The 57,671-nt window shown below is 55.1% G+C and carries 28 protein-coding genes and 1 pseudogene (2 of these 29 cut by a window edge); 23 read left to right on the forward strand and 6 right to left on the reverse strand.

What is annotated here, in order from left to right; genetic code table 11:
- The 16 genes from ACFE8Q_RS26025 to ACFE8Q_RS26100 form a co-directional block, all read left to right on the forward strand.
- Window positions 1–82 carry the end of a c-type cytochrome gene (locus ACFE8Q_RS26025; protein WP_375448380.1) on the forward strand. 1,919 nt of this gene lie to the left of the window's left edge, so 82 of the gene's 2,001 nt are visible here — the last part of the coding sequence; its start codon lies off the left edge, out of view; the stop codon is at window positions 80–82.
- A 240-nt stretch (window positions 83–322) separates the two neighbouring features.
- Entirely contained in the window at window positions 323–949 is a 627-nt protein-coding gene (locus tag ACFE8Q_RS26030) for an RNA polymerase sigma factor (protein ID WP_375448381.1), read from the forward strand.
- A gap of 150 nt (window positions 950–1,099) precedes the next feature.
- On the forward strand, window positions 1,100–2,164 hold the full coding sequence (locus tag ACFE8Q_RS26035) for a FecR family protein (protein ID WP_375448382.1): 1,065 nt from the start codon (window positions 1,100–1,102) through the stop codon (window positions 2,162–2,164).
- A gap of 188 nt (window positions 2,165–2,352) precedes the next feature.
- A complete protein-coding gene (locus ACFE8Q_RS26040; RefSeq protein ID WP_375448383.1) occupies window positions 2,353–5,760 on the forward strand; it encodes a TonB-dependent receptor in 3,408 nt (1,135 codons plus the stop codon).
- A 40-nt stretch (window positions 5,761–5,800) separates the two neighbouring features.
- Complete coding sequence (locus ACFE8Q_RS26045; RefSeq protein ID WP_375448384.1) at window positions 5,801–7,381, forward strand: RagB/SusD family nutrient uptake outer membrane protein; 1,581 nt, start codon at window positions 5,801–5,803, stop codon at window positions 7,379–7,381.
- A gap of 246 nt (window positions 7,382–7,627) precedes the next feature.
- Window positions 7,628–12,820, forward strand: coding sequence for a cellulose binding domain-containing protein (locus ACFE8Q_RS26050; protein ID WP_375448385.1), 5,193 nt, complete (start codon window positions 7,628–7,630; stop codon window positions 12,818–12,820).
- Between the two features lie 128 nt (window positions 12,821–12,948).
- Complete coding sequence (locus tag ACFE8Q_RS26055) at window positions 12,949–14,979, forward strand: T9SS type A sorting domain-containing protein (RefSeq protein ID WP_375448386.1); 2,031 nt, start codon at window positions 12,949–12,951, stop codon at window positions 14,977–14,979.
- A gap of 168 nt (window positions 14,980–15,147) precedes the next feature.
- Entirely contained in the window at window positions 15,148–17,862 is a 2,715-nt protein-coding gene (locus tag ACFE8Q_RS26060; protein ID WP_375448387.1) for an RICIN domain-containing protein, read from the forward strand.
- A 573-nt stretch (window positions 17,863–18,435) separates the two neighbouring features.
- The gene (locus tag ACFE8Q_RS26065; RefSeq protein ID WP_375448388.1) at window positions 18,436–21,693 is read left to right on the forward strand and encodes a SusC/RagA family TonB-linked outer membrane protein; all 3,258 of its coding nucleotides are present in this window, start codon (window positions 18,436–18,438) and stop codon (window positions 21,691–21,693) included.
- Window positions 21,694–21,704: 11 nt separating this feature from the next.
- On the forward strand, window positions 21,705–23,609 hold the full coding sequence (locus ACFE8Q_RS26070; protein WP_375448389.1) for a RagB/SusD family nutrient uptake outer membrane protein: 1,905 nt from the start codon (window positions 21,705–21,707) through the stop codon (window positions 23,607–23,609).
- Between the two features lie 137 nt (window positions 23,610–23,746).
- Complete coding sequence (locus tag ACFE8Q_RS26075; RefSeq protein WP_375448390.1) at window positions 23,747–25,699, forward strand: glycoside hydrolase family 97 catalytic domain-containing protein; 1,953 nt, start codon at window positions 23,747–23,749, stop codon at window positions 25,697–25,699.
- 267 nt (window positions 25,700–25,966) lie between these two features.
- Entirely contained in the window at window positions 25,967–28,597 is a 2,631-nt protein-coding gene (locus tag ACFE8Q_RS26080; RefSeq protein ID WP_375448391.1) for a beta-L-arabinofuranosidase domain-containing protein, read from the forward strand.
- A gap of 3 nt (window positions 28,598–28,600) precedes the next feature.
- Window positions 28,601–30,460: a hypothetical protein gene (locus ACFE8Q_RS26085; RefSeq protein ID WP_375448392.1), complete on the forward strand. Its 1,860-nt coding sequence runs from the start codon at window positions 28,601–28,603 to the stop codon at window positions 30,458–30,460.
- 83 nt (window positions 30,461–30,543) lie between these two features.
- Window positions 30,544–32,220, forward strand: a complete 1,677-nt coding sequence (locus ACFE8Q_RS26090) for a hypothetical protein (protein ID WP_375448393.1) — start codon at window positions 30,544–30,546, stop codon at window positions 32,218–32,220.
- 4 nt (window positions 32,221–32,224) lie between these two features.
- The gene (locus ACFE8Q_RS26095) at window positions 32,225–34,480 is read left to right on the forward strand and encodes a GH92 family glycosyl hydrolase (protein ID WP_375448394.1); all 2,256 of its coding nucleotides are present in this window, start codon (window positions 32,225–32,227) and stop codon (window positions 34,478–34,480) included.
- A 47-nt stretch (window positions 34,481–34,527) separates the two neighbouring features.
- Window positions 34,528–35,874 carry an alpha/beta hydrolase family protein gene (locus tag ACFE8Q_RS26100; protein ID WP_375448395.1) on the forward strand — a complete coding sequence of 449 codons (1,347 nt, stop codon included), beginning with the start codon at window positions 34,528–34,530 and terminating at the stop codon, window positions 35,872–35,874.
- A gap of 247 nt (window positions 35,875–36,121) precedes the next feature.
- Here the strand turns inward: ACFE8Q_RS26100 and ACFE8Q_RS26105 are convergent, their stop codons facing one another.
- Window positions 36,122–40,333 carry a two-component regulator propeller domain-containing protein gene (locus ACFE8Q_RS26105; protein WP_375448396.1) on the reverse strand — a complete coding sequence of 1,404 codons (4,212 nt, stop codon included), beginning with the start codon at window positions 40,331–40,333 and terminating at the stop codon, window positions 36,122–36,124.
- 180 nt (window positions 40,334–40,513) lie between these two features.
- On the opposite strand from ACFE8Q_RS26105, the gene ACFE8Q_RS26110 reads away from it, so the two are divergent.
- From ACFE8Q_RS26110 to ACFE8Q_RS26130, 5 genes are all read left to right on the forward strand, one after another.
- Window positions 40,514–41,782, forward strand: a complete 1,269-nt coding sequence (locus ACFE8Q_RS26110; protein WP_375448397.1) for a glycoside hydrolase family 88 protein — start codon at window positions 40,514–40,516, stop codon at window positions 41,780–41,782.
- Window positions 41,783–41,844: 62 nt separating this feature from the next.
- Entirely contained in the window at window positions 41,845–44,982 is a 3,138-nt protein-coding gene (locus ACFE8Q_RS26115; RefSeq protein ID WP_375448398.1) for a SusC/RagA family TonB-linked outer membrane protein, read from the forward strand.
- A 36-nt stretch (window positions 44,983–45,018) separates the two neighbouring features.
- Complete coding sequence (locus ACFE8Q_RS26120) at window positions 45,019–46,662, forward strand: RagB/SusD family nutrient uptake outer membrane protein (RefSeq protein ID WP_375448399.1); 1,644 nt, start codon at window positions 45,019–45,021, stop codon at window positions 46,660–46,662.
- Window positions 46,663–46,690: 28 nt separating this feature from the next.
- The gene (locus ACFE8Q_RS26125) at window positions 46,691–48,580 is read left to right on the forward strand and encodes a DUF4962 domain-containing protein (protein ID WP_375448400.1); all 1,890 of its coding nucleotides are present in this window, start codon (window positions 46,691–46,693) and stop codon (window positions 48,578–48,580) included.
- A gap of 43 nt (window positions 48,581–48,623) precedes the next feature.
- A complete protein-coding gene (locus tag ACFE8Q_RS26130; protein ID WP_375448401.1) occupies window positions 48,624–50,786 on the forward strand; it encodes a heparinase II/III family protein in 2,163 nt (720 codons plus the stop codon).
- Window positions 50,787–50,930: 144 nt separating this feature from the next.
- Here the strand turns inward: ACFE8Q_RS26130 and ACFE8Q_RS26135 are convergent, their stop codons facing one another.
- The 4 genes and pseudogenes from ACFE8Q_RS26135 to ACFE8Q_RS26150 all read right to left on the reverse strand — a co-directional run bounded on the left by ACFE8Q_RS26135 (window position 50,931) and on the right by ACFE8Q_RS26150 (window position 53,922).
- Window positions 50,931–51,377, reverse strand: coding sequence for a hypothetical protein (locus tag ACFE8Q_RS26135; RefSeq protein ID WP_375448402.1), 447 nt, complete (start codon window positions 51,375–51,377; stop codon window positions 50,931–50,933).
- A gap of 383 nt (window positions 51,378–51,760) precedes the next feature.
- Window positions 51,761–52,900, reverse strand: a pseudogene (locus tag ACFE8Q_RS26140) (glycoside hydrolase family 92 protein).
- Window positions 52,901–53,036: 136 nt separating this feature from the next.
- A complete protein-coding gene (locus ACFE8Q_RS26145; RefSeq protein WP_375448403.1) occupies window positions 53,037–53,624 on the reverse strand; it encodes a glycoside hydrolase domain-containing protein in 588 nt (195 codons plus the stop codon).
- A 64-nt stretch (window positions 53,625–53,688) separates the two neighbouring features.
- Window positions 53,689–53,922, reverse strand: a complete 234-nt coding sequence (locus ACFE8Q_RS26150; protein ID WP_375448404.1) for a hypothetical protein — start codon at window positions 53,920–53,922, stop codon at window positions 53,689–53,691.
- A gap of 152 nt (window positions 53,923–54,074) precedes the next feature.
- Between ACFE8Q_RS26150 and ACFE8Q_RS26155 the strand changes: the two genes are divergently transcribed.
- Window positions 54,075–54,575: a hypothetical protein gene (locus tag ACFE8Q_RS26155; RefSeq protein ID WP_375448405.1), complete on the forward strand. Its 501-nt coding sequence runs from the start codon at window positions 54,075–54,077 to the stop codon at window positions 54,573–54,575.
- Window positions 54,576–54,587: 12 nt separating this feature from the next.
- Window positions 54,588–54,860, forward strand: coding sequence for a multiprotein-bridging factor 1 family protein (locus ACFE8Q_RS26160; RefSeq protein WP_375448406.1), 273 nt, complete (start codon window positions 54,588–54,590; stop codon window positions 54,858–54,860).
- 979 nt (window positions 54,861–55,839) lie between these two features.
- On the opposite strand, the gene ACFE8Q_RS26165 is transcribed toward ACFE8Q_RS26160, so the two are convergent.
- Window positions 55,840–57,671 carry the 3' portion of an SdrD B-like domain-containing protein gene (locus tag ACFE8Q_RS26165; RefSeq protein WP_375448407.1) on the reverse strand. 4,456 nt of this gene lie beyond the right edge of the window, so only the last 1,832 of its 6,288 coding nucleotides appear in the window; its start codon lies off the right edge, out of view; the stop codon is at window positions 55,840–55,842.

Consider the following 57,671-nt stretch of genomic DNA (forward strand, 5'->3'; position numbering starts at 1 on the left):
CGATGCATTGAAGATTGCCGCCTGGATCAACTCCCTGACACCGGCGGCTGGTAGCAAGGGAAACAACGTACCCAAACCCTAATGCCTGCCTGATAGTGTATTAACAAGATAGGCACCTTCATATAGTCTCCCGGCTATTGGCTGACCCGGATACCCGGCTAGCCAGTGGCTAGGAGACTATATTCATTTGAGGGGCTCGCTAGTATCGGTCTGATTCGTTTGCTGGTAATCAGTCAACTAAACCTTACATTTAAAGTGCAGAAAATCTATTTTTCTTTCTAATGAATCATTGTATAATTAAATTGCACAGAAAAGTGAACGGATGATACAGGAACTCCCTGCGGACATTTCGGCTGACTGGCTGCTGTTGAAGCAGGGAGACGCAGCCGCGTTTACCCGGCTCTATAATCAACACGCCCGCGTGCTGGTGAACTACGGATACCGGCTGGTACCCAATAAAGAATTGGTGCGCGACGTAGTGCAGGATCTGTTCGTGCAACTCTGGTCGGGACGAACTACGCTTCCCCCGGTGAAATCCGTTAAAGGGTACATGATGGTGGCGGTCCGGCGTCAATTGCTCCGGCAAACCACCGCCCGTACCCAGTTTGCTGAACTACCCGTGGATGCCGACTACCCCTCGCTGAGTGAGCCTTCCTGCGAAGCGCAGTTGATCGAACACCAAACGCAGGGGTCGGTACGGGAGCGCGTAGCCAGCGCCGTTGATAAACTGCCCCCCCGGCAGCGCGAAGTTATTTTCCTGAAGTATTATAGTGAGCTACCCACACAGGAAATTGCTGACATCATGGGTATAACCCCTGAGTCGGTTTATAAACTTATCTACAAAGCGGTTGATAACCTAAAAGGGCAGTCGATGGGTTGGGAAACCAGCTATCTGTTGGTCACTGTAGGATTACTATGCATACCCAATTTTTTATTTTTTATAAGATAGTATTATTTTAAGGTTAAGTAGCGTTTTGGTCGAATAGCAGACCTGTCTAACTGTATTATTCCAATCGGATAGCATTTAACCTAAAAAAACGTAAATTTTTAGGGATAAATGGTTGGCTCTTCGGTACTATACCGATGAAAGCCGTTCCTAATGACCCCTTATCATCAATACACTGTCCGAGAGTTCATTACCGACCCCGCCTTTATTGCGTGGGTAAAAGCACCGGATGCCCAGGCGGAGGCATTCTGGCAAACGTGGCTACAGCAACATCCCGCTAAACAAGCTGAGGTTCGGCAGGCGCGTGCCTTAGTCCAGGAGTTAATCGCGCAGCAAGACGTTACTACCCAGGCGGAGATTGATCAGGACTGGCAGGCCATTCAGGCTCGCCTTGGCCAGTCTGTGGCAGTTACCAGACCGACACCCGTCAGACCGCTTTGGCAGTGGGGTTGGGCCGCAGCCGCAGCAACGGTATTGCTCGTGCTGGGTATCGGTCTATGGTCGCGCTTAGCCAGTACTAACCGCACTGAGCAGACTGCCCTGTCGGCACAAATCAACGTAGTAAACCACACGCAGCAGGTCCGGGCGCAACGGATACCCGACGGTAGCACCGTCTGGATGACGCCCGGTGCCCGTCTGAGCTACCCCCGGCAGTTCGCTGCTACAGCCCGAACGGTGCAGTTTACGGGGGAAGGCTTCTTTGACGTGGCTAAAGATGCCGCCCGACCGTTTACCATCGAGTCGGGACCGATGCGGACACGGGTGCTGGGCACGAGCTTCAACGTAAAGGCCAATCCGGGCACCGAAACCTACGCCGTAGCCGTAGTGACTGGCCGGGTGACGGTGAGTGCCCCGGCTAAAAACGGCAGGATAGAAACCGTTACGCTTGTTCCGCAACAACGGGCCGTATTTGCGGTAACCGAGCAGCGGTTGGAAGCCACGAGCGTGCCGACCAAGATCACGAAGCAGGAAACCTGGCAACCCGTTTCGCTGTCCTTCAACGACGCTACCCTCAGCGACGTGGCGCAGCAGTTAGAGCAGATTTTCGCCGTTCAGGTCCGTTTAGCCAATCCGCAGATGGCTAACTGCCGCCTGACGGTTGATTTCAAGCATCAGCGTCTGGCCGAAATCCTGGAGCAGATTAACAAATTGCTCAATACTCAATACGCCCTGGAGGGTGATCGCGTCGTTCTGACGGGCGAAGGCTGTCAACCCTGATTTATTGCCACTAAATCCCCTGTATATGAACCTGACGCTCCGCTTATCATCGCCCTAAAATGGGTTAAAAAATCAGGCGTGGTATCAGCACGCCTGACCATTGACCGACGGCCTTCCAGACCACGCCTGCCAGCGCGGGAAGGCTTCTTGTTGCCCAAGTTTTTCACCATCAGTCTAAAAGTAAAAGTATGAAAAGATTTTTCCATCGCAAGCATGGTCTTCTTCTTACGCTCATGCGCCTGACGATTACGCCCCTATTAGTCACCTTATTATGCGCGGCAGTCAGCTACGCCGTTCCCTCTTCGGGACAGGATATTCTTAACCGTGATGTCAGCCTGCAACTGATCAACGCGCCCCTACGAGACGTACTCCGCAAATTGGAAACAACCACGCAAGCCCGCTTCGCCTACAGCCGCAGCGTGATCCGTTTGGAACAACCAGTGAGCATCCGGGCCGAACGCGAATCGCTGGCGTCCGTGCTGACGCGGCTGCTGACACCCCTTAACATCCGGTATGAACTGACCAACGGGCAGATTTTTCTATCGAAGATGAAGCCCGGACCGGAGTCGACGGGGCAGTTGCTGCCGACGCCTGTCCCGGATGAAGCGAAATACGAACTGGCCACGATTCGGGTGCAGGGGAAGGTGACGTCAGCCGACAAGGCCGAAGCTCTGCCCGGCGTCAACGTCACGCTGAAGGGAACCAGCCGGGGTACGGCTACGCAGGCCGACGGTACGTTTAGCTTAGAGGTGCCCGACGAAAGGGCGGTGCTGGTGTTTTCCTACATCGGCTATGCCCCGCAGGAAGTGGTCGTCGGTGCCCGCACTACGTTCGAGATACGGTTGGCCACGGCCCAGAATTCCCTTGATGAAGTGGTCGTGGTGGGTTACGGCTCGGTCAAGAAAAGCGACCTGACCGGCGCAGTGGGTTCGGTAACGGCTAAAGAGTTCGGCGACCGGGTGTCGGGTTCGCCCGCGTCGCTATTGCAGGGCCGGGTGGCTGGCTTAGACATCACTGGCGATCAAATTCGTATCCGGGGCGTGACGAGCTTTTACGGCACTGATCCGCTGTTTGTCATCGACGGCATCATCGGCGGCAACTTAGGCACCGTCAACGCCAACGACATCGAGCGGATTGAAGTGTTGAAAGATGCCTCGGCCACGGCTATCTACGGGGTACAGGGGGCCAACGGAGTTATTTTGGTTACGACCAAAACGGGGAAGGCCGGACCGGTTCGGGTGTCGGTCAATTCGTTCGGCGGTTTTCAGAATCCTATCCGTAAACTTGACGTGCTCAACGCTCGGCAGTACGTGGATCTTGTTAAAGAGATGTACACCAACGCGGGTAAAGCCGCCGATCTGTCGGCCAAGATTCTCTCAGACGATGTCTTGATTGACCGCACCAACTGGCAGGATGCCACGCAGAAGACGGGGTACTTTCAGGAGCATAACGTCAACTTTTCGGGCGGCTCGGAAAAAAGCAACTATTTCGTATCGCTGGTGTATAAGCGAAACACGCCGGTGCAGGTGGGTGATGCTGTCAACCGCACGTATGGGCTGCGAGCCAAAAACAACTTCAACCTGACTCCCTGGCTGCGGTTAGGCACCAACCTAAGCCTGATTTACAATTACAACACGGGCCGTCAGGTGGGCGACGGACAGCAACGGCTATCTTACCCCCCTTACTTGTCTCCTTATGACGCCAACAACCCCTGGGGAACGACCAACGTGGACCGCAGTGCCGACCTGACCGATCAGTACAATCCCATCAATGGCATACTGGGCAGAGGGGATAGTAAAGACTTCAATTACCAGGTGAATGGCTTTGCCGAAGTGGAACCAATTCGGGGATTGGTTTATCGCCTACAGGCCGGGCTAAACGGTAATTATTTTAATACGTGGGGCTTCAACCCCCGCACTATCGACGGGGGCGTGCAGGTGAATCCGAGTAACTTCAGCCAGGGGGCAGGCTACGGGTTCTACCCCACACTGGAGAACATCCTGACCTATACCAAAGACATTGGCGCGCACAACTTCTCGGTGCTGGGCGGTACTACGCTGCAAACCGGAGAAAGCCGTTCGACGGGAGCATCCGGTCGGGACTTCATCGGCGAACGGTACGACGTGCTGGGTCTCAATGCCGTTTCGGTGATTCTGCCGGGAACGCAGGGCTACGGCAAAAGTGCCATCTTCTCCTACTTTGGACGGGTTACCTACGGCTTCAAGGACCGCTACCTACTGACGGCCAACTTCCGGGCCAACACCTCGGCTAACTTCGCCCCGTCGAACCGCTGGGGGTATTTCCCCTCGATGGCCGTTGCCTGGAAAATTCACGAGGAGCCGTTTCTGCAAGGGCGCATTCCCAACCTGAGCCAGTTGAAACTGCGGGCGGGGTACGGCTTGGTGGGCAATGACAACACGGGCGGCCCCTTCAAATACAGCTCGCAGGTGCACACCGACACCTACTGGCCATCGGGTGTAAACAGCGACGTACTTAACAAAGGCGCGACGGTGTATACCGATGCCTCGTCGAAAATCAAGTGGGAAAGCCTCAGCAGCACAAACATCGGCTTAGACGTTGGCTTCTTCGGCGACCGGCTTTCGTTCACGGTCGATTACTTCAACAAAAACACCAATGACATCCTGTTGCCGGTGCCGCAACCCATTTCGCTGGGCTACGGGGGTAACCAGGGCGGGGGTGATGCCACCGTCAACGCGGCCACGATCAACAACCGGGGCTTCGAGTTTCTAGGTACGTACCAGAACCGGGTCGGCCAGTTTTCCTATTCGGTGTCGGCAAACCTGACGCTGGTGAAAAACAACGTAACTTCATTAGGAGCCGGTCAGCCATTCGTTCAGGATGTATCGCGCACGGATACTGGCAACCCGGTTGGCTATTTATACGGCTACATCGCCGATGGTATTTATCGCACTAAAGCCGAGATTGACCAGGCCAATGCGACTGCCAAAGAAAAAGGAAAGGACTTTTTTCAGGAGAGTTCCACTTCGGCGGGCGACGTGCGGTTTCGCGACCTAGACGGCGACGGGCAAATTACGACCAACGACCGTACCCGGATTGGTAACGCTATTCCAACCCATACCTACGGGGCCAACGTGACGCTGGGCTACAAAGGCTTTGACCTGAACGTCTTGTTTCAGGGCGTGGGGGGCAACCAGCTTTACCTCGCCAACTATGGCAGTACGCGGGGTATGGTTATCGTGCAGAACGCGGAAACCTACGTGCTCAACCGCTGGCGTAGCGAAACGGATCAGGGCAACGGCATTGTTCCCCGCGCTATTTACCTAGACCCGGCGGGTAACAACCGGATGTCGACGCTGAAAGTGGAAGATGGGGCGTACCTGCGGCTGAAACAGGTGTCGCTGGGCTACCGGCTGTCACCCGCCCTGCTGGGTCGGATTGGCCTACGCGAGACGAGCAACGTGCGGTTCTACGTCAGTTCGTTCAACCTGCTGACGTTCACCCGGTTTACCGGCTTCGACCCTGAGGTAGGTGGCGACAACAAGCAACGCGGCTACGCAGGCGGTGGTTTTCCGAGTAACCGTCAGGTGGTGTTGGGCCTCAAACTCGACTTCTGATCCATTCATTATTTATTTCATCGCTTAATCAAGCGTTCTTATGAAAAAGTACATTATTGTTTGCCTGACCGTTCTGCTGACGAGCTGCGCCGACATCGTTGATTACCCCAACCCGTCGTCTTACGACGCAGCCAACTACTTTACTACTCCGGCCTCGATTTCCGAAGCTGTGACGGCTACCTACGCGGGTTTGTATTTCAAAGGGCTGTTTCAGTGGCAGTGGCACGTGGTGTTTGACGCGCTGGGCAACGAATACGATGCCGGGCCGGGTGGCTCCAACGAAGGCGATGCCATTCAGGCATGGAACTACACGATACTAAATAACAACGGCTATTTGACGGTGATGTGGAAGTCGCTGTACCGGATTATTCTGCGGGCCAATCTCGCCATCGACAAGGGGAATGCCGTCTATGCCGCGACCAAAGACCCTACTGTGGCGCGGCTGATTGCTGAAGCCAAGTTCATGCGGGGCTGGGCGTATTTTCAGCTAGCCTACTACTGGGGCCGGGTACCCCTGCGCACCACCTTCGATCAGTCAAATAATGTGAACGCCCAGCGCGCACCCGTTGAGGAGGTCTGGAAACAGGTGCAATCCGACCTTGAAGCAGCCATTGTCGGCCTGCCGGTGAGCTATCAGGGCGACGACATTGGCCGGGTCACCAAAGGAGCTGCTATTGCGGTGCTGGGTAAGAAGTACCTCTTCAACAAGGATTACGCTAACGCTGAAGCGCAGTTCGCCAAGCTCGACAAAGCGAACGGCGGGATGTATGACCTGCTGCCCGGTAGCCAGTGGAACGATAACTTTGGCGAAACCAACAAGAACAACATAGAGGGCGTGTTCGAGGTGCAGCACCACTGGTTTAGCAATAGCTTCATTTGGGGCACATTCGTCGATAATCAGGAAACGGCTGCGGCTGGTCAGCCTAGCGTACATACGGCCCGCCCGCAATTGTACGGCTTCAACGACTGGTCGAACTGGAAGTTTTCGCCCCAACGGGTTCGCGACTTTGTCTATACCAGTGAAGCGGGCAAGCTATACGTCGATCCACGGGCTGCCCTGACGTTTTATGGCCGACCGGCGGGGGGCGATACCCTGCAACTGGGCGACCTGACCTGGTGCGATCAGTGCAAAGACCAAAAAATGCAATCTTTCGACTTCAAGGGCAAGAACGGCTTCTGGTTCCGTAAGTACCAGAACTATGAATACAAGCCTGGCGAAAACACGTTGCAATCAAACAACAATTACCGGGTCATCCGCTACGCCGACGTACTGCTGATGCGGGCTGAGGCCCTGATTTTTCAGAACAAAGTGGCGGAAGGTATGGTGCTCATTAACCGGGTACGTACCCGCATTGGGGCGTTTGCCTATACCAAAACCTACAGCCAGGCCCAGGCTACCGATTTGCTAAAACGTGAACGGCTGCTCGAACTGATTGGTGAAGAGCATCGGTACGCTGATCTGAAACGCTGGGGCACGGCCAAACAGGTACTCAATGCCGAATTGCAGCAGCGCGGGCGGCCGCAATCGTTTGAAGACAAGCACCTGCTGTTTCCCATTCCGTTACAAGAAATCGACACGAATCCCGGCGTAGCGGGCGACGTAGCCAATAACTGGAACTAAAGCGCCCTTCGCAAAACACGCCCCACACCCGAACAGGCGTATCGGTTAGCAGCCCGCCGATACGCCTGATTTAGGCCCATTCTATTCACTTTCTGGTGCCTTGACTGCTCATTGCCGGTTCGTCGCCGGGCGATGGGTTAGCTACTGCTTTGCCTGCTTCTCTCCACTCGTTCTCGATGATGCTGACCCGACTGTTCGGACGGTGCAGCCAATCCGTATCAACCAATTATTTTCCCAGTTATCACCATGAAGACTTTCTCCCTGCTGCGAACGACGTACCTGATCCTGCTGGTTCTGGTGTCGTTCAGTGCCCGCCTGGTGCAGGCCAGCCCGCGCTTGCCGCTTGCTCCCACTACCGCCACCGGTCCCGACGTAGTGGTGACGGCGCGGGGCGAAAATCCGCCTAACGAAGGGGTCGACAAGCTCACGGATGGTAGTTTCAGCACAAAATGGCTTGACTTATCGCCCACGTCTTTCGTGCAGTTTGCCTATAACGTGCCCCAGATCTGGACGGCCTACGTTCTGGTATCGGGCGACGACGCGCCGGAACGTGACCCCAAAAACTGGACCCTGCAAGGCTCCAACGATGGTATGACTTGGACAACGCTCGATACCAAAACCGGACAAGCCTGGTCGGGGCGGGTGCAGAAGCGTTCGTTCTCGTTTGCCAATACCACTGCTTACCGGTACTATAAGCTCGACATAACCTTGAATAACGGGGCACCCCTGGTTCAGTTGTCGGAACTCCAACTAACCACTACTGATCTGCTAACGCCGGATGTGGCGGTTACGGCGCGGGGTGACAACCCACCCGGCGAAACTATCGACCGGGTGTACGACGGCAATCCTGACACTAAATGGCTCGACCGGTCGCCGACTTCATTTGTGCAGTTTGCTTATACTAGCCCACAGACCTGGACTGGCTATGCCTTGACGTCGGGCAACGATGAACCGGGCCGTGACCCAAAAGACTGGACCCTGCAAGGCTCCAACGATGGTATGACTTGGACAACGCTCGACACTAAAACCGCTCAAACTTGGTCGGGGCGCAAACAGGTGAAGGCATACAAATTCACCAACACCACGGCCTACACCTACTACAAGCTCAATATCACGGCCAATAACGGGGCACCGCTGCTGCAACTGGCCGAGTTATTTCTGGGAACACAGGCCCAGTTGCCGCCCGTAGTGACGGTGACGGCGCGGGGCGGCAACCCGCCCAACGAAGGAGTCGATAAAGTGGCCGACGGCGATCAGGGGTCCAAGTGGCTCGATGGCTCACCGACCTCGTGGGTGCAGTTTGCCGTTGACCCTCCCCAGGTATACAACGCCTACTACGTCACGTCGGGCAACGACGCGCCCGACCGCGACCCCAAAGACTGGCAAATTCAGGTCTCTAACGACGGTACCAACTGGACGACGCTCAGCACAAAAACCGGGCAGTCGTGGCCCCGCCGCAACCAGCTTCGGCGGTTTCAATTTGCCAACACGACCGCTTATTCATATTATCGGTTCAATATCACGGCCAACAACGGCAGTACGGGCATACAACTCTCGGAACTGCTGTTCCTGAAAGCAACCCCCGATAGCCAATCCCCCACCGTGCCCACCAGTTTCAGCACCGTCAGTGCCACGCCAGTCTCCCTGTCGGTAAGCTGGCAGGCATCAACTGACAACAGCGGGGTTACGGAGTATGAAGTTTACCTGAACGGCACCTTAGTTGGCACCACGCTCACCCCCCGTTACCGGTTTACCGACTTAGACCCGGCCACCTCCTACACCATCACCGCCACCGCGTTGGATAGCTGGGAAAACAAATCGGCCCAGAGTCTTCCGTACGTGGCGACCACACCCACGGCCACCCAGATTGGCAATCCAGTGACCATCAACGACCCTAACTTCGCCGATGCCATCCGAACGCTGTACCCAAAGCTCATTGGTCCGGCGGGTAACAACACGCTTACCCCACTGGCTGCCTACGTACCCAAGCTTGAGTTTGGCAAGTGGGGGGCCACCGATGGCCCCTACAGCACCAAACCCCGGCTGACGACCATTGAGGGCATTCAGGGCTTCATCAATCTGGAGATTCTGGATTTGTTTCGGCAGGATTTGACCACCCTGCCTCCATTGCCGAAAAACCTGCGGTTCCTCAGTGTACGCAACAATGCCCTCCTGACCAGCCTGCCCGCCTTCCCGGCTACGCTGGCCAAGTTCGACGGTAGTTTCACGACGAAACTGTTGTGTCTGCCCCGGTTGCCTGACAACTTTTTCTTTAACCCCGGCGACGGCTTTGATACCGGGTTCCGGCTAACCATTGATTTTTCGGGTATCGGTTGCCTGCCCAATCTGCCCGACGGATTTTACCAGGGCCGGAACTTAGTGTATCCCTTTGAACTGGTGTTTCCCGAAAATCTTTGTACGCAGAGTCCCGTTGTCGAGGCTGTCAACACCCAAAGTTCGCCCGCCGGGCAAACCAAAGGGATTATTTTCATCAAAGCCAGCGTAGCGGGTGTCAATAATCGGCTCGAGTACAGCACTAACGGCCTGACCTTTAGTAAAGACAACGCCCTGCGGAACCTCGCACCAGGCAATTATACGATCTACACGCGTCGGCAAACGTCAGCGGGTTGCCCCACGGCTACCGTCTCGACCACGGCTAGCGTTGCCGTTGCTCAGCCCGCCCGCACGGTGTACGTATCGCTGTCGGGTAACGATGCCACCGGCGACGGCTCGTCGGCTAAGCCCTGGCGGACGCTGCGTTATGCCACGAAGCAGGTAGTACCCGGCCAGCCCAATACCATTCAATTAGGTGAAGGCACGTTTGTGGAGGACAGCGTCTACGCGGGCAGCACGACGCCCGGCCCCATCATACTCCCTACGGGCACTAGCCTGCTGGGGGCAGGCTCGGGCAAAACCACGATTAAGGTGAACAACTTTTACGACCTCCGTAAGAACCCACAGGATAACCAGGGCTACGGGAGTTGGGGTGGGCGTAAAGACCGGTTTGCGCTGCACATACTGCGTACCAGTGGCATACTGGTGAAAGGGTTTACCCTTGACGGGCAGGACAAGAAAACCCACGCCGGTATTTACACGGCAAACCTGAGCGATGCCATTTTTGACGACGTGACGATCACGAATTTTCGGTGGACGGGCCTGTGGCTGCCTTCGGCGCAACGAGTCGAGCTTAAAAACAGCACCCTCAAAAACAACGCCTGGGGCAACGTAGAACGGGCGGTCGGCAACCTGCTGCTGCTGGACATCGACGACGCATCAATTCACGACAACGTGATCGAAGAAACCTTCACCATCACCGACGTAAACGGTTATCCGCAGGGCGCCTACGCCATTGACGCGCTGAGCGACGGCGACGGGGGGAACCCGGAGTATTTTGTGGCTGAGAACGTAAAAATCTACCGTAACAAGCTCACCGTGCTGGAGCGGGGTACGTGGCAGATTGGCCAGCCCGCCATCACCATCGAGGTTGTCAATATCAACACCAAAAACTGGGAGATTTACGAAAACCAGTTGAACAACAATATTTCGCTGGTCTGTAACCCGCTGCCGGGCATCACCAACGGCGAGGAACGCACTTTCCGCATCCACGATAACGTGTTCGATTTGGGCGGGGAACGGGGCGACTACCGGTACGCACTGGAGTTAAATTCGTCGCGGGTGGAGTTCGATCACAACTACATCAGCGGGGGCGTGTTCCCCATTAACCAGTTCGACAACCGGGTCAATGAAAACGCCTGGATTCATCACAACACGTTCTTCAGCCCCCGCGCCGACCAGCCCGTAATTTACTTCGGGACCTATGCCACGAATTTTAAATTCTACAACAACACGATTCTGGATACGCAGGGCGCACCGAGGCTCTTCAACCGGTTCGTAACGCTGAGGGAAGCCCCGCCAACGGTTGGCTTTGAGGTGAAGAACAACGTCTTTATCAGTACGAAAGGCCCACGAGGAAACTGGTTTCCAGCGGATAACTTTGGCTTCACGCCCAACACGCCCGCCTTTGCCAACAATCTGTTCTACAATGCCGATCCGTTCGGTGTGAACCCAGTGGTGGTACCAACCAGCCAGCCCATCAGCACCATCCTGAAAGCAGCCGGCAACAAGCCAACCCCATTTTTTGAGTTGGCAGTTGGTAGCCCAGCGGTGGACGCGGGCGTCGTGCTGGCTCCGTTTACGAACGGCTTCAAGGGAACAGCCCCGGATATGGGAGCGTATGAAAGTGATCAGTCCATTAAACTGAGTCTACTGCACCAGGACGCATCCAATGGTCAGGCAACCAGCAATCAGATTCGGCCCAATTTGCAACTGACCAACACCGGTGGTACACCCGTCCCCTACAATCAAGTGACGGTACGCTACTGGTTTACCGCCGAGCAGTTCGCGCCCATCAACACGTTTATCGATTATGCCCAGCTTGGCAACGGTAAGGTGAAGGCGAATTATGTCCGTCCGGAAGGTGCTCGCGCGGGTGCCGATGGCTACGTCGAGTATAGTTTTGATCCATCGGCGGGATCACTGGGAGCTAATTCCGGGCCTATCCAGTCGCGGTTTGCCAAACAGGATTACACCAATTTCAACCAGAGCGACGATTATTCGTTTGCGGCCAACAACGCTTACACCGCCAACCAGAAGATCACGGTGTACCGCAATGGGCAGTTGGTGTGGGGCACCGAACCCGCTCCGGTCGCATCGGCCCTGAAACTGACGGTCCAAACCCAGAACCGCAACAACAAAACCACGGGCAACCAGATCAGCACGTACCTGGCTCTCAGCAACACGGGAAACGTACCGGTGGCTTACAAGGACCTGAGCGTTCGCTACTGGTTCACGGCGGAAGGCACTCAGCCCCTGACCGCCTGGATCGACTATACGCCCCTGGGCAGCGCGAAGGTGAAAACCCGGTTTGTGCGCCCCAGCCCGGCATTGCCAGGAGCCGATACTTACATTGAAATGCAGTTCGACTCTACGCTGGGTTCGTTATACGGAGCCAGCACAACGGGCACTGTCCAGTACCGCATTGCCAAATCCGACTGGTCGAACTTCAACGAAGCCAATGACTACTCATACAAAGCAGCTGCCCCACTAGCCGATAACGACCGCGTAACGGTCTATTACAAAGGGCAGTTGGTATGGGGAACCGAACCCAAATCGGGTGGACGGCTGATGGCCGAGCCGGTAGCGGAAACCCTCACCGTGGATGTGTATCCTAACCCGGCCAGTTCGTACATCATCCTGCGGCAGGGCGAATCAACGGAGGCCGTTGACCTGACCATCTACGGCATCGGCGGGCAGATGGTGCAGCAACAACGTATCCAGTTCAACAGCCCCGTCAGCACAGAGACGCTCACGCCGGGCCTGTACCTGCTCCGGGTGCAAACCGGGCAACGGGCCTACACGCTGAAGTTGCTCAAGCAATAACGAAACGGGGGCAGTCGGTACGCTTTGTGTAGACTGCCCCCGATAAGCTCTCTAAACCTTCGCTTGCTAATTGTCTATCCACGGCTTTTTGAAACTTGTTCAAAATCTTTTCTTAAACGATTAGAATCATGTCTAACAAAAAGGTCAATCAACCAGTCAGCGGGCTGAAAAATATTCTGTTGAGCTTACTGGTGCTCATCGCCACAGCAACATCGCTTCAAGCAGCCGACTACTACGTTAGTATAGATGGAAACAACGACAATGATGGCACCAGCCCCAGCCAAGCCTGGCAGACTATCGATAGGGCGTTACGTTCTGTGGCTCCCGATCAGGGGCATACCATTCGGCTGTCTGCGGGCACATTCAATGAAAGTGACTACCTAGTACTACCCAGTGGAGTAAGCCTAATCGGATTAGGAATTGGGGTCACGACCATTCGGATAAACCGATACTATGACTTCGCCACTGCTGAAAATAGGTCTGGTTATTACGACGGTAAGGAGGAATACGCAGATAAGCCTGGTTATGAGGCATACTATGCACGCCCAGAGTTCTTTAGCATTCAGCTGACAACTGGAGGAGGCGGAACGCCTGATAAGTATCAGGAAATCGCTAATTTTTCGCTCACGGGAACCAACCTTCAAGGCGAAATCAAAAAAGGACACGGGGGCATTTTTGGAAATGATGTAAAATACATACGAATCACAAGTGTCGAGATTAGAGATTTTCATTTCAATGCGATCTGGATACCCAAAGTGAACCATGTCGAAATGAGTTTTTTAGAATTAAAAAATAACACCTTCGGTAATAAGTATAAGTCGTTTGGGGCCATCATGTACAACCAATTAAACAACGCCTCCATTCATCATAATGTAATTACAGAAGAAAGCCCGAACGATATAGGTGCTTACGGCATGACTAACTTGCCCATATACCTCTTTCCAGGTGACGATAAGCCACGAACGTATGGTAATGGAGAGTGGCCTACTCTGGATGGTACAGGAAAGATTAACTCATCGGCTGGGTTCACCTCTATTAACACCAGTATTTACAGCAACACCATTAGCACACCCACTTTTGGTACTTGGGATACAGGTCTTGGGGAAACGGCTGGTTTTAGTATCGAAGGCTTTGGTTCTGCCGCTGGTAACTGGAACATTTTCGACAACATCCTGAATAACGGAATATCACCTATACTTTTTGAATCGATTGGACCCATTCGCGTCTATAACAATGTGTTCGATCTAAGCTCGTATGGAAATAAATATGCGGTAGAATCCAATGCGCCAAACTTCGAGTTCGATCATAATTATGTGATTGGTGGCTTTTTATTTCGGCAAACTGGTGATCGTTCCCTAAGTGAAGAGTGGATAAATCAAAAGTTTCACCACAACGTATTTGAGTCCCCTTCGGCACGTAACCCGGAGGGTTCAGGAGATGTTCCTCATCCCCTTTTTGAATATACCTCGTTTCCCAAAGACTTCAAGTTCTACAACAACACGATATACGACACACAGGGCCTAACACGTTTATTTGAATTTGATATAGAGAAGAAAAAAGGAACGGGCGCGGAGATCAGAAATAACGTATTCGTTAGCGACAGGTCCGGTGGACTAAATGAGCTTCCGGGACTTGATGCATTTGACTCACCGGATGTTCGCAATAACTTATTTTACAAATTCGCACCTTTCGGAGCTGAGGCAGTGGTAGTAGACGCTGGCGAATCAGCATCATCCATATTAAATCTTTCAGGAATTAAGCCGAAACCTTTTTTTGAGTTAACTCCGGGCAGTCTGGCCATAGGAACTGGTAGATCAATAACAGATGACAATATCCCTATTGATCTGGGTGCTTACGATTACCTGCAGAATAGTTTGGCGCAGCCAAGCGGTACTTTGACGCCAGACCAGACCGGATCTGCTGAGAGCCTACCTGTCGATATATACCCTAATCCGGCAAGTACTTATCTAACCGTAAGGCAGGGCAACTCAACAGAATCTATTATGCTCACTTTCCTGACTGTTTCGGGGCGGGTTATTCAGAACCGGCAAACTCTCTTCAACAGCCCCGTCAGCACAGAGACGCTCACGCCGGGCCTGTACCTGCTCCGGGTGCAAACCGGGCAACGGGCCTACACGCTGAAGTTGCTCAAGCAATAACGAAACGGGGGCAGTCGGTACGCTTTGTGTAGACTGCCCCCGATAAGCTCTCTAAACCTTCGCTTGCTAATTGTCTATCCACGGCTTTTTGAAACCTATTCGAAAACCTTCAACTAAACGATTAGTTCCATGTGTATCGAAACAATGCATCACGTTTTACGTACTCTGTTGAGCAGAACCATATTCTGCCTCCTGTTCCTGACCAGCACTGTATCGACAGGTTGGGCGACCGATTACTACGTCAGCACGACCGGCAACGATAACAACAGTGGAACCAGCACAGCACAGGCCTGGAAAACGCTGGCCAAGGCGTTCGCCAGTGTACAGGCCAACCAAGGGCATACGATTCGCGTTGGAGCCGGTACGTTTAGTGAGAATGCAATTCTTACCGTACCGTCGGGCGTGAACATCACGGGCGCAGGGGTAGGCAATACCATTATTACCGGTAGTAGTGCCACTTATTACGCCTTGCAACAACCCATTTACAACACCCACCACGACAAGTTTCTGTTACAACTGCCGAATGGCAAAAATCAGACCTTGAGTCAGTTCACCCTCGAAGGGGCTAATCACCAAATTCACGGAGCCATTTTCGCTCCCGGCACCAACAACGTGCACTTTGTCAATCTGGCGGTCAAGCACTTTAACTACGGCGGCATCTACGTGGCCCGCTCCACCGACGTGGAGATCGGCCAGAGCGTGTTCGTCGACAATGGGTTTCCCAATACCGAGATCATGAGCAGCGGGTCCAACATTTTTTATTTCGGCGACACCCGGCTCTCGATTCACGACTGCGATATCAACCAGATAGCCCCCGAAGCCCGCGATGGCTCTTACGGCATCCGCGACATTCACCCCGATGCCACCGATTCCGGCAACTACTACAATCTGCCGGGGGAACTGGTTACGGAACTCAAAATCTGGAATACCTCGGTGAGGGTCAGCTCAATGGGTGCCTGGAACAACTGGAGTTCACCGGGTATCACCATCGAAAGCAACTGGTGCCCTGTACTGAACTGCGAAATCCGCAACTGCCAGGTTAACAACAGCATTTCGCTGACCCAGGGGCGGGGCGGCAGCAGTGGCCAAAGCTGGCGGGTCCACCACAACCTGTTCGATATGTGGGATATTGCCTACGGCATCGAGGTCAATACGAATTACATCGAGATTGACCACAATTATATGCGGGGTGGGGTGTATCCATTCGCCCAGTGGGATGAGGGTAACCGCAACAAAAGCGTGACGATGCACCACAACACCATTCTGTACGACGTGAATGTGGACAACCTGTATTCGCTGGGCCTTTATCTGTCGTGGGGTGGCTGCGATGACCTGGCTATCTACAACAACACCCTTGTATACACCAACCGGGCGTATCCGCTGCTGAAACTGTGGGGCAAAGGCTTGGAAAAACCCTGGGGGAATCTGCAAATCAAAAACAACGTGTTTGTGAACCAGACGGGCACCGCCGTCAATGTGCTGGCCAACGGCAGCTACACGGGTACGGTAGACCGCAACGTATTCAGAAACGTGAACACGCTAGGCACGAACGCCTACACCAGCAGTCCGGGCCTGACCCTGTCGGGCAATAAGCCGTTTCCGTATTTCGCGGCCATTTCCCAGAGTAGCTTCGTGGTGGACAAGGGCGGGGTGATCGCGGGTATCACCGATGGCTTCGCCGGGGCAGCGCCTGACCTGGGTGCTTCGGAGTACGGCGTCGCGCCTTGGCAGGTAGGCATTCAGAACAGCTCGCCGCCTGTGGCTGACCCGCTGGTGACGGCCCAGGGCGACAACGCGGCCAACAACGAAGGCATTGATAAGATTCACGATGGAAATCTGAACTCGAAGTGGCTCCATGCGGCAAGCACATCCTGGGTGCAGTTCAAGTACAGCGCGGCGAAGGTCTGGAACAAGTACGACATCACGTCTGGCAATGATGAGCCGGGTCGCGATCCCAGAAACTGGACACTGCTGGGGTCAAACACGGGTGCCGATGGTAGCTGGGTAACGCTCGACACGCAAAGCGGGCAAAGCTGGTCGGGCCGCAACCAGACCCGCTCGTTCACCTTCACCAACAACACCGCTTACCAGTATTACCGCTGGGTCATCTCCGCAACCAACGGGGCACCCATACTTCAGGCGTCGGAGTTAACTTTTTCTTTTTCATCCGCCCTTGAAAACAACGCCATCTATGAAATCGAATCGGCATTGGCTGCGGGAAAAGTGTTGGACGTAGCGGGGGGCAACTCGACACCCGGCACTAAAGTACAACTCTGGACGTCGAACGCGTCGAATGCGCAGCGATGGAAAGCAGTCGATGTGGGCAGCGGTTATTATAAACTCATACCCCAAAATGCGACCGGTACGGCCATGGATATTGCGAACTCCGGCACGGCTGACGGGAGTCAGGTACAGATTTACACCGATAACGGGACGGGGGCACAAAAGTACAAGCTGGCCGACGCTGGCGGAGGTTATTTCACTATCCAGCCCAGCTACAGCACAACGTCGGTCTTAGACATTTCCGGTTCGAGCACGACCGACGGGGCTAAAGTGCAGCTTTGGGCCGCCAATAATTCGCCCGCTCAGAAATTTAAATTCATTAAACGAGCATCGGGAGGCCGATTGTCGGCTGAGCCAGTGAGCGTAGAGACGGAAATGATCGTTTACCCCAACCCGTCAGGTACGTACCTGACGATACGCTATGGTGATTCAACCGATGCTATGGGCGTCACCTTCTACAACGTCGGTGGACAAGTGACGCATAACCAGCAGGCCCGGTTCAACACGCCCATTAATATTGAAAAACTCACTCCGGGATTATACATTTTGAAAGTGCAGACTGGGCAACACATGCATACGCTAAAGGTACTCAAGCAATGAGAGCTTATATATCATAGGTTAGTAATACCGACAGACTCGATTGATTCAGTCGGGTCTGTTTATCCTCTTCTAGCCTGTTACCCTACAAACTGACCGACCCAAGCCGATTAGTTTGTAGGGTAACCCACATCGGTTTTTCTAACCACGACATCTCAGGAGACCAGGCAAACGTAACCGTTCATAACTGTAGCGGTGTGCTCCTTTACGACTCGGCAGCGTTGCCGATTGTGCTTGGTGCCTACACAGTGTATTTGAGTCTAGGCAGCAGAGAGCTGAGTAGTGCAGCTTATGGGCAGAGCAGGACGATAGTAGCACCTCTTAAATCATTCTCTAAAACCCTGCTTCCAGCAGAATGAAACAGCCCGCACGGGCCACTTATCAGACACAGAACAGTTTCAACTCGCCGGTCATCCTCAATCTGACTTCAGACTTGTAGATACTGAAGGTGCAGGTTGGTGAGTAGACCCGAACGATGAAAGTACTGAAGCAGTGAATTGCCTTTATGGGCAAGGCTGGATTGTCGGCTTATCCACAAATGCTTTTGTAAAAACTTCCAAACCCTAATAAACCGTTATGACGACACACTTACTAACAGTTACCGCGCTGGTATTCAGCACGAATCTGTTGTTTGCGGAAGAGCGCAATTCCGTACGCTTCAGGCCAGCCAGCCCACCCGACATTCGCTACGCAGCCCCAACGGTTGATATCACCATTACCGGCAGGGTGCTCGATGAAAAAGGGGCGGGTCTTCCGGGCGTCAGCATCGTGGTCAAAGGCAGCAACCGCGGTACCAACAGCGATGCCAATGGGCAGTACCGAATCGAGGTACCCAACGCCAATGCTACACTGGTTTTCAGCTTCCTGGGCTACCAGCGGCAGGAAGCAAGCGTTGGTAACCAGTCGACAATTACCGTGTCGCTCCAGCCCGATAATCAGGCACTGAATGAGGTGGTCGTGGTGGGGTATGGCACACAGCGTAAGGCCACTCTGACCGGCTCGCTGGCTACCATCACCACCCGCGACCTGCTGCAAAGCCCCACCGCCAACCTGACCAATTCGCTGGCGGGCCGCATGCCGGGGTTGTTTGCCAATCAGTTTGCCGGGGGGGAACCGGGCGTCGATAAAAGCAATATCTATATCCGGGGAACCGGCACCTACGGCGACCAAGCCCCGATTGTGATTATCGACGGACTGGAACGGAGCATGGATTATCTGGCTCCTTCGGAGATCGAAACCTTTACCATTCTGAAAGATGCCTCGTCAACGGCTCCGTTTGGGGTTCGGGGGGCCAACGGCGTGATCCTGATTACGACCAAACGCGGTAAGGTGCAGGACAAAGCCCTAGTTAATTTCAAGACGTCGATGGGGATCAACCAGCCGGTGAAGTTCCCAACGTACCTGGGGTCGGCCGACTACGCGCAGTTGTATAACGAAGCTATTATCAACAACAACCGGGGGGCTGACCCAACTACGCTCAATCTGTTTTCAAACCAGGCCATCGACAGTTTCCGGCGGGCCAAAGGTGATAATTCCGATGGGCTGGGCTACAACTGGGATTATTTCGATTATGCTTTCAAACCCGGTGTGCAGCAGGACCACAGCCTGAATATCAGTGGCGGATCAGAGCGTGCGCGGTACTTCGTACTGGCCAATTATTTTCAGCAGGATGGCAACTACAAGCATACCGATCTGGGGGCGAATAATACGCAGGCGGTCTTTAAACGCTACAATTTCCGGTCAAATATCGACATCGACATTACCAAGAGTTTTTACGCCCGCCTCGACCTTGGCGCCCGTATTACCGATCGCAACGCGCCCGGCACCACGGCAGCCCGCATTGTAGAACTGGCCAACACTCAGCCCTCTTATCTGCCCATCGTGTTACCTACCAATGACAACCCCGACAATGCGCAGATCTTTGCCAACAACCCCGCGGGTGCGCTGTTCGGCGATCAGATTTACCGCTTCAATATCCTGGGCGAACTCAGCCGGACCGGTTTTCTGAACGAGAAAAACACGTACCTGAACGGTTCATTTGTGCTGGGTCATCAACTGGATTTTATCACGCCAGGCCTGAAAATTGAAGGGCTTTTTGGGTACGATTCGTCCGAAGGAATCTGGGTGTACCGGCAGGTGGATACGTATAACGAAGGCTACCGGCAGTATCCGGGCTACGCCACTGTAGTGCCTGTTGGCGGCATCGACGTGTACCGCACACCCGGCATTTTTACGGGCCGCTACGAACGCGCCAACCGCTACGATACTGATCAGACCCTGGGCAACTCGTCGAGCCGCAACCCCAGCGATAGCCGCAGTTCAACCCAGTTAAAGTTGGAATACCTTCGCAGCTTTGGTCTGCACAACGTAACCGGCCTGTTGCTATTCAATCGGTCGAAGCGGCTCATCGACAACCAGGTTCCGTTCGTGTATCAGGGCCTGACCAGCCGCGTTACCTACGGCTACGACGACCGGTATCTGCTTGAGTTCAACGCAGCCTTCAACGGCTCCGAAAATTTTGCCAAGGGCCGCCGATACGGGTTTTTTCCGGCGGTGTCGGCGGGCTGGGTGCTTTCTCGTGAGTCGTTCATGAGTAACCTTCCCTGGGTTAGTAACTTGAAAATCAGAGGATCATACGGATTGGTAGGGAGCGACCGAGTTCCTAACAACGCCCGGTTTGTGTACCTCCAATACTACGGGGGCGGGGGTGATTATTCGTTTGGTACCGATAACTTCGGTTCGGGGGCAGGCGGCGGTCTGCGCGAAGGCAACCTCGCCAACGAAAACCTTACCTGGGAAAAAGCGCGAAAAGCCAACATCGGCATCGACGCTACGCTATTTAAAAAACTGACCCTGACCGTCGATGCGTTCCACGAACACCGTTACGACATCATCACCGACCTGGGTCAGGGCGACAAGCTGGGTTTTCCTACTGTTGTGGGCAAAAGCGCGCCTTATGTCAATTCCGGAATTGTCGATAATAAGGGCATTGAGTTTGAGATAGGCTGGTCGGGGTCAGTAGGGAAGCATTTTTCGTACTACCTCAAGCCAAACCTGACGTTTGCCAGAAACAAGATCATTTTTGCCAATGAAGTGCCGTATGCCTCACCAGACCGGGCCAATACCGGCAAACGCATAGGTGAGCATTTCAACTACATCGTCGATCATTTTGTGGCCAACGCTGCTGAAGCCGCTGAACTTAATGGCCGCAATAACGGAGCCGGTTTCCAACCCTGGGGTACGGTTGGGCCGGGTGATGTGGTGTATAAAGACGTCAACGGCGACGGCGTTATCAATGACCTCGGTGACCGGGTAGCCCTGGGCAACCCCCGCAACCCGGAACTGATGTTTGGGATTCCGGTGGGTGGGCGATTCCGGAATTTTGATTTCAGTGTTCTGTTTCAGGGAGCAAGCCGTGCATCCGTGCAGTTGAGCGGTCCGGCGGTGTATGATTTCCCCCTGTTTTCGCAGGATAAATACGGCAAGGTGAAACCCATGCACCTCAACCGATGGACACCCGCTACAGCCGCTACGGCGACGTACCCAGCTCTGCACTATGGTGAGTATACCAACAATAAGAATCCCTACAGCAGCCTATTTCTCTACGATGCCAGTTACCTGCGGATGAAAACGGTGGAAGTTGGGTTCAACATCCCCAAAAAATTGCTCCAACGCATCAACCTGCTCAGTGTGCGTGCCTACGCCCAGGGACTGAACCTGCTAACCTGGGATAAACTCAACGATGCCGACGTAGACCCCGAAATCCGGGAGGGTGACGGTTCCTGGTATCCGGTGCAACGGGTATTCAACTTCGGCCTTGACATCACCTTTTAATAGCTGACCCTATGAAACGTAATCCTATTTTCTCTCTTTCCTTGCTGCTTACCACGGCCGCACTGATAGTGGCCTGCAAAGATGATTTTCTCGACCGTCGGCCCGACGACCAGATTGATGCCGAGCAGGTATTTACCCGCTATGTTAAAGCAAATCAGTTGGTTACTGATATCTACGACCAGGTAAAACGAGCCAACCGGCCGCTGGTGTATTTTGTCCACTTCTCTTCGGCCGGCGTGACAGACGAATGTGAAGGCACCAACGTCGAGGGCGGCATTACCAATAAATTCAATTCCGGCGACTGGGGACCGAACGGCCTGCCCGATCGCAGCGACGAGGGACAATATTGGAACGGCCTCTACGAAAAAATCAGGCAGACCAATGTCTTTCTGGAAGGAGTTAAAAAATACAGAACCCCCGACAATCCACTTCGTAAAGGGGATCTGAGCCGACGGATTGGCGAAGTATATTTCATGCGGGCGTACCTGCACTACCTTGTAGCCCGCATGTATGGCGAGGCGGTTTATGTAGACCGCGTGATCAGCGCAACCGACCCGCTCGATTTTAAAAAAGAGTCGTTTCATGCTATTGTCGACAAAATTGCACGCGACTGCGACTCGGCCTATGCCCGGGTACCGACCCAGTGGAATGGCACCGACTTTGGGCGGGTGGACCGAGGTGCAACCCTGGGGCTGAAAGCCATGGTACGCTGGATGGCCGCTACCCCGCTCTGGAACGGCGGCACGTTGCCCGGCGATACCCGGCAGTTTAAGTCCGACTATGCCTATAATCAGTCCCGCTGGACGGCAGCCCGCGACGTGGCCAAAGCAGTCATCGATTTCAAAATAGACGGGGGCGCCCCGCGCTACAGCTTGTATACCGGCCATGATGCCACCGATTTCAAGGATGATGGCGGCAACGATAATAACAAATCGAAGGTGTACGCCCGGCTCTGGGATATGTACTACAGTACCGATGCCTACCAGAAAGAAGGCGTGTTCTTTGTCACAAGGGATAAAGACTGCTACTGGCAAGGCGACATTTACCCGCCAAGCTGGGGCGGCAGTTCGCGACAAATGCCCGTGCAGGAACAAGTAGACGAATACGAGTACATTGCGCCCAACGGCTTCGGCTACCCAATTAGCCACAGCCGGGCCAAAAATGATGGCTACGATGACGAAAATCCCTACGAAAGCGTGAGGCGTGACCCCCGTTTCTACCGCGATGTGGTGTATCACGGCGCCACGTTTAAAGGGCAGGTGATCAACACGGCGGAGGGGGCCGATAAAGTTGGAGCCAGTAACTCGACTACCACGGGATACTTTCTGCGCAAACTCCTTCGGGAATCATGGAACCGAGATAACTATTTCATTATTAATGCCCCACCTGTTTGGCGATTGCCCGAATTTATCTTCATCTACGCGGAAGCGGTGAACGAAACGACTGGGCCCAACGCCGAGATTGCGGACTTGCTCAATACGGTTCGGAAACGCTCCTTTATGGCCCCCATTGCCCCCGAAGCCACTGGAAACAAGCAATTGATGGACGGCTATATCAAGCGCGAACGGCGGGTTGAACTGTTCTACGAAAACAACCGCATCTGGGCCAGCCGCCTGTATCTGGAACCCAGTTCGACCATCGAGCTGGCCAAAGAACAAGCCTGGCAGGCCGCCGGAAACACCAACGACGAACGGTCACAGAAATACTGGCCCTATCCTAAAGCGCAACGGATGATCAACGGCATGAGACCGGTAGAAGATCCCAACGGAAAAATCGTGATCGGCACCAAAACGTACAAGATGAAGCGGTTTTACGTCGAGAATCGGGTCTTCGTTGCCCCCCGGCATTACCTGTTTCCGATCATGCAGAGCGAGTTGCAGCGCACCCCGACATTACTTCAGAACCCGGGCTGGTAATCACCTTTTAATCATAGGTTTGATAGTCGACAGACCCGGTTGATTCAGCCGGGTTTGCCTTACTAATTTTTTAAAAGTGAACAGTCGAACATCGGCTGTTCATAAAGCAACCCTGTAAGTAATCCCATTTTCTAACGATGATCCGTATACAGTATAGTGTTCTATATGCATTCATCCTACTGCTGTTTAGTTGTCTACTATTCGGTTGCCAACGGTCTGTAGACCAATGGTCGGTTAGTTCCCCCGATAAAAAGCTGACGCTGACCGTTGCCCGGAGAACTGGACAGCTTAGCTATACCGTGCAGCTCGGCGACTCAACGGTGCTGGCCGAATCGCCAATGGGTCTTGATCGGCGTGATGGCCTGTTTTCGGATGAGTTGGCCTTCGTGTCGGCGGATGCGCCCCTTATTATCAACGAGTCCTACATACTGACAACCGGCAAACAACGGCAAACCCGTAACCACGCCAATGAGCAGACGCTGACGTTTCAGAATGAAAAAAAGCAATCGGTTCAGGTTGTGCTCCGCGCCTACGATGATGGCGTGGCCTTTCGCTATCGGTTCCCCGAATCAGCCACCGGAACCTACGAACTGACCGGCGAAAAAACAGGCTTTAATCTACCCACCGGCAGCCGAAGCTGGATTCAGCCCTATGATAGTATAAGCCTATATTCACCCGGTTATGAACGTTACTACACCAACAACCGCCCGGTTGGCGAATCTGCTCCTGAGCCAGAAGGCTGGTGTTTCGGTGGCTTGTTTAAAACGCCTTCAGCCTGGCTGTTTATTTCCGAAGCCGGGCTTGATGGCACCTACCCCGCCACACGGCTGGCCCGAAACGCGCCAAATGGCCTCTATACGGTGCGGTTTCCGGGAGCCGATGAGGGGCAGGGGACCGGACAAGCCAATCCGCAAAGCCAAAAGCTGCCCTGGGCCACGCCCTGGCGCGTGATTGCCGTTGGCAAAAGCCTGGCTACGCTGGTCGAATCGAATCTGATTACGCACCTTAGCGAACCGGCTAAACTGACCGATGTAAGCTGGATTAAGCCCGGACTGGTAGGCTGGAGCTGGTGGGCCGACCCAGCCAGTCCCAAAAACTACGCCAGTCTGATTCCCTTCGTTGATTTTGCCGCCGAGTGGAAGCTCCCTTACTTTCTGGTCGATGCCAACTGGAATTTCATGCAGGGAGGCACTGCGGAGCAACTTATCAGGTATGCCAACCAGAAAGGCGTTGGTATCTGGCTCTGGTATAACTCCGGCGGGCCGCATAATGCGGTAACCGAGGCCCCCCGCGACCGGATGTGGGATAGTTCCAAACGACGGGCGGAGTTTGCCCGACTGCAAAAATTGGGGGTAAAAGGCGTAAAAATCGACTTCTTCCAGTCCGACAAACAGCTCATCATTCAGCAATATATCGACATTCTGGCTAGTGCGGCAGAATGCCACATCATGGTTAATTTCCACGGCTGCACGTTTCCGCGCGGCTGGCAACGTACCTGGCCTAACCTCGTCGGGATTGAGGCTATTGCGGGTGAAGAGAACTATATGTTCCGCAAGACGTATCCGGAAATAGCGGTTTGGCACAATACCATTCAGCCATTTACGCGCAATATAGCCGGGCCGATGGACTACACACCGACCGGTTTCACGAACAAGAAATACCCGCATCAGACTACCTACGCGAATGAACTGGCCCTGCTGGTGGTCTTCGAGTCAGGGGTAGTGCATCTGATCGATTTTCCGGCGGTGTACCAAGCCTTGCCCAGCTACGTACAGGCATTCATCAAACAGGTTCCCACCGTTTGGGACGAAACAAAGTACATAGCGGGCTACCCAGGAAAAGAAGTTGTAGTAGCCCGCCGGTCAGGAAAACGGTGGTACCTAGGCGGTATCAACGGGGAAAAGACCCGCAAAAACTGGTCGCTACCGCTGAATTTCCTGCTGAAAGGCAGAAATTACCACGTAAAGCTGATTGCCGATGGCGGGCAGGTCACTCAGTTTTTGGAACGCAACATAATCATCAACGGCGGCGATGCGCTGCCCGTAAGCGTACTGCCCGCTGGTGGGTTTGTGGCTCTAATCGACGAATGATACATAGCTGCACCACATTGGCCACTACGCTAGATTTACTCTTGGTCTGTCTTAGGTTGTTGGTCGGCCGTCGGGCTGGTGCCGCCGTCAGGCTACCCGGGTTATTTTTGGAGCAGCTGGCCCTGCAACCTAATCAGCCCGTTTACCTCTGGGACAAGGCGATGCGTACCAACACCATACGGCCATTCTCCGAATACCGGTTGGCCTTGGACCACTGGCGAAAGAACTGCCTGTCTTTCCTGGCCACGCCACTAAATACCTCCCCTTATGTACGGTAAACTTATCTTATTGATTGTGGCCCTGTCGACCGTTTTGGTCGGTTACGGTCAGTCTGCAAAAGTTCTCGATCTGGCGAATGGCTGGGAAATTCAGGTCGGCGACCAGTCAGTTTACGAAAGCCAGGCGATGGGCAACAACGCCTGGAAGCCGGTGAAGGTCGGCACAAACTGGGAAACGCAGGGGCTTGCTGACTACAATGGCATTGCTTGGTATCGGCTGCGGGTGGTGATACCGTCGTCGCTTCGGGAAAGAAACCCGCCGATACAGGGTCTCCGGCTGGCGTTGGGCAAAATTGATGATAACGACCGAACGTACCTGAACGGGCGGGAAATTGGGCGCACAACAGGCTATAATGAAGCAAGGGAATACATCATTTCCTACGATCAAATTCGGTGGGATGCAGAAAATGTGCTGGCCGTCCGGGTCGACGATGGAGCCGGTTACGGTGGTATGATGTCGGGGCCTTACGTTCTGGGTGGCTCGCCCAAACTGTCAACCATGCTCACCCTGGAATCCCACCAACCCCCCACTATTCTCAGTGGTTTCGACAAAACGATGGTGGCTAAATCCGTACAATTTCGCCTTGCGGCCCCCGTCGAAGCCCTGACTGGCATCCTGCGCACAAGAGTAGTCAATACCTACACGAAGGCCCTTGTGTTTCAAAAAACACAACCGATGTATATTGGCAGGAAAGCAAAGCAAACGTACTTCTACGAGTTAAAACTGGGCGGAGAAGGCGCCTACCGGGCTGACTACGTATTCAAAACAGACACCGATTCGGTCAGCTATAGTACGCTGATTGCCTACCACGCCAAACCCCGTACCGGCGAACACCTGACTTACCCGGTGGTGGCCCAGCAAGTACCCGCCAAAACTGAAGCCTTTCCATTAGAGCATATTCAGTTCAGCGGCTTTTTGCAGCAACGACTCGATGCCAACCTGTACCAGCGGTTGCTGAATATCGACGAACAGGGGATTCTGGAAGGGTTTTACAACCGCCCCGGCAAACAAACCTGGGTGGGCGAATACCCTGGTAAGTACCTCCACGCGGCCAGTCGGGTATGGCGCTATTCGCACAGTGCACGGCTTAAAACTCAGATGGACCGGGTTGTGGACATACTAATCGGGACGCAGTTGGAAAACGGTTATCTAGGTACATATGCGCCAAAAGATTACTGGACCGCCTGGGATGTATGGGCGCATAAGTACGATATGCTGGGATTATTGAGCTATTACGCTGCTACGGGCCATCAACCCGCGCTGGAAACGTCGAAACGCGTGGGCGACTTGCTCATCCGCACGTTTGGTATCGGACCGGGGCAGTTGAACATTGTGGAAACAGGCGAACACGTCGGCATGGCGTCGGCCAGTGTGCTCGAACCCATGACCGAGCTTTACCGCTACACAGGCGAGAAAAAATACCTGGATTTCTGCCGCTACATTCTTCAGGCCTACGAATCGCCCAAAGGACCGAAACTCATCTCGACGCTGAACACACTGGGGAGAGTGGACAAAACTGCCAACGGTAAAGCGTACGAAATGCTCTCAAACCTGGTTGGCATCGTCAAACTCTATCAATTGACCGGCGAAGCGAATCTGCTTGCGGCCACCGAAAAGGCCTGGCAGGATATTGTCGCCTACAAACTATACATTACCGGTACGGCCAGTTCGCATGAATTGTTTCAGCCCGACGGGGTGCTGCCCGCCGAGAATAAAGATAGCATGGGCGAAGGCTGCGTGACGACTACATGGCTCCAGTTCAATCAGTTGCTGTATGCGCTTACGGGCGAGGGTAAATACATGGATGAGATCGAGAAGACCGTGTATAACCACCTGTTTGCCGCCGAAAATCCGCAGACGGGCTGCGTGAGCTACTACACGGCTTTGTCCGGCAAAAAGCCTTACCGGTGTACCATTTTCGCGCACTGCTGTTTGGCAAGCGTACCTCGCGGCTTTGCCATTACGCCCGAATTTGTTTACACTAAAAACCGGGACAATGGCCTGACGATCAATATTTACTCAGCCGGGCAGATGCAGGACACCGTGGTAACGAGGAATGGAAATAAAGTCCCCTTGGACATGGTCATCTCCTCTCGATTTCCCGCCGAAGGGCGGGCTACTATTCTACTAAAACCGGCCCGAACGTCCAGTTTCAAACTGGCACTGCGCGTACCGGCCTGGGCGCGGAACTTCCGGGCCACGGTGAAGGGCAAAAGCCTGACCGAGATGCCCGGAATAGCCGTTCCGGGCCAGTATCTGACTCTGGAGCAGCTATGGGAACCCAACACGGTGATTGAGGTGACGTTCGATCTTAATCCGCAACTGCTCGACGGAGGAGCAAGCTATCCCGGATTGGTCGCGCTGAAAAACGGGCCACAGGTGCTTGCTATCGACCAGTCGCTCAATCCTACGTTAACTGACTTACGCGACGTTACGCTTGAGTCGGCGGAGGTTGTCGCTCAATTGCCCGCGCAACTACCCAAAGGCTGGGTTGGCACACAGCTATATAAGGTACAGGGTCAAGTGGGTGGTAAACCAATCGAACTAATAGCAGTACCGTATGCCGAAGCAGGCCAGACCGGAGCAGACCTGACGGTATGGTTGAGAAAATCAAACTAAGCGATGTTCGTGAAACAGCAGCAGGTAATTTACTTTCTCTTCACCTTTATGGGGGGAATTGGATGGGGTTTTCATCCCTGGAAAGTCCCAACTTCCCTTCTCGACAGCTTCGACCAGCCCCTAACTCACCGGGTTTGGTCACTAGTGAGCGACAGCGGAGCGACGGGTACGCTGGATTTCAGGAAAAGTGCGCCGGGCTACCACGCCCGTCTGGGTTGGGATGTGACGAAGGGGGGTAACTGGGTGGGCGCGCAGCGGTTGGTTGACAACGTACCGGCCAACGCCGTCGGTATCCGGTTGCGGGCAAAGTGCTCCAGTGCGTCAACGCTCTGGCTTCGGCTAGTGGATGCTCAGAATCGCTCGTTCGAGTACCGCCTGACCCGCTCGCTGACTGACCTGAATGAAGGATCCTGGTTTAGCCGGACGCTGCTGTTCAATAGCCTGCCCGATTCGGCGGCTGGTTCGCTGAAACGTTTAGTCGATCCGGCTACTATCAAGCGGTTGATCGTCGTAGCGGAGCCGCGCATGGACCCCTGGTATCCGGCTCTGCGCTGGTTTCCCCAACCCAAAGGCGAATTGCTGTTCGATAATCTGGAATGGGTGACTGACACCGACGAACGACTGCAACTCATCACCAGACCCGTCAAGCTCACAGTTACCAGTGACTTGTGGAAAGGCACCGGCGTGTGTACCCACTTTGAACACGGCGATGCCAGCCGCCCGGACCTGCTGCGCGAAGCTGGTTACCAGCGCGTCCGGGCCGATTTACTCTGGCATAAGATCGAAACAAAGCCGGGCGTGTACAATTTCGCGCTGTTCGATACCGTGGCAAAGAGTGTGGAGACGAAGGGCATCCGTACCCTGTTTATCCTGACATACAGCAACCCCCTCTACACGCCCAAAGGCAGCCCGCCCCTCACCGACGCGCAAATCAGGGCGTTTGCCCGATTTTGTGGGGCAGCGGCCCGGCACTTTCGTCATCGTCCGGTTGACTTTGAAGTTTGGAACGAGCCGAACCTGAAATACACCTGGCAACCCGGCCCCGATGCAGCCCAGTTTGCGCGGCTGCTGTCTCCGGCGGTCGATTCGCTAAAGGCCGCAAACCCCCAGGCGCGGGTCATTACAGGCGGCACGGCGGGAATCGACTGGCGATTTATCGACTCGCTGGGGGTGATGGGGGCATTACGGCGGGTGGATGGGGTGGGGATTCACCCCTACCGCATGGGTAGCCCCGAATCACTCTCAGAGGATTTGCTTTGCCTGCGCTGGCTGCTCAGGAAGCACCGGCCCGGTGGTTTTCCCGAATGGGCCACCGAATACGGTGCGGCCAGCTCCAACTACGGGAACGGCCATACCGTGGCAGCTCAGCAGTGGCAGGCCCGCATCGACGTGCGGGCGGTGCTGGCCAACTGGCTGGCGGGCTTTCCCGTCTCGATGAAGTACGAATTTTTTACCGACCCTAAAAACGACCCCACTGATAACGAATCGAACTACGGGATCATCACCCAGCATAACGAACCGCCAAAAACGCTCACCAGACGTCCGTCGTACACCGCCATTCAAACGCTGAAAATGCATACTCAAAACCGAGCGTACCTGGGTCGGCTAACCACCCAACATACGTCGGCGTATGCATTGCAGTTCGATGGGCTACGCGACCGGTTGCTGATTCTGTATACCAGTGCCGGGAAGTTAGATACCGATTCGTTGGCGCACCAAACCCGCTTTCTGCTGCCCCACAAACCGCTGGCTTTGTATGACTACCTCGGACAGCCGCTCCCCATTCCTATCCGTAACGGGCGACACTGGCCGGTTGAGGCCGGAGGCATGGTGGTGTATGCTGTGGTACCGAAACCCATGTAACAATGAACCGTAGCCCGTTTAATCTCGCCTACTGCATACGCATTACCAAAGTAGCCATTTACATCCCTATAAAACTTTACCTCTTGAGAAAGTCAGATACGTGTTCAATACTGCTGCTAACGGGTATGCTGTTTAGGTTGCCCGTAGCGCAGGCAACGGATTATTTTGTGTCGGTTTCGGGCAATGACCAGACCGGCAACGGCAGCAACCGCAAACCCTACGCCACCCTCGCCAAGGCATTGGCTGCGATCCCCGCTGACCAGAACCACACGCTGTACCTCGGACCGGGGGTGTTTTCGGTCAAAAAGCAACTCCTCGTGCCATCAGGTATAAACCTGGTAGGGGCGGGCTACGACCAAACCCAGGTACGTTGCGAAAACTACTTCGACATTCAGACGACCGCCAAAAAAGGGGCCGACTGGCAGGGCGTACCCGTGGTCGACCCGCAGGTGACGCAAACGGCCACGCTGTTCTTCAACGGCAAAAATCAGCGTATTCAGGGCATTGGGTTCGATGGCATGGGCAAGAAAACCGTTGCGCCGATTCTCATAATCTACGGAGAGAATATGGTCTTCGACGGCATCTACGCGCACGATTTCGGGGTGTGCGGCTGGTGGCTGCACGAAGGCAAAAACGTCACGCTCCGCCACTCCAAATTCAAAAATAACAGCTTCGGTAACTTCAACCAAGACTACGGAGCCGTGCAGTTCCACCGGGTCGATGACCTGTTCATCCACGACAACCTGATCGACGAAAGCGACACGCATTCGTATGGCATCAAGATGGCCAGCAAAGACCAGGAAAATATGTGGTCGAAGAAGGACCAGTGGCAGACCAAAACGGTTAATAACAACATCAATATCTACAACAACGTCATCAACGTGGGCGAGGTTGGCTCGTGGGGCGTGCCCGGTCAGCCCGACAGCAAAGTACCCACGTTCAGCATCGAGTTCAACTCGGACATCGAATGCCGCGCCAAAATCCACCACAACTGGATCAACAACGGGGTTTCGATTGTGTCGTGGGAAAAAGGGCAGAACACCCGTTATGAGATCTACAACAACATCGCCGACTTCCGCAAGCCCGACGGGACGCTGAACAAGTACGCTTACTTCGTGGAAACGAACCTCGACCATTTCGACATTCACCACAACCTCATCATCAGTGGCTATTACCCCCTCTCTAACTGGGTAGAGGGCCGCAATACTGACTCTAAAATTCACCATAACGTGTTCTACGCGGCTTTTGGGCGGGAAGACCTAGCGTTTTTCTACTACGGAGCCGGATTCGATGGCTATCAATTTCAAAACAACACGGTGATCGATCTGTACACCACCGGCAAATTGTTCGAGGTACGTACCAAAAAGGCTGGAAATAGTAATTCGACGTTTAAAAACAACATTTTCTATTCGGCCAACCCACGCGGTGACGTGCTGGGCGATTCAAGCGCGGTGAACGGCGTTATCGACACGAATCTGTTTTACAACATCAGTCCCCGTGGTGAAAGACCAGTTGTTGCCAACCCGAAACTGACCCTAACCGGCCCTTTAGATGAACTGACGCACTACGCCCTGCAACCAGATAGCCCGGCCATCGACGCGGGCATAGCGGTGCCGGGCCTGACAGACGGGTTTAGTGGGGTGGCTCCGGATTTGGGTGCCCTCGAGTACGGACAGCCTCCGTTTGCCATCGGCGTTCAGCAGTATAAAGGCCCGCGTTTTGACCGGGCGGGCGTGGTATACAAACCCGTTAAACCCTAACCGTATGACTTTTTTTCGACTATTTATCCGAACGACCCTGCTACTAGGATGTGTGTATGCCGACGTTGCTTTTGCCCAGCCGCAACCCGTGGACCTCGTAAACCCGTACATCGGTACCATTAGTCAGTTGCTGGTGCCAACGTTCCCCACAGTACACCTGCCCAACAGTATGCTACGTGTGTACCCTGACCGCAGCGATTTCACGACCGATCAGATTCACGGACTGCCCGTAGCGATGACCACCCACCGGGGCAGTCCGGCGTTCGCTATCAGCCCGGTGCAGCGCACGGGCACGGTGCCACCATCGGTGATTAACTACTCCTTCGACCAGGAAAAAATTACGCCATACCGATTCAGAACGTACCTGGACGAGGTACAAATCGCGGTTGATTTTGCTCCATCGCACCAGGCGGGCGTATATGCATTGCGATTCGACAAACCAGGCAATAACCAAGTCATAGTCAGCACGGAAACGGGCAGTCTACAAGTTGATGGAGATGGTGTATCGGGGGTTCAGTCAATTGACGATAGCCCGGCGAAGCTGTACCTGTACCTCGAAACGGCGCAGAAACCAGTATCCGTGGAAGGCCTGGCAAACGAAACCGGCGGGCCTGCGACCAAACCGGCCACCGCGCTGGTGCTGAACTTCGGCAGAGCCAGTACCATTCGGCTTCGGTACGGTATCTCGTTCATCAGCGTGGAGCAGGCCAAAAAGAACCTCCGGCGCGAACTGAACACCTACGACGTGGACGTGGTAGCCGGGCGAGGCCGCGCCATCTGGAACAAGGCCCTGGACAAAATCAGGGTGACAGGCGGGTCACTGAACGACCGCACCATTTTTTACACGTCGCTCTACCGCACCTATGAGCGCATGGTCGCCATCAGCGAAGATGGCCGCTATTACAGCCCGTTCGATAATCAGGTACATGCCGACAGCGGAGAAACGGCCTATACCGATGACTGGGTGTGGGATACTTACCGGGCCGCGCACCCGCTGCGCCTCCTGATTGACCCGGAGGTGGAACGGAACGCAATCCGGTCATACATCCGCATGGCGCAGCAGTCGCCGGAGGGATGGCTCCCCACGTTCCCGACCATCAAAGGCGATAGCCACAGTATGAACGGCAATCATGGGGTGGCCGTTTTGCTGGATGCTTACGCCAAAGGGCTGCGCGGTTTCGACCTCGACGCGGCTTACCAAGCGGCCAAAAGAGCGTTGACCCAGAAGTCGCTGCTCCCCTGGACCAAAGCACCCCTTACGCCACTCGATACATTCTATCAGGATAAGGGGTATTTCCCCGCCCTGAAGGCGCACGAAAAAGAAACCGTGGCTGGAGTTGATTCGTGGGAAAAAAGGCAACCTGTTCCCGTCACACTCGCCAAATCTTATGACGACTGGTGTTTGTCGCAGTTGGCTAAGTTTCTGAATAAACCCGACGAACACGACCGTTTCCTAAAAATGGCCTACAATTACCGTAAGCTGTTCAACACGGTTACCCACTTTTTTCACCCCAAAGCCGCCGACGGTACGTTTATCGAACCGTTTGATTACCGCTTCTCAGGCGGGATGGGTGCCAGGGAGTATTACGACGAGAACAACGGCTGGGTGTACCGGTGGGATGTACAGCACAATGTGGCCGACCTGGTGCAGTTGATGGGTGGCCCGGCCCAGTTCGCTGCCAATCTGGATGCTACCTTCCGCGAGCCGCTGGGCACGAGCAAGTACGAGTTTTATGCCCAACTCCCCGACCATACGGGCAATGTTGGCCAGTTTTCGATGGCTAACGAACCCTCGCTGCACATTCCGTACCTGTACTGTTACGTCGGCCAGCCTTGGAAAACGCAAAAACGCATCAGGCAACTGCTTACGTACTGGTTTCGAAACGACCTGATGGGCATACCAGGCGACGAGGATGGCGGTGGCACCACCGCTTTCGTGGTGTTCTCAGCCTTAGGTTTTTACCCGGTCACTCCCGGTTCACCGGCCTATGTGCTGGGCAGTCCGTTGTTTCCCCGCGCTACTATCCAGTTGGGCAACGGGCGTACATTCACTATCGAAGCGAAGGGGTGCTCGGCGACAAACAAGTACATTCAGTCGGCAACGCTGAATGGCAGACCCTGGAGTAAACCCTGGTTCAGCCACGCCGAGCTGGAAAAGGGCGGTAACATCGTACTCGTCATGGGCGATAAAGCCAAGACAACCTGGGGGGCAGCCTTACCCGATGCGCCCCCGTCGGCCCTTCCCATCGACAGCCATTAGTTTAGGCTGGCGTGTATCTCAGCTCACTCACCAAAACGCTACCACTTATGAAGAACCAATTCTTTTGCTGGCTCTTTGCCGGGATGACTGTTTTTTTACTGGTAGGTACGGTCGTCCAGCTTCAGGCCCAAAGGACGCCATCAGCTGGGGCGGTTACGTCTCACTACGTACCTGACCTAACCGTCGACAACATCTTCCGCGCAGCAGTGAGTAACCGGAAGCCACCCCGCATCCTCGACACGCTGAGCACGACGCTGGAAGATGGAGATATCGTGGTTACCAGGATTCGGTTCGAGTCAGTCATCGATTCCGCCCGAACAAATCGGATTTTCGCGTACCTGATCTATCCTAAAAACAAGCACCGCGTGCCTGCCCTGCTAATGCTACATGGTGGCACCCAAACGGCGGATGATTATTACCAGCTTGGCCTGCGGTTTGCCCGCCGGGGATACGCTACGCTCATCCCCGATCTACCCGGCATCACCTCGCCGGAGTGGGCATCCCGGAAAGGCAACGGCTCTTCGGGTAAATGGGCCGAACACCCCTATGGGCAGGATCATTTTCTGGTGTTGCCAACGGTTAGGGCCAGTAATATATATGAAGGCATCATCACGGCTGTTCAGTCGTTTTACCTGCTCAAAAGTCAGTCTTTTGTTGACCCCAATGCAGTGGGCATTCGGGGGCTGTCCTGGGGTGGCTACGCGACGGTGATGACCACGGCCCTGCTGGGCAGACAAGTAAAAGCCGGGTTTGCCGTTTACGGATCGGGGTTCTATGATCTATCGTCGTATTTCAAAACCATCGTCGATAAGTTGGCCGAACCCGCCCGCCGGGCCTGGCTTTCGTCACTGGATGCGGGCCGGTATGCGAGCCAGATTAAGTCCCCGTTCTATTTCATGGCCGCCGCCAACGACACCTATTTTCACCCACCCGCCGTAGCGGCTACGTTCGCTCAGCTTAAAAGGCTGAAGTACATCCTATTCTCGCCCAACAACGACCATAGCCTGTCGAACACCCCCGACCCGGAAGCCACTGAATTGGCTTTTTTTGACTACTACCTGCGCCAAAAAGGTGAAGCCCTACCCCGGATTAGTCTCAAAAAAATAGCACCAAACGCACAGAGTAGTGCTCCCGTCATTGCGTTTGAGGTGATAGGACGCCTACCGCTGCGGGAAGCAAATGTCTGGTACACAACATCGGGGGGTGCGTGGCCAACGCACGTCTGGCAACCAGTCGTCCCTACCGCGACAGGACTGAATCAGTATCGGGCTACACTACCCAACCCGGCGGCTGGCACCACCCTACACTGGTATGTCACCGTAACCGACGACCGTCAGGTAAGCACGGGAACGGATATACATTGTGTCAACGCCTTTCGGAACGGGTCATTGTGATGATCCAGATATGCTTGAAACACCTCATCAGTGATGTTGCCAACACCGCTCGGCCGGACCCGTCTAGGCTCCATACCCGATGCTCAAGAAATACCCACCCCAGTACCGCCGCTTCAACTTGCAGTACTACTGTAATAAGTGTTTATTCAGACACACTTAATGATTCATTTTGGAATATATACTTGATGAAATTTTCATAGGTGATTCAATACCGAAACGGCATCTAATGGTTGGTTTAATAAAAGAGTCAGGGAGTTAAGCTTAGTTCCGTAAACTCAGTAGGGGTTTTGCCAAACTGCTTCTTGAACTCTTTGCTGAAATATTTACGGTCCGTAAACCCAACTGCGTAGGCCACTTCGTAGACCGTTAATTTCTTTTGCTCCAGCAGTTGAGCCGACCGTTGTAACCGGAACGATTTTATAAATTCGTTAACCGACATATCGGTCAGGGCTTTCAGCTTTTTGTACAGCACTGCCCGGCTCATGCCCACTTCTTTCGCTAAGCAATCCACGTCCAGATCAGCGTTGTCGAGATGAACTTCCAGGCACTGCGTCACTTTTGCCAGAAACTGCTCGTCAACGGAACTAACGAGGATATTCTGGGGCTGGAGCAGGATGTTTCGGCTAAATCGCTGCCGCATCTGCTCACGGGTGGCCAGCAGGTTGCGGACGTGCAGTTCCAGCACCTGCACACTGAATGGCTTGGTCAAATAGCAATCAGCACCCAGTGCCAGCCCGCTCACCTGATTGTCGATGGTGGTGCGGGCCGTGAGCAGAATAACCGGGATGTGACTGGTCCGTTCGTCGGTTTTCAAGTGGTTGCATAGGATCAGCCCATCCATCTCCGGCATCGTTACATCGCTGATGATAAGGTCCGGTATCTGTTCGATGGCTGCTTCCCAACCCGCCTTCCCCGTTGCGCATTCGGTAAGCGAATACCGCCCCGACAGCGTGTCCCGGATGAACACCCGCACGGCCGGATTATCTTCGACCAGCAGGATAGTATACACCGGCGATATAGGCGGAACAGCGTCACCGTCAGCCCCGATCGGTATCGATTCGGGTATCGGCGCGACAAGCGGTGCGAAACTGGTTTCCGGCATTGGCTCGCTTAAAGCCGTTGATGGTGAGTCGGTTACTTTAACCCTGACCTGCCCTAACACCTCCCTCCCGGGGGCGATGGGTGGCGCGAGGTACTGCGCCAAATGACTATGCCCGATTCGCAAGGCAACAGTGAAACAGGTTCGGTTGGGCGAATCAATGCCGGGCGCCACTTCACTCTTAACCGTCAGGCTGCCTTTGTGCAGTTCGACAATCGCTTTGGACAAGGCAAGCCCAATGCCGTAGCCCGTATTCTGAACGCCCTGATCATTTACCTGAAAGTAATTGCTGAACAGGTTGGGCAGGTACTGCGGAGCAATGCCCGGCCCGTTGTCGATAACCCGGATGTAGATTGTGTCGACCTGCCGGCCAACGGTCAGGGTAATTTGTCCGTCGCGTGGGGTAAACTTAACCGCATTGGAGAGGAGATTAAACAACACCTTTTCCAACTGATCCCGGTCAAACCAGGCCGTCAGCGAGTCGGCTTCGGGGTGGAAGCTGACCGTAATGTGTTTAGCGCGGGCCGTTTCCTGAAAAAACAGGTAAATCTCGTTGAGGAACCCAACCAAGTCGTGCCCGGCCACGCGGAGCGGTAAATGGTTGCTTTCGGCCCGGCGGAAATCCATTAGTTCGGTTACTAACCGAAGCAGGCGGTCGGCATCGGTTTGCACGTAGCCAAGTTGCTGCTGCACCAACGGGTCGCCACGCCGGGCCAGTCGCAGCCGTTCGACCGGCCCGGCAATCAGGGTCAGGTGGGTGCGAATTTCGTGGGAGATGTTGGTAAAGAAATTCAGTTTCAGTTGGTGCAGCTCATGGTCGCGCCGAAGCAACGCACGCAGGACAACGAAGCGAATGACGAAAAAGATGGCTCCGGCCACCAGCGCGGCATAAAGCAGATACGCCCAGGCCGTTTGCCAGATGGGCGGCAATACCCGGATCGGTAGCTGAATGGGCTGGCTCCATACGCCGTCGTTACTGGCCCCCTTGAGCCGGAACGTGTACGGTCCGGCGGGCAGATTCATGTATGTGGCCGAGGGGGTTGCACTGTAGGTCCACTCCTGGTCGAAGCCATCCAACCGCCAGGCGTAGCGGTTTTTGCCGGGCTTAACGAAGTTGAGCAGGGCAAAATCAAGACTGAAAACGTTTTGGTCGTGCCGAAGCGTAAGCGATGGGGTCTGGCTGATAGCCTGTTGCAACACCCGGTCAGCACCGTTGATGCCAACCGGTTTGTTGAAGAGATGCAGATCCGTAAACACGACCGGTAGTTGCTCGTGGCTGATGCTGATCTGATGGGGATAAAACGCTGTGATGCCCTGAAAAGAGCCGAAAAATAATTCACCCGTACTGGTTTTGCAGGTGGCGTTGTAGTTGAATCCGTTACTGGCCAGCCCGTCACTACCGCTGTAGTTGATGAACGTTCGGCCCACCACCGGATCGCCGGCGGCATCGAATCGGGAGAGACCATTGGCCGTACTGATCCAGAGGGCACCGGTATCATCGTCCAGCACACCCGCTACGTCGTTATCGGGCAGGCCATTAGCGGTTGTAAACGTTTGAATGGTTTGGGTGCGGGGATCGTATACGCTGACACCGTGGTAGGCCGTGCCGATCCAGACCCGTCCGCGCCGGTCCTGCCACAGGCAGTTGATGTTGGCCGATCGAAGCGGACTTTGCGCGATGAGCCGGGATGGGACCACCGCCCGTGGGCCATCTACGTGCAGCCCGGCCCGCGTACCGATCCAGATAGTCGAGTCCGTAGTCTCCAGTAAGGCCTTCGTCTGTGTCGTGCCGACTTGCGCCACAACTTCCGATGGGTAGGCTATTAAGGGAACCTGCGTACTGCGGAACACCTGTAGGCCGGACTGTGTCCCAATCCAAAACCGGCCGCTGCGGGTTTCCAGCAGCGAGAGCACCTCGGCGTTTAGCGATCTGGCATCGGCTTCATTGAATAAAAACCGGCCAAATGTCTGTCCGTCAGGGTTAAGCCAGCTCAATCCACCGCCGTGCGTACCCGCCCAGATGGTACCCCGCCGGTCACGGTAGACAACTTTCACCAGGTTAGAGCCTATACTGGTGGAGTTAGTGGGATCATGTTTATATACCGTAAACTGGCCGGTTTTCCGATTGAGCCGGTTTAAACCGCCTCCTTCCGTTCCGATCCAGAGCGTTTTTTCACCCTCGTCGGAGCGCCCCTCGGTAATCGAACTGACTACGTCGTCGCTCAGGCTATTGCGGTCGGTCCGGTTACGATACACAGTAAACTCGGTGCGGTGCGGGTAACTCACGTTAACACCGCCGTAGTACGTACCGACCCAGATAAGGCCCTGCCGGTCCATAAACAGGCTGTGAATGGAGTTGCGGCTGAGACTTTTGGGCTGGGATGCCTCGTGTCGGTACGATATAAACGCTTGTTTTACAGGGTCATACAGGCTTAGTCCTTCCAGCGTACCGACCCAGAGCCGCCCCTGTCGGTCCGTTTTAATCTGCCGGATAAACCGGTGGGCCAGCCCCGTCGGGTAGGTACCGGTGGGCATAAACCGGGCGAAGGTGCCGGTAGCCGGGTCGTAGCGGTTCAGTCCGCCGTTGAGGGTGCCTACCCAAAGGTACTGCTGCCCGTCAATGGCTAAGGAAGTCACGTAATTATCGCTTAAACTGTTTCGTTGAGCGGGGTCGTGCCGGAACGTCTGAACGGTGTAGCCGCCCCCGGCTTTAGGGGTCAGGCGTAGTAGTCCGTCGGCGGTGCCTGCCCAGAGCGCACCGTCGGCCGTGTGGCAGAGGGTGCGGATGTTGCTGGCTGCCCGGCCCGGGCCTGCATTGGTCAGCCAAGTGCTGAATCGGGGCCGTTGTCGGCTAGTGAGCCGGTTCAGGCCATTGGCGGTGCCGACCCAGAGCGTCCCGGATGGGTCTTCGTACAGACAATTGATGTGACCGTTGCTTAACCCGCCCACCCGCCCCGGCCGCTCCGCGTCGGCTCGCGCCGGGATGCGTTCGAACGCATCAGTATTAGGGTTATAGCGGCTCAGGCCGTCTTGTGAACCGATCCAGAGCATGTGGTGCCGGTCGGTCAGCAGAGCGGTAATGTAGTTGCCGGGCAGGCTGGTGGTATCGGCAGGGTTTGTTTTGTAGGGACGGAATCGGTATCCATCGTAGCGGCTTAGTCCCATCTGAGTGCCGAACCACATGAATCCCCGGCTGTCGCGGGTGATGGCCAGCACGGTATTCTGCGACAGCCCATTCTCGGTTGTCAGGTGCTCGAAGGCCATTGATTGCCCCAATGCCAACCCCGGCGTCAGCAGGAGCCAGCAACCGGTTTGCCACAAACAGATGAGAAGTAAGCCGACAAACGGTGTACGTTTCATAGACAAATAGCCTTGGTCGGGCCGTAAAACAGGGTTAAAGTTACAGAAAACCTAAAATACCCCCTATTTCGAGACGATTTTACCCCCATCTCACCCGCCCGGCCCGCTACTTTCGCTGCTACAGTTAGCCACGTACCCAATACCAGTAACCAACTCCTGAATCCACTAAATCGCCATGCAATGCGCAATTCTATTCGTTTGTCTATCCGCCCGGTCCTGTACCTGATGCTCACTGGTCTGACGGCCCTGCTCAGCTTTAGCCCGGCCGATTCAGCGTTTGTGAGCGAAAACATGGCCCACGCCAACGCACTGCTCAAAAATATGCTGCGGCAGGCATCCGGCACGACCTTCCCCAAGACAATTGATGCGTCCGGTAAACTCAAATCCACCTCCATGTACGACTGGACGTCGGGCTTTTTTGCCGGTAACCTCTGGTATGCCTACGAAGCCAGCCACGACGAAACGCTCCGGCAGGCCGCCATTCAATGGACCGAAAAATTAGCCCCCGTGCAAATGTTCACCGGCAACCACGACCTCGGTTTTATGATGTACTGTAGCTATGGCAACGCCTACCGGCTGACGGGTAACCCGGCCTATAAAGCCGTATTGGTGCAGTCGGCTAAATCGCTCGCCACCCGGTTTAGTTCGGTTACGGGTAGCATCAAATCGTGGGACAAGTTTGTGTCCTGGCACGGGCAGCCGACGTATACCTTCCCGGTCATCATTGACAACATGATGAATCTGGAACTGCTGTTTTTTGCCAGCCGCGCCACCGGCGATTTGTCGTTCCGGCAGATTGCCGTGACCCACGCCAACACGGTGCTTAAGAACCAGATCAGACCCGATTTTAGCTGCTACCATGTAGTTTGTTACGACGATAAAACTGGCGCGGTACTGGGGCGGGAAACGGCGCAGGGCTACGCCGATAACTCCACCTGGTCACGTGGACAAGCCTGGGGCATCTATGGCTTTACGGTGATGTACCGCGAAACCCGCGATCCGGTCTATCTGGACGCGGCCCGCCGGATGGCCGACTATTACCTGACCAACAAAAACATGCCCGCCGATAAGATTCCGTATTGGGACTTCAACCTGTATCAACCGGGATTCACCCCTGGTCCAGAGGCGCACACGGCGGAGGTGACGGCTCCCCTGCGCGATGCCTCAGCTGCGGCCATCACGGCCTCGGCGCTGCTTGAACTGGGCGGCTACTTAGGGCGGGCCGGGACCACCTACCGCCTGGCGGCCGTGACTATGCTTCGGTCGCTGGCCAGCCCTGACTACCGAGCTAATCCCGGCGAGAATGGCAATTTCATCCTCAAGCACTCGGTGGGCAGCATCCCGCACGGATTTGAGAGAGACGTGCCGCTGGTATATGCCGATTATTATTTTCTGGAAGCCCTGCTCCGTTACGCGGCCCTTGGCAAAGCGCGGCCCGGCCGTTATTGACCCATCAGCCCATACTTCCGTTATGTTCTACTTTATTTCTTCACTATTATCCCTTATTTAGTATGATTCCTAAACGTTTACGAATCCTGACCGCCCTGCGGCACATTAGTCTGCTGGGGCTGTTCTTACTTTCGCTCGCGACCGGCCGGTCCGCTTCAGCCCAAACTACCGATCAGCCCATAGTGGGGGTAGTTACTGACGAAAAAGGCGACGCGCTGCCCGGCGTCAGCATCGTACTGAAGGGTACCTCGCGGGGTACGACTACCGACGGCAGCGGTAAGTACCGAATCGTGGTGCCCAACGGTCGGGCCGTACTGGTCGTCAGTTTCGTGGGTTACGTCCGGCAGGAAGTCCCAGCTAATGGCCGTTCAACGGTTGATGTTCAGTTGGTTAATGACGACAAATCACTCGATGAAGTGGTCGTGGTGGGTTACGGTACCCAGAAAAAAATTAACCTGACGGGGGCCGTATCGACCATCGACTCGAAGGTGATCGAGAACCGGCCGTCGTCGAACCTCGCCAACGCCTTGCAAGGCGTGTCGCCGGGCCTGACCGTGATTCGCACCAGCGGCCAGCCCGGCAGTGAAGCCGATGGCATTTCGCTACAAATTCGGGGCGTCACCTCGGCCAACGGCAATGTGAACCCGCTGGTCGTGCTGGACGGGGTAAGCGTACCGATTACGACCATGACGACGCTCAACCCCAATGACGTGGAGAGTATTAGCGTGTTGAAAGATGCCGCTGCGGCTGCCATCTACGGTGCCCAGGCTGCCGGGGGCGTTATTCTGATCACGACTAAAAAAGGCAAAGCCGGTAAGGTGCAGTTCAACTACTCGACCCAATACGGCACCGACTGGGCCATTAACGTGCCGGAGCGGATGGGTCTGCTGGAAGAGATGCAAATGGGCAACCTGTCGAACAAAAACGCCGGACAGCCCGACGAATACACAGCCGTTGATCTCCAGCGGGCGGCCGACGGCATCGAATACGTCATTAACCCTGCCGACACGACCCGATATACCTACTACAACCAGAAATCATTGCCCGACCAGTTGCTTCGTAAGTACTCGTCCATGAAAACCCATAACCTGTCGGCGCGGGGCGGCACGGATAAACTCAATTTCCTGATTTCGGGTGGCTATTATGGTAAGCAGGGCGTATTCAAGGTCGGGCCGGACGATTTCAGCCGGTATAACTTCCGCATCAACTTAGGGTCGCAACTGACCAAGCATGTAGGGCTGGATGCCCGGATGGCCTACACGCTGGAGCAAACCAACCGCACCGCCCTAGATGCCAGCGGCTCCAACAACCTGATCTACCAGATTTACCGGCTCCGCGAACGGAATCCGTATTTTACCCCCGAAGGCCGCTACGCCGCCGCCAACTCGACGTATGCGGCCGTTGAATCCGGGGGCTATAACCGGTATAGCCGCAACTATTTCGACGGTACGTTTACCGGTACAATTGGCAATTTCGTCAAAGGGCTGACGATCCGGGCGGTGGCCGGGCTACAGTACCGGCCGGGCAGTCGGCAGGTATTCAACCGCACCGTGCCGCTCTGGGAACGTACCCGGATTAGTAGCTACCTCAACACCAACAATTCGTATGCGGTCACCAACGAACTGGTCCGGAACACGAATATTCAGGGTTTGATTAACTACGATACCAAGCTTGGCGACAAGCATACGTTTGGGGTGCTGGCCGGGTATCAATGGGAAGACTACCGCGAACAATCGGTGACGACCACCGCGCTCAACCTGGTCAGTAATGATTTGCCGACGCTGAACCTCGGCGACGACAAGACCAAATCGAACAACGAGTCGGTGGGTACGCGGGCGTTTCAGTCGTTTTTTGGCCGGTTCAACTATAACTACGCCGGCAAGTACCTGATTGAAGGCACCCTGCGGCAGGACGAAAGTTCGCGGCTGGCACCGGGACTACGTAAGAAACTATTCCCCTCAGCATCGGCGGGCTGGAACATGCACCTCGAACCCTGGTTTACCAACACCCTGCCGTTCGTATCGGAGTTTAAACTGCGCGGTTCGTGGGGACGGCTCGGCGGTGCGCTTGGTACGAATATTGGTAACTACGATTACTTGAGTCAGCTCACACGGGGTTCTGCGCTGGTGCTGGGCGATTCGCGGACATCGTACATCTACCAGGGTACAATTCCGTCTACGGCCCTGTCGTGGGAAACCATTGAAACGACCAATGGCGGCATCGATTTCGGGTTTTTCCAGAACAAGTTGCAGTTCAGTGGCGATTATTACGTGAAGTACAACTCCAACATGCTTACCCCGCAGCAGTTGCCGGGAACGATTGGCGTGGGAACAGCCCGCAAAAATAACGGCGAACTCAAATCGTGGGGTTGGGAAGCTGAAATCCGATACCGCGACCGAATTGGCAAGAACTTCTCGTACAACATGTCCGCTAACTTCTTCGACAATCAGAACCGGCTCAACAGCTTCAACGGGCGGAATACCATCGGGGCAGGCATCAACAACTTAGTTGAAGGCTTTCCCGTCAACACCATCTGGGGCTACCAAACGGCGGGCTACTTTACCTCTGCCGACGAGGTAAAATCGTCGTCATTTCAGGACAACCGCGCCGGCATGGGCGACGTGAAATACGTGGACCTGAACGGAGATAACCGGCTCACCGTCGGGCAGGGCACGGTGGCTGATCACGGCGATCTGGTGATGCTAGGCACCACGCAGCCACGTTACCAGTTCGGGTTTACGCTGGGGGCGCAGTGGAAAGGCTTCGACCTGACGGTATTCATTCAGGGCGTGGGCAAACGGAATATCCTGCCAACGCCTGAATCCATAGGGCCGCTGCTACAGGGCTTCAAACAGGCCCTTGCCATCCACCGTGACTACTGGACGCCCGACAACCCGAATGCACTGTTCCCACGCCCCTACAAGGCCGGTTCACACAACTACGTCCCGTCGGATAAGTGGACGCTGAACGCCAGTTATGCCCGGCTGAAGAACATTCAGTTCGGCTACACGTTGCCGTCGGCGTTCACCCAGAAGATTAAAGTCAGTCAGGCACGGTTTTATTTCACCGGGCAGGATTTGCTGACAATTTCGGGCCTGAGCAAGTTCAAGGGCTACTACGACCCCGAAGCCCGCGACAACATCGATGCCGATTATCCTTATTTCGCCACCGCTGCGGTGGGCCTGAACCTGTCCTTCTAACCCAACCGGCCCGCCAGGGCCCAACCCCCATACTTTATGAAATTCCTTTTGAAATACGGTCTGCTGACGCTGGCGCTGCTGGCCGGGCTGACCGCCTGCGAGGTGGAGCGCCTGCCCGAAACGTCCATCGCCGACGAAACCTTCTGGCGGACCGAAACCGATCTGCGGTCGGCGACCAATTACCTCTATACGTTCCTGCCCGGCTTCGGTAACATCGACGGGGTCACGTATTCCATCGAAGACGTCTGGTCGGACGATGCCTACGGAAAGTCATCCAACGGCGTCAGCGACGGGTCGCGACTGCCCTCCGCCACGGCGGCTGACTATAATTCGCCGTACCGATTGATCCGGGCGGCCAACAATATTCTGGAGAAAGCACCGCGTGCATTGGCCACGACGCTCCCCGCCGTCATTGACCGCTATTCCGCCGAAGCGCGGTTTTTTCGGGCCTGGGCCTATTTTGCGCTGGTGCAGAAGTACGGCGACGTGCCCCTGATCCTGAATACGCTGACCGATGCCTCGCCGGAATTGCAGAACGCCCCCTCGCCGAGGGCCTCCGTGCTAGACCAGGTGTATCAGGACCTCGATTTTGCCGCATCGAAACTGCCCACCCCCACCGCCCTCGGCACCGCCGACTACGGTAGAGTTAGCAACGTAGCCGCATTGGCGGTCAAAGCGCGGGTGGCTCTGTTTGAAGGTACCCGGTCCAAGTTCCATCAGTACGGCGACGCCACCAAACACCTGACCATTGCGGTAGCAGCCGCCAAAGCTGTTATGGATAGCAAGGAGCACGATCTGTACACCGGCAGCTATTTCAACCTGTTTCAGATGGCGGGCGAAGGGCGGGCCAACCGGGAGAACGTACTGGTCCGGCAATACGGCGTGTCGACGGCCGACCGGGTGCTAACCCATAGCTATTTCCGCACCTATATTGAGAATGGAGCGTTGAACCCCACCAAAGCCTTAGCCGATACGTACCTGATGAAAGACGGGTTGCCTATTACCAAATCACCCCTGTACACGGCTCCGGCCAGCATCAGTGCGGTGTTTACGGGACGCGACAGCCGGATGAGCGACACGTTTGAAAAAGCGGGCGACCTCTGGACCGGTACCACACCGTTTGTGCTGCCGAACCTGGGGCTGACCCCAACCGGCTTTGCCTTTCGCAAGTACCAGAACGTGGACGACTGGATTTCGCAGGCATCGCTCATCGACCGGACCATTCTGCGCTACGCCGAGGTGCTGCTGATCTATGCCGAAGCCACGTATGAACTAAACAACACCATCAGTGACGCCGACCTTGACCTAACCGTCAACCGACTGCGGGCTCGGGGTGGCGTGGCCAAACTCTCGAACGCGTTTGTTGCGGCCAACAGTCTGGTGATGCGCGATGAACTGCGCCGGGAACGGCGCGTGGAACTGGCGCAGGAAGGATTCCGGTACTGGGATCTGATTCGCTGGAAAACCGCCGAGATCGAACTACCCAAAGCGGTGCTGGGCAATTATTTTTTCAAAAGCGAGTTTGGCACCAGTACAGCGGTTAAAACAACGGCTGATAACTACCTGCTGTTGCAGGATACTAGTCTGCGTAAGTTTGATCCGAACAAGGATTACCTCTGGCCATTTCCGATCAATGAACTGGCCCTAAACCAGAACCTGAAACAAAACAAAGGCTGGTAACGTATCCACGCGGGCGACCGATTACTGTATGAAAAACGCATTCATTTTTCTGTTCTGTCTATACCCTTTTCTGCTTTTTAGCCAGACCCCGGACAGCCTGCTGGCCACGTTGCGTCCCGGCCATCCACGCCTGTACGTAACAGGTCTGGCGACGTTCGATTCGATCCGGGAGCGGTTGCCCGGCGACCCATTTCTCAAACGCTGCGCCGACTCGGTGAGCGTCCGGGCCGACCGGATGCTCACCCTCCCTGTCAGCACCTATTCTATTCCTGACGGGTTACGACTGTTGGCCACCAGCGGTCGGGTGCTCGACCGCGCCCAGACGCTGAGCATGGCCTACCGACTGACGGGCGATAAACGCTATGCCGACCGGCTCTACGCCGAACTCGAAGCAGTGGCCCGTTTCCCCAACTGGAACCCGCGCCATTTTCTGGATACGGCTGAAATGACCCACGCGTTTGCGCTTAGCTACGACTGGCTGTACGATTACTGGACACCAGTGCAGCGCAAAGTGCTGAAAGAAGCCATCGTCGAACATGGCCTGATGCGGGCGTATCTGGCTTATACAGGTCGGGCCACGAAAGAAACCAGTTGGTGGCCCGCCGTGGAACACAACTGGAATCAGGTCTGCAACGGGGGCATTGGCTTAGGTGCGCTGGCGGTAGCCGATGAGGAGCCGAAACTGTGCGAAACCCTGCTGGAAAACGTAGTAAAACTGTTGCCCATTGCCATGAAAAATTATGCCTCCGACGGAGCCTGGAACGAAGGGCCGGCTTACTGGGGTTATGCTACCCGCTATACGATCAATTTTCTGGCGGGCATGGAGTCAGCCTTGGGTCGGGACGCGGGGCTGTCGAAGATACCGGGATTTGAGCCGACCGGGTTGTTCGTGCAGTATACAATGGGGCCACTGAACCGGACCTTCAATTATGCCGATGGCAACGACGTGGTTCCGCATGAGCCGAGCATTTTCTGGCTCGCCCGCCGGTTCAACCAGCCCACGCTAACGGCCTTCAACCGAAACCGCTCCGACTACCGGGCGATGGACCTGATCTGGGCACCGGCTCAATTGGCCGTTGACGCTACGGCCCCGGCATTGCCCTTAGATCGCTATTTTCGCACGGCGGAGGTGATGACCATGCGCAGTAGTTGGACCGACCCGAAGGCGGTGTTTACAGGCATTAAAGCAGGCAGCAACGCGGTCAACCACAGTAACTTGGATATTGGCAGTTTCGTGCTGGATGCCAACGGCTACCGCTGGGCCGTTGACTTGGGTGGCGACAATTATAACCTGCCTAATTACTTTCAAACTACCCCGGACGGCCAGCGATGGACCTATTATCGGATGCGGGCCGAGGGTCATAACACACTCGTGCTGAACCCCTCGACCAAAGCCGATCAGTACGCCAAAGCCGAAACGAAAATCACCCGGTACGATACAAAACCAGACCGTGCTTTCGCCATTGCCGACCTCACGCCGGCTTACGGGGGCGCAACTGGCTCCGCTTCTGTGCAGCACGTCCGGCGCGGGCTGATGCTACTGAACCGCACCCGGCCGCGCCTGGCAACGGTAGTCGTGCAGGACGAAATTACCGCCGATCAGCCAACAGACGTAAACTGGTTTATGCAGACGCCCGCCCAGATCAGCTTCAGCACCGACGGGCGCACGGCGACGCTGACGCAGGAGGGCGAAACCCTCACAGCACGGATTGTCAGCCCGGCCAATGCCCGCTTTGGGGCTGGTCACGCCGAGCCGTCGGCGACCTCGCCGCACCCGCCTAAACAGAACGAGAACAAAGGCATTCAACGGTTGAGCGTTCACCTGCCTGGCTTTACGACCGGTACGCTGGCTATCGAGTTTGTGCCAAACGGGGCCAGGAGCACCCTTAAAACGCTTCGCCCGCTAGATAGCTGGTAAGGGCAGGCCAAACCCACCGATAACTAGCAAACGGATGGACACTATGGGTCTTCGCGTATTGATGCTGAGTTGGCTCATCGTCGGCAATGTACTGGGGCAGTCCCTGTCGCATCCGTTTCTGATTACCCGAACCGACAGCCTGCCTGTCTTACGCCAACGGGCAACGCAATCGCCCTGGCGCCAGATGAAAGCGTCGGCGCAAACGATCTATGCGCAAACAGCCTACGATTCGACCCGCGACGTGATGGCGCAGGGGTACGCCCTGCGGGACATAACCGGCGCATCCGCGCTGCTGTATATCCTCGACCCTGACCGGCAAGCCGAGTACAAGCGGGTATTGCTCCAAACCGTTGACCACTGGGATGGCTATCTGGCCACCCTGAAAAAAGGCATTGGTGCGGCTGGCAATAAATGGGGGTACAAGGTGCCGCCGTCGAGCGCGTTTTTCAACTCGGTGCTGGCCTTAGATCTACTATATCCCGACCTGACCGAAGCCGAACGCCAACACGCCGAACGCCGACTGGCCCCGGTTGCCAGCTGGTTTCGGGAAAGCACATCTAGCTGGGATTTAGCCGACTACGGGGTACGTGCCCTCTGGTCGGTATATACCAACGATACGGCCCGCCAAGCAACTGATCTCCGCCAATACCGCGAACGGCTGTTCAGTTATTTTAGCCCTGATGGGGTGTATCTGGACGGTACCGAGTATCCGCACGGTCGGCTGGGGGGCGAACGCACGGCAAAATTCGGCTTCATGCACGTCGCTGAATGTAGTGGGACTGATCCACATTATTATGACTCGCCGGTATTACAGCGGTTTTACGAGTGGCTGTACACTTTCACGCTGAATCCATTCAACCAGATCGTTACGTTCGGCGACGCGGGACACGGCCGTTATTTTGATTCGTTGCTGCCAGTGTCCGCTCCGTTTGGGGCCACAAATTTTTCAAGACGAGCCGGGGCACTAGTCGCTCACCGCCTGACCCTACCGCATCACCCGCCCCCGCCCGGCGACCTGCTGAGCTACTGCATTACCCGGCAACCGCCGCCCTCGCCCATCATCCCGACGAGTCAGTACTGGCGCGACGGTGGCGCGGTGTTCTGGGAAAACAACCCCGCCCCCGATGCCCTGATGGGTGCCCACCGTCACCGCGACGTCAACAGCCTTTATATCGCGGGGTACGGCGAAACGCTGCTGGTCAATTCGGGTTATAATGGGTATGGCAATGGCTACGGCGGGTTCAATTTTAATTATCTGCGCAACAACAGTTCAGCCAGCAATACGGTGACGATTGACGGGCAAAATCACGCTGATGTGGCTGGTGAGGGCGTAGTTGAAGCCCTGCTGAACCCGGACTTCAACTACGTCAGCGCACAGGCAAAGCGGGCCTTTGGCGGTACGGCCACCCACGACCGCCATTTGATGTTCATCCCCCCGCAGGATGGGCAGAACGGATATTTTGCCCTGCTCGATGTGGTTACGACGGCCCAGTGCGGTGCAGTTATCAATGTGAACTGGCATCCGATGGCAACGGTTGCGCAGGCCGGACTTGGGCCGGGACATTACACCTGGGCCATTCAGCGCCGGAAACGTACCCCAACGTACCTGACTGTATTTCTGGGCACCGAACCCGATGCCGGGGCCTCGCTCCGGCCCGGCGCGTTGGCCGGTTGGGGTGAAAGTGTAGTCGGCGAAGCGTTGCAGGCCAACTACCGGGCTGATACGACCAGCCCTAAGGCCATCATCACCGTTTTGTTTCCCCACGACAGCCAGCACGCCGAAGCCCGGTTTGCCCGGCTGACCGACCCCGCTTACACGGGCGTAGCCGTTGACCTTTCGCCCACAATCCGCGATGTGGTGCTGGCTTCGTCGGCCAACAAAGCTGTTCGTGTAGGGTCGGTAATGATGCAGGCAACGAGTGCGGTATACCGGCTACGGGCTGGCAGGCTGCTGTTTTATTTTGTTCGCCAGGGAACACACTTTTCAACCAGTAGGGGCAAACCAGCCGGATTCCGATCCGCAAAACCCATCAGCCTGTTTCTGAAAAACGGTCGTGGTAGCCTGCTTTCTCCCGGTACGATGGTAACGTTCTTCGCGCCGGGCCTGCAACAAATCCGGCTCACCAACACGGTGGTTCGAGCGCAGAAAGCCGGTTCCGTCACGGTGTTTGTGCCGCCAGGTGAACAGTCAATTCAATTACGCTGATTACAAGCCAACCCCCCATGCCGATGTCGTTTCGTGTGTTCATCGGGCTGTTTTACTGATGCTGTCGGCCTGGGCACAACCCGTTTGGTCTGGCCTAGTCTACCCAAACCGTCAGTCCCTGGGATAGTTGATTGATCCTGTTTCTTATCCGAGCAGGCGCTTGGCAACCTTAGCCACAAAGGGTATTAAGTCCGATAGCAGGCGACCACCGACCGCAAAATCTGTAGGTGGGTAAGAATGAAAGCGGATGTTGATTGACTCGATCTGATCGGGACCTACCTGGAATAGCTCAGCCAGAATGGGCGTTAACGCTGTAGCGACCCTGCGTTGCTGCTTCACGGACATTGACCAGTCAGACAATTCTACAGTCACATCTGGCGCATCGCGCTGGGGAGCTGGCCTACCTCCGATGTAGAAGTCGTATGGCTGGTATGGCACAAAATGAACGGTTGTTCGTTCCATCAATTCTTCCCGCGTGTGTCCACCCTTTGGATTATAAAGTAGCGTATTCACTGCATTCGTTAACCGCCGGGCTATTTCCGCATTTGCGTCGGGATCAAGTGCCAGGGATGTAATTTTTAGATACGGCATGGTCGATAACTCATCATGTTGGTATTACTGTTCAGGAGTTGCCTGTTGCTTGGTTACGTTGTTGAAGCTTGCGAGGAAAAGTACCGCAATGGCTACTCATTAAAGTGATAACCACTACCCTGATGAGAAGTTGTACAAACGGCCTGAAGTGATCGTACAGGCCAACGGCTGGATCGCTTCAAGACGTTACTGATGCTGAATGCGTCTAGGTTGGCGATGGGTGAACTCAATAGAATCAAAAGTCAATCTACCCTGTTAGCTAAGGCTGTGCAACATCAGTCAGGTAGAAACTGTACTGCATGACTAACTGATTTCGTCCTACCAACCAATCTGTTCACGCGGGCGGGTTCCGGTTTTCCAGATAGTTCTGTGATCTGGTTACCCTAGGCCGGGTTAGGATGGGCGCCCATCGTCAGCCGTAGCGTCCCCCCGTTTAGCAGCTGAGCGTGGGTTAAAGACGACCGGGTGAAGGGCTTTCCTTTTAACGTGGCCGACTGAATGTAAATGTCTCGGGCGGAGTTGCCCGGCGCATCAATGCGAAACGTCCGTCCGTTTTCGAGCCTGAACGCAAGTCGGCTGAACGCCGGACTGCCTAGCATATATCCGGGTCAACCAGGACATACCGGATACAACCCCGCCATGCTGAACACTAACCAGGCTGACAGATTCCCCCCATGTTCATTACCCGACAACCCGCCCGGCCCGGTATCGTACTCGCTGTCGATCAGGTACCGCACCCACCGCTGGGTTTTGTGAGGCTGACCGGCAAAGGCGTACAGATAGGCCGTGTGATGACCCGGTTCGTTGCCGTGCCAGTAGCGGCCCTGATCAAACATAGTATCCAATTTGGTCAGGAAGCGGTCTCGCCCACTGAGCCGGGCAATCAAGCCGGGTACATCGTGGGGCACAAACCAGGTGTACTGCGCTGGAGAGCCTTCGGTAATGAATGACGCCCGTCCAGCAAACGGTGCCGACGGTACTGACCACCGGCTATTGGCGTACTGGCCCCGCGCCCAGCCGCTCACTGAATCGATCACGTTTCGGTAGTTGAGTGCCCGTCGGCGCAGTAGGGCTTTATCATCGGGATGCCCCAATCCGTGCGCCAATTGAGCCATACAAAAATCGTCGTAGGCGTATTCAAGGGTGCGGGAGGTCTGCTCCCGTTTGTGAAACGCCTGCCAGACCGAATCTTCCAGCGGCACGTAACTGTACCTGTCATAACCCGCCAGTGCCCGCCGACCCTGCCCGGCCGCGCAACTCTTGGGGTTGGGGTTGGGCACGAAGGCATTCCGGCGGGCGTAGCGGTAGGCCGTTGCCGCGTCGAAGTTACGGATACCCTTCCCGTAAGCGTCGGCAAAGACCGACAGGGCGTGGTCGCCGATCATGGCCGCCGTGTAGTGGTTCCACAGGGGAAAATCGGCAGCCAGCCGCCCTGCTCCGCTTTTTTCACCAGCGACTGCATCGGGTGGCCCGACCGCGTCGGCTCCAGAAGGACGTGCAGGGGTATGGCTGCCCGAAAACATCCCACATGCTGTAATCCCAGTAATAAGCAAAGCCCCCCGCCCGGTGAATAAGGCTGTCGTCGCCAAAACCAGGGTAGCGGCCGTCTACATCCGAGGCGTTTGTTTGGTATGGTAGAGGGCAGTGTAAAACTTCACCTTATCCGGCCTCCGTACCCGTTACCGTTAGTCGGCTCAACTCACGGTTCCAAGCTCGTTCCGCTGCCAGCCGCACCCGGCCCAGATCCCAGCCGGGCAGTTCTTTGACAAGGTTGCGCCGGGCACCGGCCTCATCGGTAAAGGACGTACCCACGCGGGCTGTTACCACCTGCCCCGGCCGGGTGTTGAACCGCACCAAAGCCGCCACTGCCTGCCGGACTCCGCTGCCCCGAAACCGCAGTTGCTCTGGCGACACCACACCGTTCTGCCACATCCCCGGCCGGACCATCGGCGTATCGAACTGCACGACGAAGTAGCCACTGAACCCGGCCCGCTGACCGGCTCCCTGGTAGATGCGGTGTACGGGATTATAGCCAACTACTTCATTGCGCTCCGGGTGAATTTTGAGGTATGCTTCGCCTGCGTCGCTGTTGGGCTGAATGAATACCGCACTTTCGCCCCCGCGCCCAAAGGTGAACCGCAGCAACCCCGCCCGCGCCGTACCCGTCAGTTCGGTTCTCATCCTGTAGTCTGGCAGTTGTACCGCATAATAAGCTGGTGTGACGGTTTCGGTTTCGTGCGAAAACACCGACAACGCCCGCGAACGGCATCAGGCTGACCGTCCCGTAATCCTGCATACACCCGCCGTTGAGCTAGTGCGTCCCGCGAAAGCCGTTGATGCGTTTGTCGGTGTAATAGTACGGGGCAATGCATTTGGTTTCGGTCAGTTGGGTTTGGGGCGTCCAGGTGGTCATGCCGTGTGGCACCCCGATGGCGGTTACAATCTGTCCTTTTTGTTCGCTGCCTGCTTCGCTGTGTTGCCGCGCCGAGGGGGTGGTCGCTGGGGCTGTACCGATGAGCGGATTCACGTACTGAACGGGATACATAACCGGCTTGGGAACGGGTTGCGCCCGGTAGGTGAGGGGTAGAAGCAGCAGTAAAAATAGTGTTTATTTCAGGACAAGCCTTAGCAAATCACGTTCATCAATTTTGTAAACGTCGATAGGCAAATTACCTTTGGCCTCTACTTAACTTAAAAGTGAAGAATTTTGTAACGATTCACCGCTTCAAAGCGTTTGAGAAAGTAACCTACTATACCTTCTGGGTGGAGGGGCGAGCACAATCCGAAGCCGATTCGTTCTTCGCGCGTTTTGAGGCGAATCAGTCGGTGGCACTGGATCTCGACTTGTTGGTTTCTTGGATCAGCGAGATTGGCCAGCGGCGGGGTGCTAAAGCTCACTACTTCCGCTTTGAGAATGACGCCAACGCTTTGCCCCCACCGGCCCGAATCATGGCTGAGTTAGGCGACGACTATTGTCGGTTGCGACTGTATTGTGTGCGGCTGTCGGACCACGTGGTCATTCTGGCTAATGGGAGTCTAAAAACAGGACGCACTGTACAGGATAGCCCTGACCTACTAACCCATTTTCGCTTTGCCAATAAAATGGCTCAGCAACTCATCGAACTCATTGGGTCGGGCGAATTACAACTGATGGGGCAAGAAATTGTAGCTATCGACCAAATTGAACTACTAGATTAACCCTATTACTCTATGGACGCTTTTGATCGTATCTCAGCCCGAACCTCAGCAGAAACCCGTCGTTCGGTCCGCAAGATGTTGGATGTAGCGGATCGGATTCATGCCGTACTCCAGCAAAAAGGCATGAGTCAGAAAGATCTGGCCCTAGCCTTACGCAAATCTGAATCCGAGATTAGTAAGTGGCTCAGTGGCACCCACAACTTAGAACTGAAGACCATCATTCGCATCGAGGAAGCCTTAGGCGAAGACATATTAACGGTACCTGGGCAATCAATCTTGGCATAGGCCAACTGGTTGTTGACGAGCAAAACCAAGGGGGATAATTTGCTGGGATTAGTGTGCCAAAACATCGACTGATTGTAGCAGGACACGCCCCACAAAGAGTGGTCAAAATCGTCCTGAAACGTCCAAATTTCGCTGGGCTGACGAAATCACCTGTTAAAAAAAGCCGCTTAAGTGGAATCTGAACCCTGGTTTTTGTGTAATCTGCTGCACCTCTCCAAGTACGGGTTTATTGGTGATCTAGTGCAAACTGAAGAAACGAACAGCCAATTTGTAAATTTTCAGTATATGCCTTACTCTTACTAATCGCGACGCTCTGTTCATTCCGTAAATTTTCTACTATGGCTTAGAGGTAAGACAAAGGCGCTGCAAACCGTATGCATCAACGAGTTTTTTTACAATGTCTGTTTAGTAGAGAGTACAACAGATTTGTCAGTGTAATAAGTTATCTACCACACCGTATTTAAAAATTACGTCCCTGGCATTTGATCCTGACACAGGTGCGGAAATAGCCCAGAAATTAACAAATGTGGTTAATACATTATTTTTCAATCCCAACAGCGGACATACACGGGAAGAATTGATCGAATAAACAACCATTCATTTTGCACCTTACCAGCCGGATGATTTCTACGTAGGTGGTAGGCCGGCCTACCAGCGTACTTCGCCAGATGTTCTATAGAGTTGTCTGACTGGTCAATGTCAATCAAACCGCAGCGGAAGGTAGCCAAAGAATTGACCCGAATTTTGGCCGAGTTATTCTGTATAACCTCGATCAGCTTTATTAGGACTCACTGGCTCGTCAGAAGGGATCTTTGCAGGTTGTCAGTCGATTGCAGCAAGGTACTACCGTTCGGCTCCACTTCGTAGCAGCTTTGTGGGCAACTACTAACCAAACCTGAAACACTCGGGCAGTTCATTCATCCTGCGGACAGAAAACGTTATCAGCGTTCCTGTCCGCAGGATGAATGAACTGCCCACGTTACGGCGCGATTAACTTGCCGCCCGTTTTCGTTTTCTTTATGACGAAGGGAACACAGGGTGTAGCCGGGCAGGTACAAAGCGATGGTGGGATCACCACTACTACGTCATTGTAACAGCCCGTTGTGGCGTAGACCCGAATGGTGTAGCTGCTGCCAGCCGCCTGAGCGGGATTGGGCTCATTGTCCAACAAGACGCCGCTTACCACGGCGGATAAGGGTTGGAGCGTGCTGAACACGGACGTGGTAGTAGAAAAATTAGCTCCTCTGGCGATGTTATAGCTGACGGCTGAAGAACTAGAGCTGATCAGTGTGATCTTGGCATTGGCCTGTGGCTGAGAGCCAACGCAGGAAGCCCCTATGGCCAGTGCCGTCAAGCTGGGCGCCGGATCAGCGACCACAATAAACGGGCAGCATGAGCCGTCGGGGCAAGCACTACTACGAAGGGTAGCTACCGTGTACTCGCCTACCGATGTCACGCTGTAGACCCGACTGGTCGCTCCTGCAATTGGCTGGCCGTTTCTACTCCACTGGTAAGTTTCGGCGCTGCCAGGAGCCGTCAGATCGAACTGAAAAGGCTGGCCTTCGCAGATATGGATGGGTACAGTAGTGCAGGCCTGCGCTGTTTCACCGGAAACGGTTGCGGTGTTGTACAGAATGCCTGCCTTGTTTACCTCCGTCTGGTAGGTCATACTCACGCTTTGCCCGGCACTGAGTAACCCGACTGTCCAAAGGCTGACGGGCGCTCCGGGCGTAAAAGTTGACCCAATTGGGGCAGTAGCCGAACCCGTCAGGTACGTCAACCCGGCTGCTGCCGAATCACGGACGGTAACCATCGGGGCAGGCACCTCGCCTGTATTGCTGAGCAGGAGCGTGTAAGTGAGCAGGTCGCCAATCTCTGCCCTGGAGGCAGTCACTCGTTTGGTGATCGACAGGTTTGGCCGTAGCGGAAAATAGCCTGCATCCAGCGTGGCGTTAAACTCGCCCGCCGCTAGCGTTACCGCCTGGGTACGTCCCGTCAGGGGGCTGGCGTCACTGTCGGTGGAGTCATCCGTTCCCTGGTTAGCACCGGTAGCCGTATACCCGGTTGGTCTGGAAAAGCCAACCGAGTAACTCAGGCTATTACCCGGTGTCAGACCGGTGAAGCTGTAGAATCCACTGGCATTGGTCGTGGTAGTAGCAGACAGCACGCTATTGGTGTATAAGGCAACCAGAACGCCCCGTATAGGTGTATCCCCTGCGTTCTGAATACCGTCCTGGTTGGCATCCAGGAACACATAGTCACCCAGACCAGCGATATTGCTGGCACAGTCGCGGCTTACTGTCACCGTGGCTATGCAGGAGCCCATACCGGCCGTCAGTGTCAGGCTAGCAGCTGACGGAACATTAAGTACCTGGTTACCACGTAGTGTCCCCGCACTAGTGTTAATGAGGGAGCCGGCAGTAGCCGTGAAATTGACCGTATACGTAGTGGTTCCGTTGCAGTTTGTGCCGATCACCGATAGGACGGATTGGGGATTGACTCCCACCGTAGCCGTGGCTGTTGACCAACACCCCGAACTAGTTATACCGGTCACGGAGTAGGTTGTGCTAGCCGTGGGCTGTACGACCACGGTGTTTCCAGTAGCATTACCTGTCGAGAAGTAATACGTGCTGGCTCCGCTGGCCGTAAGTGTCGCCGACCCACCGGCGCAGAGAGTGGCCGAACTCAGCGTGATGGCGGGCAACGGATTGACGGTGACGGTGGCCGTGGCTACTCCTACGCAACCACTACCCGCAATAGCCGTGACGGTGTAGGTCGTCGTGGCAGTTGGGCTGACAACCCGTGTCGCTA

The sequence above is a fragment of the uncultured Fibrella sp. genome (assembly GCF_964250085.1).
Taxonomy (GTDB): domain Bacteria; phylum Bacteroidota; class Bacteroidia; order Cytophagales; family Spirosomataceae; genus Fibrella.

Bases quoted from the DNA above. Each gene is read 5' to 3' on its own strand.
- ACFE8Q_RS26105 (WP_375448396.1), bottom strand. From the start codon at position 40,333: ATGAAACGTACACCGTTTGTCGGCTTACTTCTCATCTGTTTGTGGCAA.
- ACFE8Q_RS26135 (WP_375448402.1), bottom strand. From the start codon at position 51,377: ATGCCGTATCTAAAAATTACATCCCTGGCACTTGATCCCGACGCAAAT.
- ACFE8Q_RS26150 (WP_375448404.1), bottom strand. From the start codon at position 53,922: ATGTATCCCGTTCAGTACGTGAATCCGCTCATCGGTACAGCCCCAGCG.
- ACFE8Q_RS26120 (WP_375448399.1), top strand. From the start codon at position 45,019: ATGAAATTCCTTTTGAAATACGGTCTGCTGACGCTGGCGCTGCTGGCC.
- ACFE8Q_RS26040 (WP_375448383.1), top strand. From the start codon at position 2,353: ATGAAAAGATTTTTCCATCGCAAGCATGGTCTTCTTCTTACGCTCATG.
- ACFE8Q_RS26070 (WP_375448389.1), top strand. From the start codon at position 21,705: ATGAAACGTAATCCTATTTTCTCTCTTTCCTTGCTGCTTACCACGGCC.
- ACFE8Q_RS26075 (WP_375448390.1), top strand. From the start codon at position 23,747: ATGATCCGTATACAGTATAGTGTTCTATATGCATTCATCCTACTGCTG.
- ACFE8Q_RS26065 (WP_375448388.1), top strand. From the start codon at position 18,436: ATGACGACACACTTACTAACAGTTACCGCGCTGGTATTCAGCACGAAT.
- ACFE8Q_RS26095 (WP_375448394.1), top strand. From the start codon at position 32,225: ATGACTTTTTTTCGACTATTTATCCGAACGACCCTGCTACTAGGATGT.
- ACFE8Q_RS26110 (WP_375448397.1), top strand. From the start codon at position 40,514: ATGCGCAATTCTATTCGTTTGTCTATCCGCCCGGTCCTGTACCTGATG.
- ACFE8Q_RS26100 (WP_375448395.1), top strand. From the start codon at position 34,528: ATGAAGAACCAATTCTTTTGCTGGCTCTTTGCCGGGATGACTGTTTTT.
- ACFE8Q_RS26080 (WP_375448391.1), top strand. From the start codon at position 25,967: ATGTACGGTAAACTTATCTTATTGATTGTGGCCCTGTCGACCGTTTTG.
- ACFE8Q_RS26130 (WP_375448401.1), top strand. From the start codon at position 48,624: ATGGGTCTTCGCGTATTGATGCTGAGTTGGCTCATCGTCGGCAATGTA.
- ACFE8Q_RS26160 (WP_375448406.1), top strand. From the start codon at position 54,588: ATGGACGCTTTTGATCGTATCTCAGCCCGAACCTCAGCAGAAACCCGT.
- ACFE8Q_RS26045 (WP_375448384.1), top strand. From the start codon at position 5,801: ATGAAAAAGTACATTATTGTTTGCCTGACCGTTCTGCTGACGAGCTGC.
- ACFE8Q_RS26030 (WP_375448381.1), top strand. From the start codon at position 323: ATGATACAGGAACTCCCTGCGGACATTTCGGCTGACTGGCTGCTGTTG.
- ACFE8Q_RS26055 (WP_375448386.1), top strand. From the start codon at position 12,949: ATGTCTAACAAAAAGGTCAATCAACCAGTCAGCGGGCTGAAAAATATT.
- ACFE8Q_RS26035 (WP_375448382.1), top strand. From the start codon at position 1,100: ATGACCCCTTATCATCAATACACTGTCCGAGAGTTCATTACCGACCCC.
- ACFE8Q_RS26115 (WP_375448398.1), top strand. From the start codon at position 41,845: ATGATTCCTAAACGTTTACGAATCCTGACCGCCCTGCGGCACATTAGT.
- ACFE8Q_RS26050 (WP_375448385.1), top strand. From the start codon at position 7,628: ATGAAGACTTTCTCCCTGCTGCGAACGACGTACCTGATCCTGCTGGTT.
- ACFE8Q_RS26125 (WP_375448400.1), top strand. From the start codon at position 46,691: ATGAAAAACGCATTCATTTTTCTGTTCTGTCTATACCCTTTTCTGCTT.
- ACFE8Q_RS26085 (WP_375448392.1), top strand. From the start codon at position 28,601: ATGTTCGTGAAACAGCAGCAGGTAATTTACTTTCTCTTCACCTTTATG.